Origin of the sequence: Prosthecobacter sp., from assembly GCF_014879935.1 — a bacterium.
Lineage (GTDB): Bacteria > Verrucomicrobiota > Verrucomicrobiia > Verrucomicrobiales > Verrucomicrobiaceae > Prosthecobacter.
Genome location: NZ_JACSRD010000116.1, coordinates 1 through 56,937, shown reverse-complemented (window position 1 = coordinate 56,937; position 56,937 = coordinate 1). Strand labels below are relative to the sequence as shown.

The following is a 56,937-nucleotide window of genomic DNA, read 5'->3' as shown; positions in this document are numbered from 1 at the left end:
CTGCTGCTTGCCCGCGGCCTGCTGCTCCGCGGCCAGTTGATCGACCGCCGCCTCGATGATCCGCAACGCGCACATCCTTTGATACACGGACTCAGGCGTGCGTTCGTCAGACGGGTCGATCTCGAGCGCATCCTCCGCCTGGGAGGCTTCAATCGAGAGGATCTCCTTTCCACCCCCGCGTTTCAGCGTGGCCGCCTGGCGCTGCCAGTGCTTGATGTGACGGCCGAAGGCGGTCAGCAGGTAGTTGCGCATCTTTCCCAGCGCCGCGTCTGCCGTGGTGAAGAGATCCTTTTCCAGCGCGAAGCCAAAAAAGCTCTGAGTGAGGTCTTCCGCGTCCGCAGGCGAGAGCCCCTGATAGCGAGCATAGGAGTAGATCGGCTTCCAATAGATGCGGCAGAGCTCCTCCAGCGCCATGCGTCCGCGCGGCTCGTCCCCGCCATCACGCAAGGCCAGCACCATGCTCCAGCGTGTGGCTGGAAACGCTCCATGGTGAGTGTGTGGCTGGGCCATGCGCGCCATGTAATGAATTGGAATGAATCATGCGCAAGTGCGGGACGTAACCCCGGAGTAAAATTTTTTTCGTGTCACAAGATGGGTTCATCCGACTAGTTCCAAAATGCCGTTGCAGAGCTGCAATCCGACGTGTTGAACAACCCTTTTCGCATTTCCACAAGCCAGCATGACACCCGAGGGCAATCCGAGCCGCAACAACGATTCCACGCGGTCCGCCCCGCGTTCTCCGGCTCCTGAGTCGGACTCGCTGCTGGGCCTGGATCCTGTGGGGCTGCTGGATGGCGTGATGGCCGGGCATGCCTCCGAATGGAAGCCGCCGCCCGCGCGTGAGCTGGAAAGTCTTTTTCCGGGATTCACCGGATTCGAATATCTGGACCGTGGCGCGATGGGGGCGGTGTATGCGGCCACACAAGTGTCCCTGCAACGTCGGGTGGCCATCAAGATCCTGCCGCCGGAGTTCGGCGAGGATGCGGCCTTCGTCACCCGCTTCCAGCAGGAGGCGCTGATGCTCGCCCGCCTGCATCATCCGCACATCGTGGCGGTGCATGATTTCGGACGCAATGCCGCCGGCGGCGTGTACATCGTGATGGAATACGTGAACGGCACCTCGCTGCTGGAGATCATGCAGGAGCGCCGGCTCCCGGTGGACGAGGTGCTGGAGATCATCAGGCAGACCTGCCTCGCATTGCAGTTCGCCCACGACCACGGCGTGGTGCATCGCGACATCAAGCCGACGAACATCCTCATCGACGAGCGCAAACGCGTGCGCGTGGCTGATTTCGGCCTGGCAAAGCTGCATCTGAAGGAGCCGGGCTCTCATTCCGCCGTGCAGAGCAGTCTCGGCGGCACGCCGGTGTATGCCGCGCCGGAGCAGATGCGCCGCAATGGCGTCGTGGATCATCGCTGCGACATCTACAGCACTGGCGTGACGATGTATGAGCTGCTCACCGGGCAGTTGCCGGTGGGAAACTTCGATCCGCCCTCGAAAAAGGCCTCCACGCCCATGGTGCTCGACAAGATCGTGCTCAAGGCCATGCGCGAGAGCCCGGATGACCGGCATCAAAAGGCCTCGGAGCTCGCCGCGGACATCGAGGACGCCGCGCGGCGCATCGCCACGCCGATTCTCAACCGTGCCATCGTGCAGCGGCCGATTGTCTCGATGATGACCACCGTCATCGTCACCGCCGGCTTCATCTTCCTCTTTGGCGAGATCAATCAACAGGTGCTCCGCAATCGTCCGAAGCTGGAAGAAAGCAGGACTGCGGAGGCCGCGCTCATCAAGCTGAACGACACCTTCTCCGTCATGAACCTCCGCATGACCTGGGAAGACGCCCGCCAGCAGGCCGCGCGCCAGGGCTTCAAGCTGGCCAGCATTCACTCCGCCGCCGAGCTGGATGAAATCGTTCGCGGACTTCACGCCAGGGAAATTTCCAATCCCGTGTGGACCGGTGGCACCGTCACGGAGACCGGCAGCCTGCTGGGCTGGGATGACGGATCACCGGTTGATTTCGAGGCCTGGATGCCGGTGGCGCCGCAACCGCCGCTCATCATCACCGAGTTACAGGCCAAAAACTGGCACACGTGGAAGACACCGGAAGGCACCACGCCCGACTGGGTCGAGGTGTTCAATCCTGGAACGCAGCCGGTGAGCCTGCATGGCTGGCATCTGCGCCACATCAGCAAGGATGGAACGGTCGAAGGCCGGCTCGTGGTCCGCGAAAACGATCCCGCCGGCATGATCACTCCTGGCGAGTATCGCGTGATCCCGTGCAACGTGGTTCGCGAGCCCGGCCGCATCCAGTTTGGTTTCTCGCTCGATTCACAGGGGGGGAGATTTGCGTGGTCGGACCCGCGCGGGCGTGTGATCCAGGCGTTTGACCGTGCGTGGCGGGAGTTTCCGCCCGACATGTCCCTGATCTCGGACACCACCGGTTTTTCCTGGGGCTGGACGGTGAATCCGACGCCGGGCCAGCCGAATCCAGGGTCTCGACAGCCGCTCCGCGTGGATCCACGGCCTGTGCCCGCCCCTTCTGCCGTGCTGTTGCTCCCGGAGTTTGAGGGACGCTGGGCGGCTGACATGGTGAACCGCCGCGCCGTGCCGCTGTTTCGCAAAGTGAAGCCATGAACGCGGCTCCTGCGGCCTCGGCGGGATTGTCAGGCTCACGGGATGGCGTAAAGCATGCGCCCATCATGGAAACCAAGACCGTCATCCGCCAGCGCATGCGTCAGTTGCTTCGTGAAGTGCCCCCGCATGCCGGTGGGGCTCTTGTGGCCCGGTTGCAGCAGCAGGCGGCATCTTGGGCGGCTTCGCGGATCGTCGCCATCTTCGGCGGATTGCGCGGAGAGCCGGATCTGACGGGCGCTTTTCTCTCCTGGCTCCGTGAACAGGGTCACCGCGCCGTTTTGTTTGCGATTGAGGAAGGCAGGCTCGCGCCGCGTGAAATCCGTGACGATGCCGACCTGGTCCGCAGCAACATCGGAGCCTGGGAGCCCCGTGCATCCTGTCCGCCGCTATCGATCGCTGAGATTGACCTCATCATCGTGCCGGGTCTGGCGTTCACACGTGATGGCGCACGCCTCGGCCGTGGCGGCGGCTATTATGACCGGCTTCTCGGGCGGTCTGACTGCCGTGCGCGGCGTGTCGGCCTGGCTTACGACTTTCAAATCGTGGCAGCACTCCCCGTCGAGCCGCATGACCAGCGCGTTCATGAAATCCTCACGGAATCCGGCTTGATCCCGTCGTCCCTGCCGGAGTAAAGGCAGCGTCGCCCGCGAAGACCTGGCGGCTCGCCCGCAGGCCGTCATTCGCATCGCCATCCATCCTCCCATGAAGCCTCTCCTCGAAATTCTCCAGTCTGGCGCCGCCTATCTGGAGAAACGTCAGATCGAGGAGGCCCGTCTGAACATGGAGCATCTGCTCGCGCATGTCCTTGGCTGTCGGCGGCTCGATCTCTATCTGCGCTTCAACGAAAACGTGCCTGAGACCGATCTCGTCAGCTTGCGCGAGCTGCTGCGTCGTCGTGGGGAAGGGGAACCGCTGCAGCATTTGCTGGGCACCGTCGAGTTCTGCGGCCACGAGCTTGTGTGCGACCATCGCGCGCTCGTCCCACGGCCGGAGACCGAGACGCTCGTCGAACTCGTCTTGAAGAAATCCGCCACTGCCCCGGCCCGTGTGCTCGACATGGCCACCGGTTCCGGCTGCATCGGCCTCAGCCTGGCCAAAGCCTGGCCTGGCAGCGACGTGGTCCTGGCCGACATCAGCGAGGACGCGCTCGATCTCGCCCGTTTGAATGCCTCACGCCTCGGAGTGGCCGCCAAATTCATCCGCAGCGACCTTTTCGAGAAGATCACGGCCACCTTCGATCTCATCGTCGCCAATCTGCCTTACATCCCCAGTGCCGAGCTTCCCACCCTCAGCGTCGAAGTCCGGCGTGATCCCATGCTCGCCCTGGATGGCGGGCCGGACGGGCTGCGAATCGTGGAACGTTTCCTCCAAGACGCGCTGCCGCATTTGAATCCCGGAGCTCTCATCGCCCTGGAAGTCGGTCACGACCAGGGGCCGGCCGTGGCCACACGGTGCACCGAGCTCGGCTACGAAGCTGCCAGCACCGCTCCCGATCTCGCGGGCATCCATCGCTTTGTTTTTGCGGTCACACCCCAAGCGACCGCTGCGGCAGCGGTGTAGCCTGCATTGCTCCCGGCTTCTTGATCGGCTGGCAGAAACATGAGCCCCCCTTTTCTGCCCCTTCTGTCAGTCTGCGTTTGCTGACGACGAGAGTGTGGGAAACGCGGAGGGGCGTGGAATTTGCGAAATTCCGCGCAGGGACTTATCACGCCGATGCTGCTGCTTCCTGCTCCTCCCAGCGTGCGAGAAGCCAGAGCACGTCCGCCAAGCGGTTCAGGAAACGGATGATCTCGCCGTTTGGCACTTCATCGGCGCTGCCTTGCAGATCGATCACGCTGCGTTCCGCGCGGCGGCAGGCCACGCGGGCCAGATCGGCATACGCGCCGCTCATCACACCCGCCTCGCCCGGGAGAGCCCAGCCTTTGAACTTCAAGGCGCCTCCAGCCTCGAGTTTCGCGACCCAATCATCGAGCCAGGTCACTTGGGCTTCAGTGATGCGGTCGGAGTGTGTTTCGAGGTAGCGTTTCTCTTCTCCTGGCGGCGTGGCGAGTTCTCCCATGAGCGCAATGAGCCAGCGCTGCACCTGCGGCACGATCTGCCGCGTCTCATCCCGCGCACAGGCGATGCGCAAGGGCCCGAGCGCGGCGTTCAGCTCATCCACGGCACCGAGAGCGTGAACACGCGGATGGGATTTGGCGAGGCGGCAGCCGAACAGCAGATCGGTCTGCCCTTGGTCTCCTTTGCGGGTGGCGATGGACATGGTGGGACGAATGACGAATGACGAATGACGAATGACGAAGTGGAGCGTGGGATACGCGTGGGGTCACTCGTCGGGGAAGGCGTTTTTCGCGTCCGCCTTGGCCGGGGCGGACGCGGGGGCGGTTGTCCTGCCCTGAGCATCGTGGGGACCGCCTTTGCGCCAGGCACGAATCGTCCAACCAGACAATAGCGCGAGCAGGAGGGTGGCGGCGAGGCGGATGGAGCGTGAGGACAGCATGATCCGATCAACGCTGGCTGCGGCGGTTCACCTCGCGGCTGGCGCGTTCCAGCGCCCGCAGTTCGTCCTCTGTCAGGCTGTTCTTCCCGTGCTGATTCATCTTGTCGAGCAGCGGATTGATCACCTCCTCCATAAGACTGCGCACAGGGTCGGAGGGCTTCAGCGGCGCATCAGCCGTGGGCGGCTCCGTTTCCAGATCCACACTGCGGCGGGTGCGTGCCCGCGCCATGGCAGGGCGGCGTACTGCCGGCGGCGGCTGCCACTGGCTGGCATACGTCAGCGGCCGGCCACCGTAGCCCAGGCTGCGGGCGTAGAACCACCCCATCGCGGCACCGCCGAGATGGGCGAAGTAGGCGATCTCCATGCCTTCTGGCAGCACATCGAACAGCAAACCCGCCAGACCGAAGATGAGCTGGATCACAAACAGGCCCTTGGCCAGCGTCCACAGCCGCAGACGCACCGGAATGATGAAATACACCAGCGCTGTGATCTCCTCGTCCGGCATCGCCACCGCCAGCGCCATCAGCAGCCCGAAGGTCGAGGCTGACGCGCCCACGAGCGAGGTGATCATGTCCCCGCGCACGTACCCATTCACCGTCATCTCCGCCGCCGCACCCACCAGGCCTGACAGCAGATAAATCAGTGTGAAATGCCGGCTGCCGAAGCGCTGCTGCACGGCGCGGCCGGCGAACAGGAGCAGCAGCATGTTCAGCGCCAGGTGTCCCAGGCTGCCATGCACGAACATGTAGGTGAACAGTGTCCAGATTTTGCCCTGCGCGAGCTCGTGCATGCTGACCCCGCCAAAGGGGAAGACCTTGCCCGAGACCGGATGCTGGATCGCCCCGATCACAAACACATACTGCATCACAAAGACCGCGATGTTCAGCCCCAGGAAAATCTGGAAAGCCGTGACGCCCCGTGGCCCGTGGCGGGCCGGGTCTTCGCGCATGTAGTCGCGTTCGTGGATGGGCATGGCCGGAAATGTGCGTCACCGGCCCGTCTTGGCGAGGTTTTTTTCTCCGCTCCGGTGACAACCTGCCGCCTCTTCGTTATCATTCCCGCCCGCATGGACACCAACACCGAAAATCTCCTCAACGCCGTCTCGGAGCGTGGCGCTCAAGAAGCCGCCGATCTGCTCGACAAAGCCCCCAGTGAGGAAGTCGCCACCGTGCTCATGAACCTGAACCCCATGGTCGCCCAGCAGGTGCTGGAGAAGATGGATGACGAGCCGCGCACCATGGTCCTGTCCATGGCCCCGCAGGACAAGGCCCGCCAATGGATCAGCAACCGCGAGCACCCGGAGGACAGCGTCGGCTGGCTGATGGAGCCGCCCGTCGCCACCTTCCGCCCGGACGCCACTGCCCGCGACACCATCGAGGAGATCCGTCTTCTCAGCAAGAAGGCCTTCGTCACCTACGGCTACATCACCGACGAAAACGAAAAGCTGCTCGGCCTCCTGGTCATGCGCGACCTCATGCTCGCCGCGCCAGATGCCAGGCTGAAGGACGTCATGGTGCCCCAGCCCTTCACGCTCGATCCCGAGATGGAGCTCACTGAGGCAATGAAGGCCGTCGTCAACAAGCACTACCCCGTCTATCCAGTCTGCGACAAGGACGGCGTCCTGCTCGGCCTCGTGCGCGGCCAGACCCTTTTCGAGGCACGCGCCATCGAGATCAGCGCCCAGGTCGGTTCCATGGTCGGTGTGAAAAACGAGGAGCGGCTCACCACGCCGCTGCTGCGCAGCCTGCGCTTCCGCCATCCCTGGCTCCAGGTGAATCTGCTCACGTGCTTCGTCGCCGCCGCAGTCGTCGGCGTCTTCCAAGGGACGCTCGACCGCCTCGTGCTGCTGGCCGTCTTTTTACCCGTGCTCGCCGGCCAGTCCGGTAACACCGGCTGCCAGGCCCTCGCCGTCGCCCTGCGCGGCATGACCTTGGGCGACCTCAAATCCGGCGAGGAACGCAAGCTCGTGATCAAAGAAGGCCTGCTCGGCCTCCTCAACGGCATGCTCGTCGGCGTCTCCGCCGCCATCGGCATGTATGTGTATGCCAGCATGAGCGACAATGCGGCCAACGCACTCTCCCTGGCGGTCGTGGTGTGGATGGCCATGGTGGTGAGTTGTGTCGTCAGCGGTCTCAGCGGTGCGTTGATCCCGCTCGCCCTGCGCAAAGTCGGCGCCGATCCCGCCACCGCGTCCAGCATCTTCCTCACCACCGCCACGGACGTCATCAGCATGGGCACCTTCCTTGGCCTCGCCACGTTGCTTGTGCCATGAGTTCCGTCGTCTGGAGCCGCGAGGAATGGCAGGCCCGCATGCAGTCGCACCTGCGGCGTGTGTCCGCCCCCGCGGATGCTTTTGTCGAGCGTCGCAGCCGCGGCGCGAAGCATCCCGTGCATGACTTCCTCTTCACCTACTACAGCTTCACCCCTGCGAAGCTCAAACAATGGCTCCCGCCCCTCGGCGTCAGCATTGAAGTGACTGCGGACGACTTGGAACACCTTCCCTGGCTGCAAAGCGACCGCTGTGTGCGGGAAAACGGCCTGCTTCGCCTCGATGAATCCCGCTTCGGCCTGCGCGAGCGCGAATTCGCCGCATGGGTCGTCACCCTGTGCTCCCGCATCCTTGGCAGGGCAGGGCGTTTCAACTGTTTTGGCCTCCATGAATGGGCCATGGTCTATCGCCAGCCGGCGGAGGAGATCCGCCACCAGGGCTGGGAGCTGCGCCTTTCACCGGCGGAACTCGCCGCGTTCGTCGAATCGCAGGCCGTGTGCTGCTCCCACTACGATGCCTTCCGTTTCTTCACTCCGCAGGCTCGGCCGCTCAACGCCCTCCAGCCCGATCTCGACTCCCGTCTCGACTTCGAACAATCCGCCTGCCTGCATGCCAACATGGATCTCTACAAGTGGTCCTCCAAGCTCTGGCCCTGGACCGGCTCCGACCTCATCGGTGAATGCTTCGAACTCGCCCTCGCCGGACGCGATCTCGACATGCGTGCCAGTCCCTACGACCTCCGTGCCATGAGCCTGGAGCCCGTGAAAATCGAAACGCCCGAAGGTCGCGCCCAATACGAGCGTGAACAACGCGCCCTGGCCGCGAAGGCGGCCGAAGTGCGCCAGAAGCTCCGCACCACCTGCGAATCGCTTCAGACTCTCGGCGGGGCCGCCCCGTCTCCTGGCAGGGCGCAACAGGAAGGCGGGTCTGCGGAATAGCTTCAAGCACGCCTTTGTTCTGCCCGTGGTCGCACGGCGGGCATCAGTCAGCCCGTGCGGGCATGTCATGCATCATCCTCCGGCCCACTTCCTCGCACAGACCGATGAAGGTGCGCTCCGGCAGGTTCACGGGCCGCCCTTTGAGCGTGGACACCACCCAGCGGCGCTTCAGTTTGCCACGCGGCATCGGTTGCGCCACGAGCTGGCCGGACCCGATCTCACTCCGCGCGATCCAGCGTGCGGCGATGGCCACGCCGATGCCCAGCTTCGCAAGTTCCTTGGTGGCCTCGGAGCTGCCGAGTTCGATGAAGTTGTTGAGCCGCACGCCCTGTTTCATGAAGTACTCCTGCGTGAGGGCAAAGTTGAGGCTGTTGCGGCTGGCGACGATGAAAGTCTCGTTCGCGGTCTCTTTGAGCTTTGGCGGCTTTTGCGCCCACGGATGCAGCGGCGAGACGAGGAACTCGAGTTCATCGTCAAAGATGGCGTGGCAGCTCAGCTTGGCCGTTTCGGCGGGCTTGAGGCTCACCGTGATGTCCACCTGGTTTTTTTCGAGCTTCTCGATCGTGTCAGGCGTCTCGCCGGTGATGACTTTGATCTCGTAAAGCGGGAAGCTCTCTTTGAATTCGCGAAACACCGTCGGCAGGATGAACTGTGCCGCGGCGGTGGTGCAGCCGATGCGCAGCTTGCCGCGTGGCGTTTGATCGAGCGTGCCGAGGATGCTCCGCGCGGAGGCCATGCTCTGCAGGATGTTCTCCGCGTGCGGCAGCAGCTCACGCCCGGCATGCGTGAGGTGCACGCTCTTGCCCTGACGATGGAAAAGCTGCGTGCCGAGATCGTTTTCGAGCGACTTGATCGCATGGCTGATGGCGCTCTGTGTGAGATGCAGCTCGCGCCCGGCCTGCGTGAAGCTGCCGCTGCGGGCGAGGCAGATGAAGGCGCGGAGCTGACGGGAATCGATGGCGTGATCCATGAATGCCATTCATACATCAAGTGAAAAACATTGCGCGTGGTTTCTGCATGGACTTGGCCTGCTGGCATCGCGGCTGCTGAGTGGATTGGCGTCATGCCAAACGCCGCTTCCAGTTCCAAAGCCACCCTCAGCGGGGTTGTTCAGCCCGTGCGCATCGGTTTCATTCCGCTCACCGACTGCGCTCCGCTGCTTGTGGCCCGGAACCGTGAGCTGTTCCGCAAACATGGCGTTCGAGTTGAGTTAAGTTGTGAGGTCGGATGGGCCACCATTCGGGAAAAGCTGCTCTACGGCCAGGTGGATGCCGCCCACGCCATCGCCGGCCTCGCGCTGGCAATGCGTCTCGGGCTCAGCACGCCGCCCAGCCGGGTGGTGGCCCCATTCGTCTTCAATCTGCACGGCAATGCCATCACGCTGAGCCGCGATCTTTGGAATCGTGGCGTGCGCGATGCAGCGAGCCTCAAAAAGCTCATCCGCAGCAGCACGAGCCGCAAATTCACTTTCGGAATGGTCTCGCGATATGCGTCGCACTTTTTCCTGCTGCGCCAGTGGCTGGCGGCCGGCGGCATCGATGTGGACAAGGAAGTGCGCCTCGTGGCGCTGCCACCCACCCAGATGGCCTCGAACCTCGAAGCGGGCCTCATCGACGGCTACTGCGTCGGCGAGCCTTGGAATTCCTACGCGGTCGAGCGCGGCACCGGCTGGATCGCCGCCACGAGCGAGCAACTCGCGCCCGGTCACCCCGAAAAAGTGCTGCTTACCACGGAGACGTTTGTGGAGCGTCATTCGGATGAGATGCGTGCCATCATCGCGGCCCTGCATGAGGCCTGCGCCTACTGCGATGCTGCTGAAAATCGCGCTGAAGTGGCCCACATCCTCGCTGAGAGCGGCTATTTCAGTGGAAACGAAGCCATCTTGAAGCGCTCGCTAGTTGGTCCGCTCGATCTCGGCACCGAGAAGTCCATCGAGGCGTCTCACTTCCACATATTCCAGCGCCGTGAGGCCAATGAGCCCACCTCGGAGCGCGGTCGCTGGCTCATCAATGAATTCATCACGCATGGCCTTCTGGTGCCTGCGCAACGCGCCGAGGCCGCTGCTGCCCTGCGTGACTGCTGGACCTCCAGCGCCCTCCCTCTTCCCGAAGCACCCGCCGCCGCACCCAAACACGCCACCAAGTCCCAGAAACGTTCCCAACTCGCCCTCGCATGAATACCGCCACTCCGCTCACCCGTCGCAACATCCTCCGCCAGGCTGGCCTCGGCGCCCTCCTCTCCGGCCTGCCCTCTGGCTGGGTCGGCTCCGCCTACGCCGATGACTCGCCTGAGTCCCCCGATGTGAAACTCGGCATCATTGCCCTCACCGATTGCTCCAGCATCGTCGTGGCGCATGAAAAGGGTCTCTTCAAAAAATATGGCATCAATTCCACCGTGAGCAAAGGCGCGAGCTGGGCCGCCATCCGCGATTCGCTCTCGAATGGCGACATCCAGGCCACGCACATGCTCATCGGCATGCCGATTGCCTCCACCATGGGCCTCGGCGGTGCGCCGAAAAAACCGATGATCATTCCATGGCTAATCAACCGCAATGGCCAGGCCATCACGCTCGCGAATTCGCTCAAAGGCAAGGTCGCCGACGATCCGAAGGCGCTGAAGCCCTTCGTCGATGATGCCAAGGCCAAAGGCACGCCGATGACCTTCGCGATGACCTTCCCGCCTGGCACACACGCCATGTGGATGCGCTATTACCTCGCCGCGGGTGGCATCAATCCCGGCGATGCGAATGGGGCAGGCGCTGACGTTTCCCTCATCACCGTGCCGCCTCCGCAGATGGTCGCGAACATGAAAGTCGGCAAGATGGACGGCTTCTGCGTCGGCGAACCTTGGAACGCCAAGACCATCGCTGAGGACATCGGCTACACCTCCATCACCACGCAGGCCATGTGGAAGGATCACCCTGAAAAGGTCTGCGCCTTCACCGAGGAGTTCGCCGCGAAGAATCCGAAGACCGTCAAAGCCGTGCTCAAGGCCCTGCATGAGGCCAGCGTGTGGCTCGACAAGATGGAGAACCGTCCCGAGCAGGCGAACATCGTCAGCGCCGCCACTTACATCAACTGCCCGCCCGAGACCATTCTCGGCCGCCTCGAAGGCAAATACCTCATGGGCGACGGCCGCAAGTTCAAGGATCCGAACTACATGATCTTCAGCGATCGCAACTGCAACTACCCGCAGGCCAAATACGCCAAGTGGTGGCTCACGCAGCTCCGCCGCTGGGGCTTCGTCGAAGGCGCTCCCGACTACGAAGGCGTCGCCAAGCAGGTCATGCGTTCCGACATCTATGAAGAGGCCATGAAGGAAATCGGCTACGCCCACGCCGGAGCCGACACCAGCGCCGAAACCCTCTTTGACGGCGTCAAATTCGACCCCACCGCCGACCTCGAAGCCTACGCCGCCTCCTTCGCGGTGAAGACGATCAAGGGCTGACCGAGCCATTTATGATTTATGATTTACGATTTTTGATTTCCCAAACCGCTCCACAAGGAGCGGCGAGGGAGGTCAGATCGGAAATCATAAGTCAAAAATCATAAATCATAAATTCCGATGCATCCCTTCATCCACAAATACAAACTCGACTCCATCTTCCTGCCGTTGGTCGCGATCTTCATCACCTGCGTCTTCTGGTATGCCATCGCCGGAAAGTCGGTGGTGACGGAAAAGGTCGATGATTTCGGCGACAAGGTCAAAATCACGAAGCGTGAAGGCCTCTCCGCCGATCTGCCCACGCCCGTCGAGACCTGGACCGCCAGCAAGCCTTACATCGTCGAGCCTTTCGCCAAGCGCGGTGAACTCGATCAGGGCATTCTGCGCTTCACCTGGATGTCACTCGTGCTCGTGGCACAGGGTTACTTGATCGCGCTCATCATCGGCACGCCGATTGGCTTCTTCCTCGGCCTGTCGAAGCAATTCACGAAAGCCTTTGATCCCATCATTCAGGTGCTTCGGCCGGTGTCACCGCTCGCGTGGCTGCCGCTTGGCATGATTCTGTTCAGCGGTGTCAAAATCATGGATGGTGACGGCCGCACGACTTTTGGTGCCTCCGATGCCGCTGCCCTCTTCACCATCGCCATCTGCGCCATGTGGCCAACGGTGATGAACACCGCCGTTGGTGTCCGAGCCGTTCCGGTGGACTACCTGAATGTCGCCAAAGTGCTCAAACTCTCGAAGTGGAAGACGCTCTGGAAGGTTCTCGTTCCCGCCACGCTGCCTTACATGTTCACCGGCTTCCGTCTGAGCCTCGGAATTGCATGGCTTGTCATCGTCGCCGTGGAAATGCTCACCGGCCGACCAGGTGTGGGCGGCTTCCTCTGGCAGCAATACAACGCCAACAGCTACTCGCACATCATCCTCTGCATCCTCACCATCGGCGTCGTCGGTTACGTACTCGATCGCCTCATGAGTGTCGTCGAAGGCCGCTTCAAAACTGCCTGAGCATCATTTATGATTTACGACTTACGACTTATGATTTCTGGCCGTGCGGCGCTTGGTCGTCGCTCGCGTGGCGTTGAAGATTTTCGTGAGTTCCTCGGCTTCTTGAAGAAGGGCCTTCAGACGCTTGGAGGGCAGCAACTTGGCTTTTTCGGCCAGTTCGATCCAAAACCCGCTTTCGTCGGCCTCCTCGAGCACAATCGTGATCTTGTTGATGAAGTCAGCATCGGACTTGGCCCTCAAAGCAGCCCGATAATTTGCCGCCACCGAGGTTCCGCTCCTCGCGATCTGATTTCCGACCGTTTTGCCAGCCGTCGTCTTCGGCAGCGCATCCACCATCGTGAGGACTCGCACCGCAAAGTCCATGGTCCGTTCTTTGAGCTCTTGGTTCGTCATAGGAACGCCATTCCAAATCATAAGTCATAAATCGTAAATCATAAGTTTCGTATGCCGCTCATCGAAATCAACAACGCCTCCAAAGGCTATGGCCTGCCGGGCAATCGCTCGGGAGTCCTCAAGGACATCAACCTGAGTGTCGAGGAGGGCGAGTTCGTCGTCATCGTCGGCTACTCGGGCTCCGGAAAGAGCACGCTCATCAATCTCATCTCCGGTCTCGTAAAGCCCGACACCGGCGAAGCGCTCATCGAAGGCAAAAAAATCACCGAACCGGGTCCCGACCGCGGTTTGGTCTTCCAAAACTATTCGCTGCTCCCGTGGCTCACCGTGGAGGAAAACATCGCACTCGCGGTGGATGAAGTTTTCAAGGATTGGGCGCCAGAACAGCGCAAGGCGCACGTCGCCAAATACATCGCGATGGTCAAACTGACGCCAGCGGCACACAAGCTTCCCAAGGAGCTCTCCGGCGGCATGCGGCAGCGCGTTTCCGTCGCCCGCACTCTGGCGATGAATCCGAAGGTGCTGCTCATGGACGAGCCTTTGAGCGCTCTCGATGCCCTCACACGTGCCACGCTTCAGGACGAGATCAGCGAGATCTGGCAGAACAACAAAACCACCGTCATCTGGATCACCAACGACCCCGATGAAGCCATCTTGGTCGCCGACAAGGTCATCCCGCTGCTCCCCACCGCGCCCGCCACGCTTGGAGAGCCGATGATCATCGACCTCGAGCGTCCGCGGGATCGCCGCACGATCAATCACGACCCCAAATTCAAGAAGCTGCGCACCCAGCTCATCACCACGCTCCTGGATGCCAAAGGCCGCACGAAATCCAAGGCGAGCCTCAAACTCACGCTGCCAGACATCCTGCCCGAAGACCTCACCACCGTGAATTCCCTGCAATTCCTCAATCGCAGCGGTCCAAAACGCCGCACCGCTGAAAAACGTGAAGAAGTGGAGGTGGCCGCATGAGCACGCACAAGCTCCCCATGCTCGAACTGGACCGTCTTTGGAAGACATACAGCACTCCCAAAGGCCCGGCCACCATCGTCAAAAACTTCAACCTCAAGCTCAAGGAGGGCGAGTTTGCCACGCTCATCGGCCACTCCGGTTGCGGCAAAAGCACCGTCCTCATGATGGTGGCCGGTTTGAGCGATCTCTCGCAAGGAAACATGATTCTGGCGGGCAAGGAAGCCAGTGGCCCAGGCCCTGACCGCGGCATCGTTTTCCAATCGCCCTGCTTACTGCCTTGGATGAGCGCGTTCGACAATGTGATGCTCGGCGTGAACCAGGTTTACTTCACCGCCAGCAAGGCTGAGCGCCGCCAGATGGCCGAGTATTACCTCACCATCGTCGGATTGGGCGATGCCATGCACAAGTTCCCCGGCGAGCTCTCCCAAGGCATGCGCCAGCGCGTCGGCATTGCCCGCGCCTTCGCCCTCCAGCCAAAGATGCTGCTGCTCGACGAGCCCTTTGGCATGCTCGACTCCCTCACGCGCTACGAGCTTCAAGAAGTCCTGCTCGACCTCTGGCGTCGCAATCGCATCACCACGCTCATGGTCACGCACGATGTCGATGAGGCCATCTTCCTCTCCGATCGCGTCGTCATGATGACCGACGGCCCCGAAGCCGAAGTCGGCGATATTTTGAAGATCCCCTTCGAGCGTCCGCGCAGTCGCAAAGAGATCATGGAAGACCCGCGCTACTACGAACTGCGCGAGCACCTTATCACCTTCCTCAACGACAAATCCCACATCCGCCCCAGCCGCGAGCCCGAGTTCAAACCCTCCCCCGACATGGCCGCCGAAATGGCCGCCCACGGCATGCCCGCGGCGGCTTGAGGAAACGCGTGCTCCGGCAAGTCAGCGCCGCAGGGCGTTGGAGGAGTCATTGTGGCTTCGAAATAGCGAGAGTAGCCGGGTTTTTCGGGCGACGCATGCTTATCGCGAGTCTAAACTTGGCCGCGGTGCCGGGCAGTTGCCTCAGCGTGAGCGATGCCGACTGCACCTCGATTTGGATCCTCAAAAGTCTCACGTCATGACCGAAGAACTCGCCGTCCTCCGTGACATCACGACCCGTCTGGATGCGGTGGGCATCGACTACATGCTCACGGGGTCGGTGGCGCTGGCCTGCCATGCGCAGCCGCGTATGACCCGTGACATTGATCTGGTGGTGGCTTTTTTCCTCAAAGATGCGGCCCGCATCACGGAGGTGTTGGGCAGTGACTACTATGTGTCTCCCGAGGCCGCTCGCGAGGCGGTGCTGCATCAGAGCAGCTTCAATGCGATCCATGAGGCGACCTTGATCAAGGTGGACTTCATGGTGCGGAAACGAGAGGATTACCGAATTCACGAGTTCACCCGTCGGGTGCGGCTGAAACTGGCTGACTTTGAGCTCTGGGTGGTGAGCAAGGAGGACCTCATCCTTTCCAAGCTGGAATGGGCCCGGGACTCGCACTCGGAGCGGCAGCTTGCGGACGTGGAGAACCTGATTGCGACCGGCTATGACGAGGGTTATTTACGCACATGGTCAGCCGCATTGAACCTGACAGATATGCTGACACGGGTTTTGCCGTGAAAGACACACCACCGGAGATCAACCGGCGGCTCTTTGATGCGATGATGCGCAAAACGCCTGCAGAGCGCCTCATGATGAGTCTCGATATGATGGCGACCGCCCGCGAACTGGTGATGCAAGGCATCAAACGTGAGTCGGATGCCATCTCAGGTGCGGAGGCCAGGCGAATCGCTTTTCAACGGCTTCATGGCGTGCCCTGCCCGTGGTGATTTCACGAAAGTGATGCTTGAGGACAACAGCGCACACGCGTCTTCACCCAGCCCGGCTCAATGCTCATGCGCAAATCAGCGGTTGAGAGTCAGCATGTTTGCGTCTTGCTCGTAGAGGGCGGTGACGTCCTCCACTGCTTTGGCAAGACGCTTCAAGGCGGCTACTTCTTGAACTGAAGCCTTTCGACAAACTCGTTCGCCTTGAAGAACTCAGCGCTGGTCACCGGTTTGCCGCCGAGTGTGAGGTTTTCGAAGATGAGGCCTTTGATGCGGGCCTTTTCACTACCCCAGAGGAGTTGGGGCTCGCCGAGCACGCTGGGGGCGGTGATGGAGATGTTTTGGAAGAGGATGCCGGAGAGGTCGCCGGGGCCGCGCTGGTCTGAGCCGTAGGGTTTGGGCATGGCCATGCAGATGAAGAACTGCTGGAGCGTGGGGCGCGGGTCGGTGATGCGGATGTTGCGGAAGATGACGCCGGCACCTGCCGGGCCTTCGCCTTCGCCGCGCATGTTGAAGACGCGGCCGCCGCTCCAGTGATGCCATTTGGCGCGGGAATAGATCACGTCGCAGTCCTCGACGATGAGCTTGTGGTCCGGCAGGGCGCTGAGGACGAAGGAGGAGCCGTTCGCATCATTCCACAAGACCACGCGGCGGATGCCGAGGCCGTTCGCGTAGAGCGAGTCATCCTGCGTGCGGATGAAGCAGTCCTCGATGCGCGTGTTGCCAAAAGGATTGATGCCATCGCCATTGGCGCGCCAGGTGAAGATCTTGGTCCATCGGACCTCGTTGGGATGACCTTCCTGGTAGCCGTTGATCAGCATGACGGAGTGCGAGGCGGAATCGGCGATGGTGAGCCCTTCCACGTGCGTGTCTTTGGCTCCAAAAATCTCGATGGGCTTGCGGCTGGCCTTGGAAGCGCCTGCGAAGAGCTTCTTCAACGCGTTCGCGTGCTGCAATCGCGCCCCGGAAAGCGTGCCGTGGCCAAAGAGGCGGATGTGATGACCATCCGGCCATTCGGCGTTGTGAAAGGAGCCATACACCATCGCATCGCCGGGGATGTAATACTGGCGGCTGGCATGCACGGGAAAGGCCGCGCCGATGTCGTGCACGCCGGGGAGAAAGTAGAGCGTGCGCCAGTCGCCATCCGCAGGTGGTTTGTCGCCCGGCTTCACGGCGAGCACACCCGGGCCATCCGGCGTGGGTTTGCCCGCGAGCGGTGGATTGGCAAAGAGCGAGATCGTGTGCAGCGGCGGCCCCTGGTAGCCCTTGCCCGTGTCCTGACCGTCCATCTGGCCGTCGATATCCACGGCGACGAGGCAGGGCTTGTCGAGGCTCACGAGCGCTTTGCCATCCTTCACTGAGCAGGCGGAGGCGTGGCGCTTCGGATGCACCGCGGCACGGCGGATGGGCTGGCCGTTCACGCGGGAGATTTCGATCTCGACCGCGACGGAGGTTTCAAAGTTCACATAGGTGTGCGTCCAGCCCTTCAACGTGTCAAAGTAGGCCTCCTCATCCTTGCACTCCGTCTGCCACGCAAAGGCATCCCGCCAGGCACTGCCATCACTGCTTGGACGAATGCGGACCCGATAGTACGATGAAGCCTCCAGACCGGGAACAGGCGGATAGACGGTCAAATCGGCCGACCATGCCTGAGCGACGAAGAGAGAAAGAAGAGCGATGAACGGGCGTGCCATGGCGGGAAGAGCCTGCTCAATACCCGCGCGCAAACTGGATGTCGAGCGTCTGCAGGTAGGTGTGCAGTCCCGCATCCTGCACCGGCAGCACGATGGCGTCCTCATCACTTTCATTGTGATGAGAGTGCCACCAGCCGGGAGGCGTCACAAAGGCTCCACCGGCCACCCAGTTGGCACGGACAGGGTTGATGATGTTGCCATCGCTGTCGAGATCGCGGCCGATCATGGTGTAAACGCCTTCTGTGGCCTTCACGGCGAAATCGAGGGCGATGGAGTTGTGCCGGTGGGCCTTCTGTTTGCTCCTCGCAGGCAGCAGGTTGTAGAGCGACCACATGGAGTGCGTCAGCGTCTTCGTCTGCGGGCAATCGGGATTCGCGAGCAGGATGCCGTTGCGGTTCTTGTCCTTGCCCTCGTTTTCCTTCCGCACCTTCTCCAACTCGCTCGTGAGCAGTTCACGCGAGAAATAAAGCGGGCGAAATCTCGCACTGACTGGCTTCGCGCCGAGGAAATCCATCAGCGGTTGGTCATTCACCCAGTAAAACGCGCTGTCCTCGCTCGCGTGATGCCGGATCTCGCCGGTGACCGGCAGCGCAAAGAGATCGCCCGTCTTCCAGCTCAGCGTTTTGCCGTCGATCACACTGAAACCCGCGCCACGGATGACATAAAAGACTTGGCTGCTCGCCTGGCAGGCGGTGAGCAGTTCCTCACCCGCGGCGATGTGGATGAAATTCGCCAACAAACTCGGCCCGGTGACCGGATAGCCCGTTTCGAGCTGCTTAGACAGCTCCAGCGGAATGACCCGCGTCTCGGCGATGTGATGCATCGCAGGCGGAAACACATCAATCGCGATCCGCGGCATGCGCGGATTCGCCGCGCTGCCATACTCGAAGAACAGGCCGTGCTTTTCCCATTCGTGATTGCAGGTCGGGGCGGTGGCTGAGGTGGTAGTGGCGTTCATGCGGTTGGACGATGGTTCGATGAAGAATACGCATCGCGGAGGCGGCAAGGGAAGTGCTTTTGTCGGTCGAGGCGAGAGTCTGCAGCCGCGTATGCGTGAGCGCTGCCTGTCTTTGGCAATAGAGGCTGCTTTTCGCAGTTAGCTATGTGGCGCGTCATCCATGAACGGATTTCATCCAAACCACGCAAAGGATTCAACCTGCTGCTTGGCGGGCAGGAGGGCGTTGGCACGGGGCTGGCTGATTGATCCGGCATTCCCTGAGTCCCTTTCCCTCGACCCTACAGCCGCCGCGTAGCCGAAACCCAAACACCACACCCACACACCTGCACTACCATGAAAAGGCTGCTTCCGATCCTGCTCGCGACGACCGCCGTGTCGTTCGCGCAAAAACCCGCTGCCAAACCGGCCGCGCCTCCTCCGCCTCCCGTGCCGGGCTTCACGCTGGCACCGCCACCACCGGCCTACACGCCGATCAAATACGGCGGCCTCACCATCGACGTGCAGGAGAAGATGCGCATGGAAGTCCGCGACAACAATTTCGACTTCAACAGCGCCGCGAATGGTCCGCAGGATGCCTCGTGGCTGCTGCAGCGCTTTCGTCTCGGACTCGGCTATGATGTGAATCCGTGGATGAAGCTCTACATCCAGGGCCAGGACATTCGTGAGCTCGGCGGCAGCCGACCGAACAACGTCGGCACCTTCGCCGCGGAAGGCGATGACAGTTTCGACATCCTGAAGGCCTATGTGCAGCTCGGGAATCCGAAAAAAGGCCTCAGCGCCACGCTCGGCCGCCAGTTCCTCAGCTACGGCGATCAGCGTCTCGTCGGTCCGCTCGAGTGGCTGAACTCCGCACGCACTTTCGATGCGGCGAAGTTCCGCTACACCGCGGAAAAGTACTCGCTCGACTTCTTCGTGTCGTCGCCTGTCGCCTTCACGAACAACATGTGGAACCAGTCGCCCTTCCTCGACAACGACGAAGCATCGAATGATCTCTTCAGCGGCATCTACGCCTCCACGCTGTTCGTGCCGTTCAATCTCACGACCGACTTCTACCTCTTTAAAAAGAGCGATGACGGCAATGGCAACTTCGGCGCCCGTCGCGGCGACACCGATTTCTACACCGTCGGCACCTTGTGGAAAGGCGATCCGAAAAAGCTCGGCGGATGGGATTACACCACCGAGATGGCCTACCAGTTCGGCGAGGTCAGCGGGCGTAATTTGAGCGCCTTCGCCGGTCACTGGGCCGTCGGTTACAACTGGCTCACGCATCCGTGGAAGCCCCGCATCGGTCTGCAATACAACTACAGCCCCGGTGATGGCGATCCGAATGATGGCGACCTCGGCACCTTCCAGAACCTGTATCCCACGAACCACCTTTTCTACGGCTACATGGACACCACGGGCTGGATCAACATGCACAATCCGCAGCTCAACCTCAGCTTCTCCCCCACGCCGAAGCTGAAGATCATGCTCGACTACCACCTCTACTGGAATGCAAACAACGCCGACTCCTGGTATCGCGTGAACGGCGTCACCACGGTGCGCCCGCTCAATGCCGCCGCCACCGGTGCCGGCAGCACCTTCCGCGGTCAGGAGATCGACCTCACCGCCATCTACAAGCTCCACCCGCACGTCGGACTCATGGCCGGCTACAGCTACTACATCGCCGGAGATTACCTCCAGGCCACCGGAGCCTCGGATGATGCCCACTTCGGCTACGTGCAGTTGCAGATCGATTTCTAAACCGCATTCGTCATGCAGATCACGCCGCTCATTCCTGAAAGCGCCCCCTTCACCGCCGAGCAACGCGCCTGGTTGAATGGATTCCTCGCCGGAGTCCTCCAGCGCGGCGGCGGCCCGAATGGAGCCTCAGCACCTGCCGAGGCGAAAAAGCCTCTGCTCATCGCCTTCGGCAGTCAGAGCGGCAATGCGGAAAGTTTGGCCAAGCGGCTGGCCAGGGAAGCAACGAGTCGGGGTTTCGCGGCGCGAGCCGCGGGCCTCGATTCGTTGCAACCGGCCGATCTCATCAAAGACAAAAACGTCCTCCTCATCACCTCCACCTGGGGTGAGGGCGACATGCCCGACAACGCCGTTTCCTTCTGGGACGCCATCAATCAAAACGGCAGCAGCCCGAAATTCGACGGCGTGAACTACTCCGTCCTCGCGCTCGGCGACAAAAACTACGCCGACACCTTCTGCCTCGCCGGAAAGAAGCTCGACGCACGTCTCGCGGAGCTCGGCGCCACCCGCGTCGTGGACCGCGTGGACTGCGATGTCGATTTCGATGATCTCGCCAAGGAGTGGTCGAAGAATGCATTCACCATCTTCGGCTCCACCAAGAATCAGTCCGATCAGTCTGATCCGTCCGATGCAGAGCCCGCCTACTCCAAAAAGAATCCCTTCCCCGCGAAGCTCATCGCCAATGACACGCTAAACGCCCCCGGCAGCGCCAAAGACACGCACCACATCGCTTTCTCGCTCACGGGCAGCGGCCTCACCTATGAAGTCGGAGACGCCCTCGGCGTCTTCGTCCAAAACTGCCCCGAAGTCGTCGATGCCGTCATCGTCGCCCACGGATTCGATCCAAACGCCCAGGTCGGCACCAAGACGCTGCGCGAAGCTCTTCTCACCGATTACGAAATCCGCAGCCTCCTCGGCAAAACACCCGAATCCGGCCTCACGCTCGATTCCTTCCTCGAAAACCTTCGCAAGCTTCAGCCGCGCCTCTACTCCATCGCCAGCAGCATCAAGGCGCATCCCGATGAAGTGCATCTCTGCGTCGGGGCGGTGCGCTACACCACCGATGGCATCGCACACAAAGGCGTCGCCAGCACCTTCCTCTCGGATCGTCTCGCGCTCGGAGACACCACGGGCATCTACTTTCACGCCGCGAACCACTTCCGCCTGCCCACCGACCTCACCAAGCCTGTCATCATGGTCGGCCCCGGCACCGGCATCGCGCCGTTCCGTGCCTTTCTCGAAGAACGCGAAGCCACCAAGGCCCCCGGCAAAAACTGGCTCTTCTTTGGCGATCAGAAACGCGCCACCGACTTCCTCTACCACGATCAAATCATCGCCTGGGTTCAAAGCGGCCATCTCACGCGCCTAGACACCGCCTTCAGCCGCGATCAGGAGGAAAAAATCTACGTCCAGACCCGCATGCTCCAGGCCGCCAGCGAACTCTGGCAATGGCTCGAAGAAGGCGCCCACTTCTACGTCTGCGGCGACGCCAAACGCATGGCCAAGGACGTCGATGATGCCCTCCACAAGATCATCGAGACCCAAGGCAACAAAACCGCAGACGAAGCCGCCGCCTACGTCGCCGAGATGAAGAAAACCAAACGTTACGCCCGCGATGTGTATTGAGCCTCCAATCCAAAGTCTCACGCAAAGGCGCAAAGGCGCAAAGATCAGAAGGTTTGGGAACCTTTGCGCCTTTGCGCCTTTGCGTGAGATCAAAGTAGCCTCTCATCAGTCATGACCGCCGCTCTTCCAGCCACAGAAAGGGCCATCGCGGCCCAACCCATCGGCGAGGACTTCTCCAACGAGCAGAAGCGTTATCTCGAAGGCTTCTTCGCCGGCATCGCCGCAGGTGGAGTGAGCTTTGGCGATCTCGCTCCGGCCCCCGCCGCACCCGCAGGTCCACCGCTCGACGATTTGACCAAGGAGGAGCGCATCAAACGCGAACTCCATCCCTTCGACGCGATTGAGCAACTCGTGCTCGATGCTCGCTGGAACGCGAAACCGGAGCCTGAATCCGTCTTCCGCTACAAGTGGAACGGCCTCTTCTGGCTGAATCCCGTCAAAGACGGCTACATGTGCCGCCTGCGCATTCCGGGTGGTGTGGTGAAGAGCTATCAACTTCGTGAATTGGCCTCGATCACGAGCGAACTGACCTCCGGCTACATCCAGATCACCACGCGGAACAATTTTCAAATTCGCCTCATCGAGCCGAAAAACTGCCCCGAGGTGCTTCGACGCATTCAAGGCTGCGGTTTGCATTCCAAGGGCGCGGGTGCGGATAACATCCGCAACATCACGATGAATCCCTGTGCGGGTTACGATCCGCACGAGCTCATCGACGTGCGACCGCTCGTGAACGAGCTCGCCACGCTCATCATCGGCTCAAAGGAGTTCTACGACCTGCCACGCAAGTTCAACATCGCCTACGACGGCGGCGGGCTCATCTCGTCGGTCGAGGACACGAACGACATCGGTGCCAGCGCCGTGAAGATCACCGAAAACAGCGAAGGCATCGAGCCCGGCGTTTATTTTCGCATCGCACTCGGCGGCGTCACCGGCCATCAGACCTTCGCCAGCGACTGGGGCGTCCTTGTGAAGCCCGAGCAGCTCAACGATGTCATGGTTGCGCTGCTGCGCGTGTTCATCCAGTTCGGTGATCGCACGAATCGCAAGAAAGCTCGCTTCAAGTATGTCGTGGAGGACAAAGGACTCGATGGCGTGCTCGTGGAGGCCGAGAAGCATCTCAAATTCAAACTCACCCGCCTCGCCCCCGATTCGCCGATCCAGGCCAGGCGAGAGTTCTCACAGCAAGGCCACTCCCACGTCGGCATCTATCCGCAGACGCAGGAAGGACTCGTTTACGTCGGTGCCAGCGTGCCTGTCGGCCAGATGACCGCGAAGCAGATGGAGCGCATCGCCGACCTCGCGGACAGCTACGGCAGCGGCGAAGTGCGATTGACCGTTTGGCAGAATTTCATCATCCCGAACGTGAAGACGGCCTATGCCGCCACATTGGCCAAATCGCTCAAAAAGCTCGGCTTCCCCTGCGAGCAGTCGAATCTGAAAAGCGGCTTTGTGGCCTGCACGGGCAACAAATACTGCAAATTCGCCGCCACGGACACGAAGGGCCACGCCATCGCGATGATGGAGCATCTCGACAAGCGCGTGAAGCTCGACAAGCCGGTCAACATCCACTTCACCGGCTGCGCCCACTCCTGCGCCCAGCACTTCATGGGCGATATCGGCCTGCTCGGCACCAAAGTGAAAACCGAAAGCGGCGAAGGCTACCACATCACCGTCGGTGGCGGCTTCGGCGAGAACCGTAAAATTGGCCGCCAGATCTTCAGTGGTGTGGCCTTTGAAAGCCTCGGCACCACGCTTGAAGGCATGCTCAAGGGCTACCTTGCCAAACGGGATGGTGAGGAATCCTTCCACTCCTTCTGCAACCGCCACACCGTTGGGCAACTTCAGGAGGTCTTTAGTCTTTGAGCCATGATTCGGGACATGGAGCGCACCATTTCAACCGGCGGCGGCTCCGTTGTCAGCATACTCGAAGCGACCCTGCGTGAGCAGCAGACGCTGCGCACGCCTGTCGCGCTCTTCTCCGAAGAATACGATGCCAGGTCGGTTCGCGAGCGCTTCAGTCATCTGATTCCCCTCTCCAAGCCAAACCCGGGCGAGCAACTTGCATTCCAGGTGAATTTGGACGCCTGCACCGGGTGCAAGGCCTGCGTCGCAGCCTGTCATTCGCTCAATGGTCTCGATGAGGACGAGTCGTGGCGCGACATCGGTCTGCTCGTCGGCACTCGGAAGCAGCCATATCTGCAAACGGTCACGAGTGCCTGCCATCACTGCGAGGATCCGGCGTGCTCGAACGGCTGTCCGGTTCTCGCGTATGACAAAGATCCCATCACCGGGATTGTTCGGCACCTTGACGACCAATGCATCGGCTGCAGCTACTGTATTCTGAAGTGCCCGTATGACGTGCCCAAGTTCAACCTGAAGCGCGGCATTGTGCGCAAGTGCGACATGTGCCAGGGCCGCCTCACCGAAGGTGAAGCGCCCGCCTGCGTGCAGGCTTGCCCGAATGAGGCGATCAAAATTCAGGTCGTGAAACTAAGTGACGTGCCGGATCGTGGCCAGATCATCGCTGGAGCATTCGATTCGAGCTACACGCGGCCCACCACGACCTACGTCAGCTCGAAAACAGTCCCTGAAGCCGCGAAACCCGCGGATGCAGGCCGTCTCGATCTCGATCATGGTCACGTCCCGCTCGCGTGGATGCTCGTCCTCACCCAGATGAGCGCAGGGGGCTTTCTCGGAGCCGCGCTGGCGCCGCTTTCGTTGAACGAGGTCGCCGTCACGAGTGCTGTAGCGCTATTCTTCGGACTTATCGGCATCGCGTTGAGTGTTTTGCACCTTGGGCAGCCTTTGAAGGCATGGCGTGCGTTTCTCGGCTGGAAGAAGTCGTGGCTCTCCCGTGAGATCATCGCCTTTGGCGCTCTGCCGGGCGGTGGTGTTGCCATCGCAGTCGCATGGTGGCTTGGCGATTTGTCGTTGTTGCGGCTCGCGGTTGTTGGTACGGCTTTGGCGGCTCTTGGGGCCGTTGCATGCTCAGTGATGGTCTATGTGGACACGCGCAGGGCGTTTTGGTCGCTGGCCCAAACCGGCGGCAAATTCTTTGGCACCACGTTGTTGCTCGGCGCGAGCCTTTGCGCGGTGGTTTGGAGTTGGTGCGGCGTTGCGGAACTTCCGTGTGCCATCGCGTTGGCGGTGGCACTTCGTTGGTTCGTGTCGGTCTGGGAGATTTCTGGTTATCGCGATGCCTTGAGCGATGAAAGCTGTGCCTGGCACAAATCCGCGCGAATCATGGAGAAATATCTGTCATCTGCGTTGGAGTTGCGCGGTCTGCTTTTCGTCATGACGGGCTTGTTGATTCCGGTTTTGATCGCCGCAGGTGCTCCGATGCCATGGATGCTCACCATCTCGCTGCTGCTGACGTTCTCCAGCCAGTTGATCGAGCGACACTATTTCTTCACCGCCTGCCACTGCCCGAAAATGCCGGGAAACTGACCATGCACACACCCACAGACACTTTGAATTTGGTAGAAAGATTGAGGGTAGAAAAATTTTCCCAATCCTCTGATTCTGAAATCTTTCTACCCCAAATTTTTCCACCAAAAGTCTGATGCTCACCGCACCCGCCATGACCTTTCGCGAATGGACCGGCCCTCTGACGGCCGATCTGGTGCGCGAACCGGCGAAGTTCGGGCTCGGGCAGGTGCCATCGCGATTGCTGCCCGATGCGACGACAAAAGCGGTGTGTGGTTTCTGCTCCACCGGCTGCGGATTGAACATCCACCTCAAAGACGGCGCGGCGATCAATCTCACGCCCGATCCCGATTACCCTGTGAATCTTGGCACCGCCTGCCCGAAGGGTTGGGAAGCACTCAGCGTGCTCGATGCGCCGGATAGGGCCAAGATGCCTTTGCTGCATGGCAAGGAAGTCGATTGGGACACCGCGCTGCGCTACTTCTGCGACCAGATGAAGCGCAGCCTCGACCAGCATGGTCCCGAGGCCGCCGCGTTTCTTAGCACGGGACAGATCATGTTCGAGGAGATGGCTTTTCTCGGCGCTTTGGCAAAGTTCGGCATGGGCATGATCCACGGCGATGGCAATACTCGCCAGTGCATGGCCACCGCTGTCACCGCTTACAAAGAGAGCTTCGGTTTCGACGCGCCGCCCTTCACCTATGCCGACTTTGAGGAGAGCGATGTGCTCGTCTTCATTGGCGCGAACCCATGCATCGCCCACCCGATCATGTGGCAGCGCGTTTTGCGGAACCAACGTCAGCCTGAGATCATCGTCGTGGATCCCCGCACCACCGAAACCGCGATGGCGGCCACGCAGCACCATGCCATCAAGCCGAAGAGCGATCTGACGCTGCTGTATGGCCTCGCGCATCTGCTGATTCGAGATGGAGGCGTTGATCAAAGCTTCGTCGAGGACCACACGAGCGGTTTTGAGGCTTTCGCGGCTTTTGTGGCGGCTTTCACGCCGGAGCGGGTGAGTGCGGAGACGGGACTGAGTGCCGAGCAGCTGATGCGGTTTGCGAATGCGCTGATGCGTAGAACGAACTTCCAAGTTCGTTCGGGAGGCAACGAACTTGGAAGTTCGTTTTACGACAAGCCGCGTGTCTCGTTCTGGTGGACGATGGGTGTGAATCAGAGCCACCAGGCCACGCGCACCGCGCAGGCGATCATCAATCTGGCGCTGATGACCGGGAACATCGGCAAGCCCGGCACGGGCGCGAACTCCATCACCGGCCAGTGCAATGCAATGGGATCGCGTTTGTTCTCCAACACGACGAACTTGCTCGGCGGGCACGATTTCAAGAATCCGAGGCACCGGGAGAAGATCTCGCTGGCCACGGGCATTCCCGTGGGGCGCATCCCGGACCGTCCGAGTCTCGCGTATGATCAAATCATTCAGGCGGCCGATGCTGGCACGGTAAAAGCGATTTGGTTTGTCGCCACGAACCCGAGTCACTCGTGGATCGACCAGAACGAGATGAACCGCGTGCTCAACAAGCTCGATTTCCTGGTCGTGCAGGACATGTACTGCACCACCGAGACGGCAAAGCGTGCACATTTGGTGCTGCCCGCGGCAGGATGGGGCGAAAAGGAAGGCTGCTTCATCAATTCCGAGCGCCGGATCGGCTACAGCCCGAAAGTGCGTCGCGCACCCGGCCAGGCGCTGGCCGATTTTCACATCTTCCGCCTGATCGCGCACTACTGGGGCTGCGAGGATCTGTTTCGAAACTGGCAGACGCCCGAGTCGGCTTTTCGCATGCTTCAACGCTGCTCCGAAGGCCAGCCGTGCGAGATCACGGGGATCGAAGGGTATGAGATGATTCGAAAGCGCGGTGGTGTGCAGTGGCCGGCGAAAATGACGAATGACGAATGGCGAATGACGAATGAACGGCGGTTGTTTGAAGATGGGAGGTTTTTCACCGCCGACAAACGTGCCAGGTTCTGCTTCGACGAACCCGTGGCCGCACCGGAACAACGGTGCGACGAGTTTCCGTTCATCCTGATGACAGGCCGCGGGACGAGCGCGCAGTGGCATACCGAGACGCGGACCGGAAAGTCGGCCGTGCTCTCGAAAATGATGCCTGAGGACCTGATGCTGGATTTGAATCCCGCGGATGCGGCGAAGCTCGGAGTTTTGGATGGGCAGGGAGTGCGGGTGATCTCGAAGCGGGCGGAATTGACGGCGTTGGCCCGATTGACCGGCTGCGTGAAACCCGGCGAGGTCTATCTGCCGATGCATGACAGCCGCGTGAACCAGCTCACGCACGCCAGCTTCGACCCCCACAGCCGCCAGCCGAGCTACAAGCACTCGGCCGTCCGTGTGGAGGCGGTGTGATCAAAAGGGCGGTGGTGGTGGAAGACCACGGGGAGGCGGCGGACGCATGCCAGGAGGCCCTCCTGGGCCACCGCGACGGCCGCGTCCGGGCGGGCCGAAGCCTCCAGGACCTCCGGGGCCACGACGTTCAAAACTCGCGTCCGGTGTTCCGGCAAATTGACGCGGGATGAAGGGGTATTCGTTGGTGAGCACGTAGTAGTAGGTGCCTTTGGGGAACTCGGGTGTGACACCCTGGCGGCCGTTGCTGGCATCGAGGTCACCGGAGCCCTCCACGTATTCGTAGTCCTGCACAAAGGCACCGTCATATTTGCCGCCGGGCGAGCCTTCGGGGCGGCTGCCTGATTTCACGGCGTAGCTGGAGGTGAGCTTCTTCACGCTGCTGCCGGCATTGTTCGCCTCGCTGTAGCCCCAGGGCCCATAGATGGGGAATCCGTCCGCCGCCCAGCCGAGCAGCGTCATCTGAGGCTTGTTTCCGCTGAGTTTTTCCAGCAGTCCGTTCGGGATGCCGTGGTAGTGATACGCGCCGTTCGGCTGCACGTGCGCATTGCTGGAGTCGATGCCTAGATCGATCGCTCCGCCGTGCGGTTCATACTGCCAGCCGCTGTTGGGATCGTTTTGCCACCACTCTGCGGCGAAGGGATCGAAGACAACGCCATTCACCGCGATGCCAAAGGGCTGCATCCGGAAGGGCGAGGGCTTCGCGGCCACTTTCGGATGCAGCGGCACTTTGTAGTCATAGACCTGCGGTGCGATCGTATTGGGATTGCGTCGGTTGGGAAATTGTCCCGGCTCATGATCCGGGATGCCATTGGCCTGGATGCGCCGGTAGTCTCCATCCGTCGTGATCTTCACCTCGCTCGGCGGCAGGGTTGTGGAGGCTGCGAGACAGGCGGAGGCCAGCACGCAGCCGCAGGTGCGGAGCAGCAGGGAAGCGGTGACAAAGGATCGGCGGGAGGGCTTCATGACGGACGACATAACCGTGCGTCCGTCGCATTGTTACGCGCATTCTTGGCGGATGAAGAACGTTTGCTGCTTGCGCTGGCGGTGCCCGTTGGGCTTGATGTGTGGTGCCTTCCCGGAATCCAGCCAGACAGCCCGCCCGCATCCCCGAGGTCGCCGTGCTTGTCGATACCTCGCGCTCGTATGGGCGCGACATCGTGCGCGGCATCCGGCGCTACGTGGCCGAGCATGGGCCGTGGTCGCTCTATCTGGAACCGCGTGATCTGCGCAGCCAGTTCCCCGCGTGGCTGAAGGACTGGAAAGGCGACGGCATCCTCTCGCGCACCGTCGATGAGACACTGCTGCGGCAGCTCAAGGCCACCAAGCTGCCGGTGGTGGAGCTGCGGACGACGGTGCTGAAACATCCGTTTCCGTATGTCGGCATGGACAACAGCGTGATCGGCACGCGGGTGGCCCAGCACCTGCGCAACCGCGGCTTTCAGCACTTTGCCTGCGTGCTGGACGATTCGGAAAATTTTTTCATCGAACGCAGCGAACTCTTCACACAAACGGTGGGCGGGATGGGCTTCGACTGTCCCGTGTTCCGGTCGAAGCATCCAAACTGGGAGCAGCATCAGCGCGACCTGGCTGCATGGCTGCGGGAACTGCCAAAGCCCGCGGGTGTGTTCGCGGTGAACGACCAGATGGGCTTCTGGGTGCTCGATGCAGCGAGACGTGCGGGCATTGCGGTGCCGGAGGAGGTGGCCGTGGTCGGTGCGGAGAATGACAACATGCTGTGCGAAACCGCCTCGCCGGCGCTTTCCAGCGTGCGATTGCGCGGGCAGACGGTCGGTTATCACGCGGCAAAGCTCCTGGATGAGTGGATGGCCGGGAAACGCACACCGAAGCCGGGCGAAAGGCATTACCACCTGCCCGGCGACATCGTCGTGCGGCAGTCGAGCGATATTGTCGCCGTGGAAGATGCGCGCATCGCCGCAGCTCTGCGTTTCATCCGCCAGCATGCCACGGGTCAGATCGACGTGCCGCGTGTGGCACGGGAGGTGGCGCTCTCACGCAGCGTGCTGGAGCGGCGGATGAAATCCCTCATCGGCCGCAGTCCTGGCGAGGAGATCAACCGTCTGCGCTTTGCCGCGGTGGAAAAGCTCCTGGCACAGACCGATCTCACGCTGGACGCCATCGCCGCCCGCTGCGGCTTCGCCCATCCGCAATACATGGCAGAGGCGTTTCGCAAACGCCTGGGAATGACGCCCGGTGACTTTCGGAAGCGGCGCTCCGTGTGATTTTGTCCTCGTGTGACAGCCGGAAGGGTTTATCGGACGGGGCGCACGCTGGCGAACACTTTCCCCAGCGACTTCAGGCTGCGCTCGCTGTCCTTTTTAGACACCCAGTAGGTGATGACCAGCCTTTTGCCGTAGCCGACATCGGTGACAATGAGGCCGATCATCGTCGCCCCCCATTCGCGGCTGCTGCCCTTCCAGGAGATGACGTCCCATTTTCCACCCAGCTCCTCGTGGCTCTTGTTCTCCTGGGTGAGGGTGTCCACGATCACATCGTTGCTGTCGGCGAGTTTCCGAATGGTCGCATCGATGATCGATTCCATCGGGCGTCTTTCATCGGTCATCTGGAAGCACATCATCCCGACCCCGCCCGGCGACACCGCCTGGATGCCATCGCCGACGTCCCGGGCGTCCCAATAGTCAGGCACCATCGCGGTTACGATGGCGTCTGCCTTGGGCAGCTCCACGGTTTCGGCGGCGGCCGATGACGGCAGTGACCAAAGTCCGGCGGTGACAAGGATGAGAGCGGCTTTCATGGAAATGAAGATCCCATGAAGGCATCGGTCACCGTCGCCGTTCAGGCTCTGTCGCAGGCATCAGGGGGATGGACGCCCTCGACATCAGGGGCTCCAGCCCGGAGAATCCTCCACAGCCAGAGGCCAGAAGGCGTTTCACGTGTCACGGGCGCACGCGATCGAGGAAATCGCACACTGCGGCCGCCATCGCGGCCACGCCCGTTTTGATCGACTCCTCGTCGCAGTCATACATCGGCGTGTGGCCGCCGTGGATGAAGCCCTTCTCCTCATTCGCGACGCCGAGGCGGAAGAAGAAGCCCGGCACCACCTGCGCGTAGTAGCTGAAGTCCTCCCCGCCCATGCCGGGGCTGAACTCGATCACGTTCTTCTCCCCGCACACCCGGCGGAAGGCCGACAGGGTGGCCTCCACCAGCGCGCGGTCATTCTCGATGCGTGGATAGGTCTTGCGATACTCCATCTCATACTCAGCGCCGTGCGCGGCGGTGATGCCTTTGAGCACGCGGTGCATTTGCTCGATGACGCCGTCGCGGAATTTCGAGTCGAACGTGCGCACCGTGCCGCCCATCTCCACGCGCTCCGCGATGATGTTCTCCCGGTCGCCGCCTTTGATGAGCCCGATGCTGATGACGAGCGGCTGGCGCGTGTTGGTCTGGCGGCTTTTGATCATCTGCAGCGCCATCACCGCCTCCGCCGCCACGGCGATCGCATCCACGCCTTTGTGCGGGGTGGAACCGTGTGCCATCCTGCCTTTGATCACGATGCGAAAGCGGTCGCTGTTCGCATTGTCCACTCCCGCCGTGTACCCGATCTGTCCGGCCTTCAAATACTGCGTGACCTCGTCCGTGGTGCTCGCGGGCTGAACGCTCGCCGTCGTGTGCAGGCCAAAAATCGCCGCCGGCCTCGGATCCTCCAGCACGCCCTGCGCCACCATCAGCTTTGCGCCCCAGTCGCCCTTGAAAGTCGCGGGCATGGCCTCCTCCGCAGGCTGGAAGATGAATTTCACGCTGCCTTTCACGTGATCCTTGTGCTTCGCCAGCAACTCGGCCACGCCGAGTGCGCACGTCACATGCACATCATGTCCGCAGGCATGCATCACGCCTGGATTTTTCGAACGGTAGGGCGTGCTGCGCAGCTCCTTGATCGGCAGCGCGTCCATGTCCGCGCGCACCGCCACGCAAGGGCCGTCCTGCGCCCCTTTCAGCATCGCCACCACGCCCGTGCCGGCCACACCGGTGCGGATGTCCGTGAATCCGAGCTCCTTCAAACGATCCGCGACGAGTTTCGCCGTGCGCACCTCCTCATTCGGCAGCTCCGGATGCGAATGAATGTCCCGCCGGATCTCGACGAGCTTCGGAAACATCTGCGCGATGCTTTGCGAAAACACCGCATCACGATTTTCCGCCGCGAGAGCACCAGCGGCGGCGAGGAGGAGAAGAAGAGAGCGCATGGGAAAAATTCGTCAATCGGGTCAATGAAGTCACCGCGTCGCCACGCCCTGCGTGATCTCTTTCGCGTTCGTCTTGAGGATCTCGATGCCGTTCAAGATCGGTTCCCCGGTCACGGGGATCAGTTCGACGGTCAAAAGCTCGCTGGCGGGCACTTTTTCGAAAACTTCGACAGCAGCGCCTTTTCGCGTCGCGGGGTCGAAGGCCTTCAAGACGACCTTGTCGCCGAGTTTGACGTCGAAGACGCGTTTTCCGGCCACATCGCCCGCCAGCGCGGCGAACATGAGTTTCACCGTGTAAGTCGCCGAAGCGGCACCTTTGGCCTGAACAGGGATTTCGAGCTTCGTGAGGCCGCGCAGGCCGCTGGCGAAGATCCATGGCGTGTCGTGGCCGGTGATTTCGAAGCTCTCGGCGTTGTAGGCATACTCGCCGCCGCCTTTGAGATACTGCGGCTTGAAGTTGAGCGGCAGATCAATGCCGGCGCGGCTCGCGGGGCGCGGATAGCCGAGCCAGAGCTTGCCGTGCGCGTCGCGTCGATCACCGGGAGCGCCGAGATTCAGCGCCATGTGCTGCACGGGCAGCGTGACGCCATCGGCGCTGTACACGCCCCAGTTCATGCGGTCCTCACGCGGCTCGAAGACGATCGTGCTGGCGATGGAGAAAAGGCACACGCAGCCGGCGCTGGCCTCCGGGATCATCACGAGGCCGTTGGCGGGGATCGTGTTGATCCAGCAGCCGAGTCGATGCCCCGCGAAGTGCTCCGTGCCGCTGTCCGTGTCGCGATCATAAAAGGCGGTGAACTTCGAGCGGAAGAACATCATGCCCGGCGTGGCCGAAATGGCACCGCAGTGATGCCCGGGCCGCGCAAACATCCACGCGGTCTCCTCGCCGGTGATCGGATGCTGCCGCGTCTTCTGCTTCCCGGTGTAGAGATCGTAGCTCCACGGCTCCGCGATGATTTCATCGTCCACCACGACCGGGCGATGCCGGTAATTGCCGTCCTTCGCCCACACCTTGTCGCCCTTCGTCGCGTTCAGCACCACGAGACGGCGGCGCTTGAATTCACCGCTCAAAAACTGCTCCCAGTAGTGCCCGTTCGCGTTCGCACCGCCGAGCACGAGATGACCGTTGTGATACATCAGCGTCAAAGCACCGCCGCCGATGCCGATCTCGCTGCAATCCGTCACATCCACCGGCTTCGCCCAGAGTTGTTTGCCCGTTTTCGCATCCACGGCCACGGCCATGCGCATGTCGTTGTTTTTGACGCGATCCTCGGCGAGTTCGCGCTCCTTGCCGGTGAGTTTGGCGAGCGCGCTCTTGTCCTCTTTGAGCATCAAATTCCGCTGCTCAGGCGTGAGCGAAGCGTCGATGAAATACACGCTGCCATCGCCAATCGCCACGGTTTGATGCGCGATATGCTTCCCTTGGTAAGTCCAAGCCAGCGCACCGGTCTTCACGTCATACGCAAAGATGCGATCCGTCGAAATCGACGCGCTTTTGCCACGGCGAGCCACTTCGCTGGCCTTCTCGACGCGTTCCGTCTCTGTCCCATAAAGCAAACCGTCCTCATAGGCGATGTAACCCCACTCCAGACCCTTCTTGGTGCCTGCGCCGGGGATTTTCAGTGTGCGCACGACCTCGCCAGTGGCCGCGTCGTATTGCAGGCACTCATCACCGAGCAGCATGAAGAAGTAATCATCGCTCGCCACCATGTTCCCCGGCTCGCGAGCGTTGTACACGCCGGTGCGCATCGCGCCGGGGTTCTTCGTCTCCCACAGGAACTGGCCGTTGTAAGCGTCGTAGGCCATCACGCTCTCGTTTCCTTGCACAAAGAGCCTGCCATTGATCGAGATCGGTCCCACCGCGCCATCGTGACGGTTCACCATCTGCCCTGGACCGGGATCGCCATACCACAGCACGCTCATGCCGCCTTTGATGCGCGTGTCGTTCGTGCTCGAAGTGTTCGCCGCGTTGCCGTATTGATGCGACCACGAGCTCGCACCCGGCAAAGTCGCCCTCGTGAGCACCGTCCAGCCATCCGCTTTCGTGATCGTGGCCTTTTCTTCGCTCAACTTCGTTTCCGCGAGCCACGCATCGCTCTTCGCATTCGTCGCGAAGCAGAACTTGCCGCCGATCGGCTTCAAATGCCTCGCCACCTCCTTCGGCACGCCGCCGGGTTCACCGACGATGAGGTTCGCGAAGTAGCTCGAATACGGAATCATCGCGAGGTCGAGATGATCGAGCGTGATGCGCGAGCCGTAGAGGCCGGTTGGGAGCAAACTTTGCCTTCCAGCGGCTACTTTGGCCTCATCCGAGTTCACACCGAAAACAACGAGCTCGCTCTGTTTCGCCAATTCATAGGCCAAAGAGCCGTCATCGCCCAAAACGAGGCAGAAACCTTTTTTGACGCCGGTTTGCTTCAAGATGGCTTTTGCTTCTTCAGCCTTGCTCGAAATGAAATTCGAGGCCTCAAGCGTCGGTGAGCCTTCTTTCTCACCAAACACATGCACGCGACCTTTCGTCGTGCTGACAACAAGATGACCATCGGAGACCGCCAAGCCGCGTGCTTCGCCGTCCACAGCCAGTTTCGCGGTGATTTGACCTTTTTCGGTGTCGATCACGATCACTTCGTCTTTGCCACCAGCGATCAAATGCTTGCCCGCGAGGATCAGCGCCGACTGATGCGGCGATTCGAGCGTCCATTTCACACCCACATCGGCTGCGATGGCGAGGTCGGCCTTGTGCTTGGCGCTTTCGTCCTGCTTCGCTTTGTAGGCGGCACGCAGCGGCTCGTATTTCGCCGCGATGGCGGCCAGCTCGGCGATCAAGGCTTGATCGCCCGGTGCCTTGCGTGCGGCGGCTTCAGCGGCTTGCAACTTCTTCGCCTCGGCGAGTGCCGGATGCTTTTTCAAGTCGGCGCTGATCTTCGCGATGGCCATTTCGTGGCCGTGACGGATGCGCGTGCCGTCCGCATGCTTGAGACGATCCACGGCGGTGATCGTTTTGCCGTTCGCCATGTAGCCCATGTCGCCCGCGAGCGTCATCTGCGTGCCAGCGAACCATCCGAAGCCGCTTTTTTGCTTCTGCTGGTCGAGCGCGAGGATGTGATGCTCGCCCACCGAGTAGATTTGATCATCCGCGAGGAAGGCCTGCGTGCCACCAATCTGCCCGCCCGCATCGCCACGCCATCCCGGCTCCGGTTTCGCGATGTACTCGCCCGTTTTGCGATCAAACGACGCTGCCAGCGTGCGTCCCGAAGGCACGAAGAGAATGTCCTTCGTCGCGAGCAAGTAACCCTGCGGCGAGAGGTCATTGCGACCCGCGTCCTTCTCGGAAATGGCGTCATTCTTCCAGATCACCTTCCCCGTCGCCGCCTCGACGGCATACAGATAAACCTTTTCATGCGGAAACACGCCCGCGCCGAAATACGCGACGCCGTCATCCACCAAAATGCCCGTCCGCACCGGCCAGCGCGACACCATGCGCCCGCGAGCGAGGATGCGCTCATCATGCGGCCCCGCCCGCAGCTTCCACACCACCTTGCCGCTCGCCGCATCGAGGCAATACGCATAGCCATCATCCGAGCCGACATACACCTTCCCATCCGCAATCATCGGCGCGAGCCGCACCGGCGCATTCGTGAAAAACGACCACACCTCTTTGCCGGTGGCCACTTCGCGACACATCACCCGCCCATCCACCGACGAACCGAAGAACACGCGCCCGCCACTGATCGCGACATGGAACACATCGTCAAAACGGATGCGGTTGAAGAGCTCATGCCCCTCGATCACGCGACCATCCTCGCCCGCCCAGGCCATCTGCGGTGCCGTGGGTGACGCGAAGGTCCAAGCGGGCTTCAGCGTGCCGGGAAGACTGTCGTTCGTCGCCCCGACACGCGAGGCATCGTGCAGATAAGTCGGCCATTCGGCAAAGACAGCCGTGGAGAGAGCGAGGAGGCAAAGGAGCGGGCGCATGGTTGATGATGCTAAAACGCTGGGGATGCATCATTCTCGCGACAGCGTCGTGGAGTGCGTGTGGCAGGCCTCGGCGCGACACCGCTTTCGCATGCCGGTTTCGGCCTCAGAGCATTCTTCCGGCGCTCGAAAGCGGTGTCGCCGATGCGAGGCTTCGCCCTCGCATCTCTGCCACCGCACTCCACGACGCTCTCGCGGGATCTCGCATGCTCCAGATGCAAGAAGATGGCCAGTGGCCGTGATCTATCGGAGCATGATCCGACTTCTCGTTTTTCTGCTCCTTGCCACCAGCTCCGCCATCGCCTGCTCGGTGCCGGTTTTCCGCTATGCTTTGGAGCACTGGCCTGCGGACGCGTATCGGGTGACGTTGCCGCATGGGAAGACGCTGGCTGGAAACTTCCAGATCACTCATGACGAGGAGAACCGCATTGAATTACGCCAGCCTCGGACGATGCGGAATGACGCGGTCATCTGGTCGGCGGAGTATTCGGAGGACAATGTGCAGCGGCTCGCTGATTCACCCGCGAGAAAGGAAATCGCCGACCGCCTGAGCAACGGCGAGAGCGCTGTGTGGGTGCTGCTGGAGAGTGGTGATGCGGTGAAAGATGCCGAAGCGGCCAAGTTTCTCGATGAGCGGCTGGGATACCTCGCCGGAGTGATGGAACTGCCGAAGCTCGACGAGCAGGACATCAAAAACGGCCTTGTCTCGCTGCCTGGCAACGGATTGCGGGTGGCGTTCTCCACCTTGCGGGTGAAACGCGATGATCCGGCCGAAGACGCCTTTGTGGCGATGCTGCTGGCGAGCGAGGAGGATCTGCGCGAGTTCAAGGAGCCGATGGTCTTCCCGATATTCGGCCAGGGCCGCGTCCTGTATGCGCTGGTGGGCAAGGGCATCAAGGTGGAGACGGTGGACAGCGCCGCGCAGTTCCTGATCGGCTCGTGTTCCTGCCAGGTGAAGGAGCAAAATCCGGGCGTGGATCTCGTGATGGCGGTGGATTGGAAGCAGATGGTGAAGGATCAGGCGCTGCCCGGTGAGAAGCTGCCGGAACTGTCCCAGGTGGCCGATCTGCTGCCGCAGACGGTCAAGATCGAGGCACCGCCTTCCACATCCGAGCCGCCGGTGAAGTCGGACTGGCGACTGGTGGCGTTGATTGTCGCCATCGTCGGCCTGGTGCTCGTGCTGAAACGGTTTTGGACACGCCGTCCGTGATGGCTATGCATTGGCCGCATGCGCTCCGTCACGTTCATCCTGGTTGCATTGGTCGTCTCCATCCTGCCTGCCGCGGCCCAGGAGAAGAAACTCACTCGCCAGCAGGCAAAGGCGGAATTTGAAAAGGCTGACAAGGCGCTGAATGAGGCCTGGGCTGCGGCGAAGAAGGCGCTGTCGGAGCCGGAGTTCAATCAGCTGAAGGAGGAACAGCGGGCATGGGTGGAGTATCGCGACTATCTCGCCCGTTCGCCGATGTACACCGGTGCGGAGGCGCACGACGAACTGGCGCTGGACGCACCGGAGTATCTGCATGCGGCGGCGGGTCTGGAGGAAATGCGCACCGAGTGGCTCAAAGGGCTCATCCGTGAATCGAAGCCAGATGAGCCGCTCACGGGCCGCTGGACGGACAGTTATGGCGGCCTCATTGAGGTGGTGGAGACCGAGGGGCGCCTGCATTTCGTGATCCAGTGCGTGCGCGGCCCCACCTCCCATGTTGGCGGCCTTTCTGGCATCGCTTCCTGGAATGCCGGCCTGGGCTGGTTCAGCGACAAAGGCCGCGACAAGGAAAAGGCCGACGAGACAAACCTCTGCTTCGTCCTGCGTGACCGGAAACTGGAAGTCGTCGGCGCAAACACCGGCTACTACCACGGCGTCCGGGCCTACTTTGGCGGTGAATACGTGAAAACCGGCACCTTGAGTGCGAAGGGGCAGGGCAAGGTGAGCCAGGCCGCAAAAACGGGCGACCTGCCCGAGGAGTAACCTGAATCAGATCTTGGGCTCGTTGAGATCGAGGCCCATCTTCTTCAGCTCCCATTCCTGAGCCTCCCATGGCACGGCGGCGGGGACGCCCACGGGCTTTTCATTCGTGAAGATGCCTGCGGAAAGCGGGCGGATGCGGCGATGCGTGGCATGCTTGTCCACCAATGGCATGCCCTGGGTGCCGGCGGCGGGATTCTGCGCGTCCTTCTCCTCCTGCTTCCACTGCACGGCCAGTTGGTGCAGGGCGACGATGCGATACCAGTGCCAGGGCTGCTCGCAGAGCACATTGGTGCGGCACCAGTGCCAGTTGGCGAAGAGTTCCAGCTCCGCCGGGCGCACGAGGAAGCAGCGCACGCATTTGCGGCGCACGACCTGGCGATCCTCGCAGGTCATCGCGAAGAGCCACGTCTCACGGGCGAACGGCGTCGTGGCGAGGTGCCCGGCGATATGGTTGAAGGCGTCATTGAGCACCTCAAAGCCAAGCTGCTCCTCCGTGCGCAGGACCGGGCTGCGCAGCGTGGTGTGATCCGCCAGTTCGCGCACGATTTTCCGGGCGGCGGGGTTGTCGTAGAGGTCGTTCACCGTCGTGCTGGGCATCAGGTTGCGGAAGATGAGCACGCACTTGTCCGAACCGGGCACATTGGCCAGAAAGTGGGCCTGAAACAGCACGTCGTCCGAATCACCCCGGCGCAGGCGATCCAGGGCCCTGAGCTGCCGGCGGAAGAGCAGCAGCCAGCTCGCGAAGAAGCCGAGAAGGAAGCCGAGAAACTTGCCGGTGAGCTCAGGGACGACGCGTTTCCATTCGAGATGCTTCAGCCAATCGACCGCTTGCTCGACACTGAGGCTGTTGATCCATTGGATGAATTCGTCGTAGTAGCTCATGGCTGCGGGAGATCAGGAGGGCGGAGGCTAGAAGGAAAAGCCCGTGCCGCAACACGTGAGTCGCTGAAGAATCTGCCCACCTGATTGAAGTTCAGGGGATCAAAACCTTCCACGCCAAACCCATGGACGGCATCGCGGGAGCCGTTAGGATGAAGGCACTCTCTCTTCATGCACGCCGCCGGCCCCAAAAACCCTCTTCATGGCATCACGCTCGAAATGATGGTCACGCAGCTCGTGGCGCACTACGGCTGGGAGATGCTGGGGCGGATGATCCAGATCAATTGCTTCAACTGGAACCCCAGCATCAAGTCCAGCCTGACCTTTCTGCGCCGCACGCCGTGGGCACGGGCCAAGGTGGAGGCGCTGTATCTGGATTCGCTGCCGGACATGCAGCCGAAGCAGGAGGGCGAGACGCCCGAGTGAGCCACGTTCAGAGCCGCTCGACGTGCTTCAGGTGCTCGGGCGGCGGATGATCGGCATCCACATCGTGCACCTCCACGACACGACCGTCGTCCATGTTGGCGATGCGGTTGGCGTGGTGGAAAATGCGGTTGTCGTGCGTCACGATCAAAACAGCGCGGTCGTTGCCACGGGCGACGTTTTCGAAGAGTTCCATGACGACATGGCCGTTCTTCGCGTCCAGCGCGGCGGTCGGTTCGTCGCAGATGATCAGATGAGGCTCATGCACCAGCGCACGTGCGATGGCGACACGCTGCTGCTGCCCGCCAGAGAGCTGAGACGGGCGATGTTTGAAGCGATCTGCCAGTCCGACCTGCGCGAGGACTTCCTTGGCCCGCTTTTCCGCCTTCGAGGCGGAAACGCCCTGGATCAGGAGGGGAACACTCACATTCTCCGCACAGCTCAGCGTGGGGATCAGATTGAATGACTGGAAGATGAAACCGATGTTCCGGGCACGGAAACGGGTGATCGCCGCAGGCGTCATCTGGTTCAAATCCTGGCCCAGGACCTCCAGGCTGCCCTCATCGGCCATCAAAGTGCCGGCGATGATGCTGATGAGGGTCGTCTTGCCACAGCCGGAAGGACCGACCAGCATGGTGATGTCACCGCGTCGCACCTCCAGCTCAATCTCCTTCAGCACCTGAAGCCGCGATCCACCGTCGCCAAAGCTTTTGGAGACGTTCTTCACATGGGCCGCGAGCCGGCTGTTGTCACCGTTGTTCATTCGTGTGGATTAACGTCTCAGGCGCTTTGCCGGAACCAGCATTTGGGCAGAAGGACGGACGGATTGGGAGAGTTGTCGCAATCCAGGGCATGGGGGAACTGGGTTTGATACGACTGCCCGTGAAGGCGGTCCTTCCGCACGAACGTGAACTCCATGACCTTGGGAATGCTGATTCCATGAAGCTGGATCGGCGGGCGGTAGTTGTTCGGGTGGATATGGACAGAAACATGCGTCTGTAGAATCTTTTCGAACGCACGCCTGGCCACATTGAAGAAGGGCGCGCTGTACAACTGGTCCAGCAAATGAAACTCCGCCACGATGATGCGGAATCGCTTCATCAACGTGTCTGAAGCCGACAGAAAGATCTCGTACTCATAACCTTCGATGTCTGTTTGCAGCATCAGATCCGCGTCGCTGCCTGGCAATGACGAGTTCACCCAGTGCTCGAGAGTCATGAATGAGTCGTCCGTGGTCACGCCGAGATACTTCTTCGTGAAATGAAACCGCTCGTGCCGGTCTGCCGGTTGATCGACCGATTTGTCGGCCAGGAAGACCTGCATGCCCAACTCTGCGCAATCTTTCTCGAATCCAGACACGAAGCTCACGCCTGGTGAAAAGCAGGCCTGGATCCCCGCCAGGTCGTCAGGCACCAGATAGCCGCCATCGCCCGTCGGGCCCAGACGAATCAACTTCTGATCAGGCGTGCGTGGATGCAGGCTCTCCAGCAGGGTGCGAAGCTCGGCCGGATTGCTCATGCCTGTCGGAAACGCCCTGACAATCGAGAGAAGTTTGATCAGGCCATATTGCAGGAGGTGTTTCATGGACAGTGCTTGAGTAACATGGTGTCGCTTGATGAACAATGCGGATTTGGCGAAGCACGCCGCTATGAAATGACCTCGCGCAGAAATCTGCCCGTCGCGCCTTTCTCGTTCGCCGTGATCTGCTTCGGCGTGCCTGTGGCAACGATATGCCCGCCCTCGCTGCCGCCGCCGGGGCCGAGGTCGATGACCCAGTCGGCGCAGCGGATGACGTCGAGGTGATGTTCGATGACGATCAGTGTATTGCCCGCATCTCGCAGGCGCAGGAGGACCTGGAGCAAGGTCTGGATGTCGGCGCTGTGCAGGCCGGTGGTCGGCTCGTCGAGCACGTAGAGCGTGCGGCCGGTGCTGCGTTTCGCGAGTTCGGTGCTCAACTTGATGCGCTGGGCCTCGCCACCAGACAAGGAAGCACCGCTCTGGCCGAGTTTGACGTAGCCGAGGCCCGTGTCCTCCAGCGTGCGCAGTTTGGGCGAGATCGCGGGGTTCTTGTCAAAGAAACGCGCCGCTTCGCTGACGGTCATTTCAAGCACATCGGCGATGTTTTTGCCCTTGAACGTCACTTCGAGCGTCTCGGCACCGTAGCGACGGCCTTTGCAGGCTTCGCAAGTGACGTAAACGTCGGCGAGGAAGTGCATGTCGATCTTGATCGAGCCGTCGCCCTCGCATTTCTCGCAGCGGCCGCCGGGAGTGTTGAAACTGAAGCGCCCAGCGTCGTAACCGCGCACGCGAGCGAGCGGAAGCTGCGCGAACAGCTCACGGATCGGCCCAAACGCCCCGGTGTAGGTGGCCGGATTCGAGCGTGGGCTGCGTCCAATCGGCGATTGATCGATCACGACGACTTTGTCGAGATGTTCGAGGCCGGTGATGCGCTCGTGCGCGCCGGGAATGTCCTTCGCGTCGTAAAAGTGCCGACGCAGCGCCCGCATGAGGATGTCATCGACCAGCGTCGATTTGCCGCTGCCGGACGGGCCGGTGACGCACGTGAAACAGCCGAGCGGGAAGGCAGCCGTGACGCCGCGCAGGTTGTGTGCGGTGGCGTTGTGGATCGTGAGGCTGTTCTCTGTCCGCGGTTCGCAATCCGCTGTCAGCAGCGTTTGCGGCTGCGAAGTGGCCTGGATGCGGACTTTGCCGCTGAGGAAGCCGCCGGTGATCGAACTGGCATTGGCGGCGATTTGCTCGGGCGAACCTTGGGCGATGATTTTTCCGCCGTGCGGGCCGGCGGCGGGCCCGAGCTCGATGATATGGTCGGCCGCACGCATGGTGGCCTCGTCGTGTTCGACGACCAGCACGGTGTTGCCGAGATCGCGGAGGCGTATCAGCGTCTTGATGAGCCGCTCGTTGTCGGCGGGATGCAATCCGATGCTCGGCTCGTCCAAAACGTAAAGCACTCCGGCCAATCCCGCGCCGATCTGCGACGCGAGCCGGATGCGCTGCATTTCGCCGCCCGAAAGCGTGCCGCTTTCCCGATTCAGCGCCAGATAGCCGAGCCCCACCTGCTCCAGAAACTCGATCCGCTTCACGATTTCCCGCTGCAACTCGCCCACGTAGGCTTTCTGCTGCTCCGTGACTTCCAATTCGCGAATCCACTGCAACGCGTCACGGATCTGGAGGGCGGTGAACTCGTGGATGTTAAGATCGAAGCCGAGTCTAAAGTTTAAAGTTTCAAGTTTCAGGTCGGGATCACGAGCGTCATCCCCCTTGGAACCTGAAACTTGAAACTTGGAACTCAGCCTCACAGCCAGCGATTGCGGCTTGAGCCGTTTGCCTTCGCATTTCGCACACGGCTGCGGATTCATCAGCCGGGTGAGGTTGGCGCGGAGCATCTCGCTTTCGGCGTTGTCGTAGAGACGGCGGACTTCGTTGAGCAGGCCCTCGAATGGTTTTGCCACGCTGCGCTTCGTGTCGGATTTTTTCCAGCCGGTGTTGATCAGCACATCACCCGTGCCGTTGAAGAGGGCCTCTTTGAAGGCCTGCGGCAGCGATTTGAACGGCGCATCCATCGACACCTCGAAATGCTGCGCCAGCGCCTCAATGCCGCGGTTGAAGACGACGCGGAGCTTAGGGTGCTTGGCCCACCAGGCCTTGATCGCCCCTTTGGCGAGCGATTTGGACTCGTCCGGCACCAGCAGCGTCGCGTCCGGCGTCAGCGTGGTGCCGGTGCCTTCGCAGACCGGGCAGGCGCCAAGGTGGGTGTTGAAGGAAAAATGCTGCGGTGTGAGGCGCTCGATGACGTAACCGGTGCGCGGATTGGCGAACTCGGTCGTGTAGCTGAGGATTTCCTCGCTGCCGTCGAGGTTCACGAGGAACTGCACCTCACGCTCATTCCAATGCAGCGAGCTTTCGATGGCCTCCATCAGCCGCTGGCGCGAATCGGCCCGCACGACGAGACGATCGATGACGGTCTCGACCCGATGCTGGCTGCTGGCCGCCGGTTTGAGCGAATCGTCGATCTCCACGATCTCGCCGTTCAAGCGCACACGCACGAAGCCCTGGCGCTTCAGTTTCTCAAACAGCGCCCGTGTCACCGTGCCGTTCGCCGGAGCTTGCGGCGACAAAACGACCACGCGTGTGCCTTCGCCCAGCGCCAGAACTTTGTCCGCGATCTCAGGTGGAGTGCTGCGGATGAGTTTTTCGCCCGTTTTCGGGTCGTGCGGCTGACCTGCGACGGCGTAGAGGACGCGGAGGTAGTCGTAGATCTCCGTGACTGTGGCGATGGTCGAGCGAGGGTTTGGATTCGAGTGTGCCTGCTCGATGGCGACGGCTGGCGACAGACCCTCGATGAAATCGACCTCCGGCTTCTGCATTTGATCCAGAAACTGCCGCGCGTAGGCCGACAGGCTCTGCACATAGCGGCGCTGGCCCTCCGCGAACAGCGTGTCGAAGGCCAGCGACGACTTCCCGCTGCCGCTGACGCCCGTGAGCACCACGAGCTGGTGCCGCGGGATGTCCACGTCGATGTTCTGGAGGTTGTGCTGCCGTGCGCCACGCACGCGGATCACGTCTTCGGCCATGCGGGGTAGTTGCCGCGTGGGGCAGGGGAGTTCAAGCCCAAGAAAGCCCTGCTCCAGCCCGTTTCATCGCCGGGACAGCAGGCGGTTGATTATCTCCTGCCTCTCCCCTAGACTCCCCGCACCGTCATGAAAGCTCTCATCGTCATCATCCTCGCCGTCGCCGTCGGCTACGTCTCCTACGAATACGTGTATCCGCCGTTCGCAGAGGCGATGAAGTTCACCAAGCACGAGCCGAAAAAAGAGGAGCCGAAGAAGGAAGTCGTCGTGGTGCCCGCTCCGAAGCCGGAACCGAAGCCCGAGCCGAAACCGGAACCCAAGCCCGAGCCGAAGGTCGTCATGGAGGAGCCGAAACCTGAGCCGAAGCCCGAAATGCCGAAGATGCCAGAGCCGCCGCCGGTCGATCCGAATGCCTTCGTGCCTCCCACCTTCCAGACGGTTGAGCAGGTGACGCAAAACTGGGCCGCAGTGCCAAAGGGCTTCTTCAACACGCCGAAGCAGGTCACGCTGAAGAAGGATCTCGAAATCAAGATGGCCATGGGCAAGGCCACCGCCGCCTCGAACTTCAAAACCGGCCAGAAAATCTTCGTCATGGGCCAGCAGGGGCCGAATCTCATCGTCGGTGCATCGGCCGGGTCGCCCATGCGTGGTGAGGTCGCCATGGACGACACCGATTTCAAAGACGTGTTCGTCGCCGCCTACGAGCAATTGAAGGTCGTGCAGACCGAAAACGCCCGCAAAGCCCACGAATACAAGCTGGCGGCCGCTGATCGTGCCAAGAATGCCCCGGCTACGACCGCCAGCACGAGCGGCGGCGGCAACGACAAGCCGGTCAAAGATGCCGACGGCACCTACCCGCTTCTTCTTGCCAGCATGAAGTCCGGCGAAGTGACCGAGATCAAGCCGGACAACATCAAGTCCTGGGGTGATCCGCAGAAAGAAAAGATCGACGACAAGGACTACTGGACCGTGAACGTCAAATACGAGACCCAGACGATGTTCGGCAAGTTTGAGACCGAGGCCCAGGCCCGCATCCTCAACGGCCGCGTGGACAAGTGGGTTTACACCGGTTCCGGCGAAGTGGTGCCGTGACCCGGCCTCTCCAGGCAGCCAATGGCCAACCCGGCTGCCTGACATCGGCTTCAATTCGATTCCCCAGGCGGGCGCCAACCAGCGCCCGCCTTTTTCGTCCGTCGCCTTCTTGCCATTCCGTCCGTTTTCCTTATTCCTCGCACGCTCCATGAAAGTCCTCCGACCCAACGACCCCGATTACGCCGACGCCATCGCCGCCCTGAACCGCCGTGCCGAGGCCAGCGATGCCGTGCGCGAGGTCGTTTCCGGCGTCATCAAAGCCGTCCGCGAACGTGGCGACGCCGCCGTGCTAGAGCTCACGGAGAAGTTTGACGGAGCCAAGCTCGCCGCCGGCGAAATGCGTGTGCCGCAGGCCGAAATCGATGCGGCTTGGGCGAACGCCGACGCCACGCTGCGCTCTGCGCTCGAAGCGTCTCATCGCAACGTCACCGCCTTTGCCAGACGCAGCCTGCGCGAAGGCTGGCGCGGCAAAAACGAGCAGGGAGCCGAAGTTGGCGAGGTTTATCACCCCTTTGAACGCGTCGGCTGCTATGTGCCCGGCGGCACGGCACCCCTCGTATCCACCGTTCTCATGACCGTCGCCATCGCCTCCGCCGCCGGAGTGCCGGAGATCGTCGTCTGCACGCCCTGTGGCAGTGATGGCAGCGTGAATCCCGGGCTGCTCGCCGCCTTGAAGGTTGCCGGAGCCACCGAGGTCTATAAAATCGGCGGCTCGCAGGCCATCGCAGCGCTCGCTTACGGCACGGAGACGATTCGTCCCGTCGTGAAGATTTTCGGCCCGGGCAACAGCTACGTCGTGGAGGCCAAACGCCAGGCTTTCGGTGCCGTCTCCATCGATCTGCTGCCAGGACCCAGCGAGGTTCTCATCCTTGCCGACAGATCCGGCAATCCCTCCTTCATCGCCGCCGACATCCTCGCTCAAGCGGAACACGGCAAGGACAGCATGGCTGGATTCCTCACCGACGACGCCGCCTTGCTCGATGCTGTCGTCGCCGAAGTCGATGCGCAGGCGAAAACACTCAGCCGTCAGGCGCAACTGACGCCCGTGCTCGAAAAAGGCGTGTTCTGCCTGCTCGTCTCGAGTCTGGAGGAAGGCGCACGGCTCGTGAATGACTTCGCACCGGAGCATCTCTCGCTCATCACCACGCGTGAGGCGGCCATTCTGCCGCTGATCCGCACCGCAGGGGCGATTTTCCTCGGCAATCACTCTCCGGTGGCCGTCGGCGACTTCCTCGCCGGCCCCAGCCACACGCTGCCCACAGGTGGTTCCGGCAAATCCTTCCCCGGCATCACGGCCGACATGTTCCAGCGCCGCACCAGCATCATCCGGCTCGATGCCGCGAGCTGTGCCAAATCAGAGCCTGTCGTGGCCGCTTTCAGCCAAGTCGAAGGACTCGACGCCCACGGCCGCTCCGTTTCCATCCGCTGCTCATGAAACATGTCGTTTTCCTCGCCATTGCCTGCTTGCTCCTGAGTTCTTGTGACAAGCAGGAAGCCAAACCCGAGCCAAAAGCCACGGCCGTTTCAGCCAAGAAAGCATCGGTGCCGGAGAAGAAGATGCCGCCTGTTCCACAAGGCAAGCTGCCGCAAATGGACCCTGAGAAGGCCAAATTCATTGCGGTGCCGAGCACACCGAAGGATCCGGAGGTGAAGAAAGCCGCCAAGCCCCAGGACGAGGTCAAGAAGGCCGAGAAACCGGCGACGGGAACCACAAAGTAGCCCGGGCTACTTCACGCCGGAATGCGAATCTCCAGCCAGCGACTGTCCGGTGTCGCCGGTTTCACTTCGCGGGCGCTGGCTTCCAAACAGGCCGGAATCAGCGCAAAATCGCCCGCTTTCAGAGTCACGCCGCCGACGCTGACTTCGCCACTCGTCACGGCCAGCGTGACACCTTCACCTGGCGCTCCGGCCGGTTTCGCACGATCACACAGCCGCACGTCGAAGTATTCGCAGCGCACCAGCGTCCCGTCCGGCTCGATGCATTGCACGCATGGCTCAAAGTCCGCGAAGTCGATGCTCTCCATCGATTCCTGCACGTGCAGCGCACGCGGCTTGCCATCCAGGCCGACGCGGTTCCAGTCGAACACGCGATACGTCGTGTCGCTGTTCTGCTGGATCTCATAGATCAACAAGCCAGCGCCAATGGCATGCACACGACCGCTGGGAATGAACAGGCAGTCGCCCGTGCGTGGCTCGATCACATGCACCGCCTCGGCCACAGTTCCGTTTTCCAGCGCCTTCTCAAAATCCGCACGTGTCGCGCCCGGTTTGAGCCCGGCGTAGATCTTCGCCCCAGGGTCCGCATGCGCGATGAACCACATCTCCGTCTTCGGCTCACCCTTCAAAGCGGCAGCCTTCGCCGCCGGCGGATGCACCTGGATCGACAAGTCGTCACAAGCGTCGAGGATCTTCATCAGCAGCGGGAAGCGTTCACAGGTGGGGGCATTCGCGCCAAACACTTCGGTGCGGTGATGGGTCCACAGATCATGCAGCGTCACGCCATCCGTGGTCACGCTTTGCGCCTCGGGACGATCAGAAACGGCCCAGGCTTCGCCAAAAGACGTGGTTTGATCCGGCAATGCATGGCCCAGGAGGGTTTCCATGCGGCGTCCGCCCCAGATGCGGCTTTGGTGGATCGGGATGAAGCGTAGCGGATGATCGAAGTTCATGTCGGGAGAGAGGAAAACGCGGCCCTCGTTGACGCTGCGGGCACGCGCTTCAAACTGTGCGCCGTGAACACCGCCAGCGCCAGCTTCATTCAATCCTTAAGGCAAGTCTTAGCTCCCGAACGTGTGCTCACGTCGGACGAGGATCTCGTGCCCTACAGCTTCGACGGCACTGCTGCGCTCAAACAGCGTCCCGGGGTGGTGGTCTTTCCGCTGACCACGGCGGAGGTCGCGGCGTGCGTCAAACTCGCCCGCGACAACGAGGTGCCTGTCGTCACGCGTGGCTCGGGCACGGGTTTGAGCGGCGGCAGCGTGCCGCTGGCTGGATGCCTGGTGATCTGCCTCGTCAAGATGGACAAAATCATCGAGCTGGACGAGAAAAACCTCACGCTGCGAGCGCAGAGCGGTGTCATCACCAAGGAGATCGACGATGCCTGCGCCAAGGTCGGCCTGTTCTACCCGCCGGACCCAGGATCAATGAAGATCTCGACCATCGGCGGCAATGTGGCGGAAAACTCCGGCGGCCTGCGTGGCCTGAAGTATGGCGTGACCCGTGACTACGTGATGGGCATCGAAGTCGTGCTGCCGGACGGCACCCAGACTTTCCTGGGCAACAAATGCGTGAAGGACGTGGCCGGGTATTCGATGAAGGACCTGTTCGTCGGCAGTGAGGGGACGCTCGGCATCATCACCGAGGTCATTCTCAAAGTGCTGCCGCGGCCCAAAGCACGCAAAACGATGCTGGCACTCTACGACTCGATGGAGAAGGCCGCTGAGACCATCTCAGCGATCATCGCGGCAAAGATCATCCCCTGCACGCTGGAGTTTCTGGATCGCATGACCGTGCAGTGCGTTGAGGACTTCGCCAAGATCGGCCTGCCGACCGATGTGGAGGCTCTGGTGCTGATGGAGACCGATGGTCACCCCGCCGTGGTCGAAGAAGAAGCCGCGCAGATGATGGCACTGGCCAAAGCGAACGGTGCGCACGACGTGCGTGCTGCGGCCGATGAGGCGGAAGGCGCGAAACTGGCCGCCGCACGTCGCAATGCCTTTTCGGCGCTCGCCCGCATCCGCCCGACGACGATCCTCGAGGATGTCACCGTGCCACGCAGCGAACTGGCGCGCATGGTGGCCTTCATCGACGATGTCGCGAAGCGTCACCGCCTGCTGATCGGCACCTTTGGACATCTTGGCGATGGCAACCTGCATCCGACCTTCCTGACGAACGAACGAGATCATGAGGAGATGCACCGCATCGAGGCCGCGCTGGAGGAGATCGTCGATGAAACCATCCGCCTCGGCGGCACGGTCACAGGCGAGCACGGCGTCGGCCTGGCCAAGAAGGGCTTCCTGAAGCGCCAGCTCGGCGAAGGCAGCTACGAACTGATGCGCAGCATCAAACGAGCCCTCGATCCACAGGGCCTGCTGAACCCCGGGAAGATCTTCGACTGAGGTCCTCATCATGCCACAAGCTGTTCTCCTCAAAGACCTCGACTACTCCGTGCTCCAGCAGTGCATGCACTGCGGCATGTGCCTGCCCACCTGTCCGACCTACGTCGAGACGAAGCTGGAGCGAAACAGCCCACGCGGCCGCATTTCGCTGCTGAGGGCGGTCGCTGACGGTGAACTGGAGGTGTCGCGGGCGCTTTCGGACGAGATGTACTATTGCCTTGGCTGCCTGGCTTGCCAGACAGCCTGCCCGGCGGGCGTGAAGTATGCGGAGCTGTTTGAAACCGCGCGTGCCGAGGTTGAGCTGGCGGATGTGAACGACGGCATGCAGCGCGGATTCTGGCGCTGGCTCACCTTGAACGTGATCTTCATGAAGCCGTGGCTGCTGCGCCTCGTGGGTCGCGTCTTGCGCCTTTATCAGCACACGAAACTCGACGTGCTGATGCGCAAAGTTCGCTTCTTTGGCCTCATGCCGCGCTCCATGGCCGCCTTGGAACCGCAGACGCCGCGCATCTCTGAGAAGTTCTCGAACGAGCTGATCCTGCCTCTCGAATCACCGACCACCAAGCCGCAGTATCGCGTGGCTTTGCTGACCGGTTGTGTGCAGGACATCACTTTCTCGAACATCAATCGCGACACGGCTGACGTGCTGCTGGCGAACGGCTGTGAGGTGGTCACGTTGCCTTCGCAGCATTGCTGCGGATCGCTGCACGCCCACAATGGCGAGGTCGAACTGGCCCGTGAGCTGGCTCGCAAACAGATCGACAGCCTCGATCTCGATGCACTGGACGCGATCATCACGAATGCGGGCGGTTGTGGCTCCCATCTGAAGGCCTACGGGCACCTGCTGCACGATGACCCCTTTTACGCCGCCAAAGCGAAGGTCTGGGATGCCAAGGTGAAGGACATTCACGAGTGGCTGGTGCAGATCCGCTTCCGCAGGCCGACGGCAGGCGCTGGAGTGAGCGAGGTGACGTATCACGAAAGCTGTCATCTTTGCCACGGTCAGAAAGTCGTGAATCAGCCGCGTCAGGTGCTGACCAGCATTCCCGGGCTCACGGTGAAGGAACTGCCGGAGTCGAACTGGTGCTGTGGCAGCGCGGGCATCTATAACATCACGCAGCCTGAGCAGAGCCAGAAGCTTTTGAAGCGGAAGCTGGCGAACCTGGAGCAGACGAAATGCCCCGTAGTCGCCACCAGCAATCCGGGCTGTCACTTGCAGATCGCGAATGGATTGAAGGCCTGCGGCGGACATTCCTGCCAGGAAGTCACGCAGCCGGTGAGTTTGCTGGCGCAGGCCTACCGTGCCGAACAAGGAGTGGGGGCCTCCGGCCCCTATTAATGTCGGGGTCGGAGACCCCGGTTCCTTGAAACAAAACTTATTCATCACCATGGAACTCGACCTCACCGGACCGCATCGCGACGATGCCTACATGATCCTCGCCGGCCTCGTCACGCCGCGACCGATCGCGCTGACGACCACGGTTGATGTCGAGGGACGCGTGAACGCGGCTCCGTTCAGCTTTTTCAACGTGCTGGGGGATTCGCCGCCTATTGTCGGCATTTGTCCGGGAGATCGCGAACCTGGCGTGCCAAAAGACACCGCGCGCAACATCCGGCTGACGCATGAATTCGTCGTGAACCTGGTGGACGAGGCAATTGCGGAGAAGATGAACCTCTGCGCGGCTTCCTTGCCGCCGGGCGAGGACGAATTGCAGCATGCCGGGCTCACCGCCGTGGCCAGCAGCGTGGTCAAACCGCCACGCATCGCGGAATCGCCCGCCAGCCTCGAATGCCGCAGCCACAGCATCATCGAGATCGGCGACAACCGTCTCATCATCGGCGAAGTGCTCCGCGTCCACGTGCGCGACGGCATTTTCGATCCTGTCACATGGTTGGTGAAGCCGGATCACTACCATCCCATCGCCCGAATGCAGAGTCCGCACTGGTATGCACGGACTCGTGACATGTTTGAAATGAGAAGGCCGAAGTGATCACTTCGCCGGCAGCCACTGAGCCGCGTCGATGATGACGTGGCCGGTGGTGCATTCGTTGCGGATTTCGAGCCAGCCGGTTTTGCCTGCTTCGAAGCGGAAGGTGCCCAGGGGGAGCAGATTGAACTTCTCCGTGGGCTTTTCCTTTTGGTTCACGATGACGGTTTTCTCACCGTCGGCGTGGTGGATGATGACGGGGACTTTGTCAGCGCGATTGCCGAGCGCGGTGTAGGCGATGGAAACGCGATACTGGCCTACAGCGGGGAGATTGGGTGTGAAGCGGGCTTTTTGCTCGCCTTTGAGACTGTCGCTGTCGTGGCGGTAGCCTTGGCCAACAAAACCGGGGGTGGTGTGGCCTTCGGAGCTGAAGCCGGTCAAATCGGCCTCGCTGTCATCGACGACGATGCCGCCGAGTTGCTCTTTGGTGAAGGCGACATGCTCCGGCATAGGAGGGGATTCGAAATCGAGCACCTGACCATCGGCGAGGAGCTTCGCTTTGAGCTTGGCGTAGTCGAGCTTTTGCAGATCGACTTTGGCTTCGATGGCGAGCACGGCGGCGGTGGCGGCGCTTTGGCCCATGACCATGAAGACGGGCTCCATGCGGATGCTGCCATACGAAATGTGGCTGGCGCTGAGGCACACGGGCACGAGCAGGTTCGTGCATTGCTCCGCCTTCGGCGTGATGCTGCGGTAGCTGATCGGATACGGACGGACGCCGATCTGGATGTCGCCCTCGTTGCGGGCAAAGCCTTCCTTCGTCACGTAGCGCTGCGTGTGGTGGCTGTCCATGTTGTAGGCACCCATGCCGACGCTGTCCTCGACGATGACGCGGCGTTTGCAGTTCTGCTCGCTCATGACGTAGCCGCCAATCATGCGGCGGGCCTCACGCACATACATCTGGCGCGGCCAGTTGCCGTTTTCGGTGAACTCATCCTTCGCCAGGCCCCACTGCGAGTAGTAGCTGCGGATTTTCTCCGGCACCCGCGGATGATTGGCGAGTGTCCACATGAGGCCCTTTTGATAATCTTCATGTGCCTTCCAGATCTTCGTCCGTGTGGCGTAATCGGCGTCCGGGTAGTCGTAATTCATGCCGATCATGTCGGTGCTGAAGGCGAAGTTGTTGTTCGTGTCCGTCTTGCGATTCGGCATCGGCGTGGGTGCCCAGGGATGACGCGGATCACCGGCCTCGCAGTTGCGGAGGAGCAGCTCGAACTGCTTTTCGTCGTAGCCTTCCGGCTTCGGGAACGGCACGCGGTTGGAATCGTCGTCCGTGTTGCACATGCGGAAGTTGTAGGCCTGGATGCGGTGATCGCCGTCGCCGTCCTTGCCCTCCGGCATCGGCGTGACGCCCCAAACGAGCCCGCTGCTCGGATCGCCCGGCTTCACATAGGGATCGACGTTTTTGATGAACTGATGATGCTTCGCGCCCGCCAACTGGAGGCCATTGATCGTCTCGCCGTAGAGTGAATTCGCCTCGCGACCGACATGGTAGCTTACGCCGGCCTTCGCCATGAGATCGCCTTCATAAGTGGCATCGATGAACATCGCTCCTTCGAACTCCTTACCACTCTCCATCACAATCTTGACGATCCTTGACCCATTCTTGACGACGCCGCTCTTCAAATCGAGCCGCTCACCGAACACGACGGTCACCTTGTCCTTCACCTTCGCGAGCATGGCGTCGTAGATCTCCGTCGCGGCATGCGGCTCGAAGGTCCACATCGTCGTTTCGGTGCTGGAGTTGCCGTGCGGGCGTTTGGCGAAGTATTGCTCGCGGGTTTGCTGCTTCCACTTCGCCGGATCGGCGTAGTAGGTGAAGATGTTCGCGTAAAACTCACGCGAGATGCCGCCGATGGCCTTTTTGTTGCCGATGTCCGTCGCGCCGAGGCCGCCCGTGGTCAGTCCGCCGAGGAATTTCGTCGGTTCGATCAAAACCGCTGTTTTCCCCATCCGCGCCGTTTGAATCGCTGCGGTGACACCACCGGAGGTGCCGCCATAAATGACGACATCGGGTGCCGAAAGGGCAGGGGAGGCCAAAAGCAGCGAGAAGAGGGCGGCAGGGAGCAATTTCATGGTCGCGCATCCCAGCGCAGGCTCGTGCGGTTTGCAACCCGTGGCGATGCTTTAGAGCGCTTTAGAGGCCGTGGTGAAAAAGATCGAATAGCTTCCGGGCTCCCGCGTCAGAGAGCGCTGATAAGATCATCCTCGTTATGAAGACCACACTCATGCGTTCGCTCACCCTCGGTTCCGTGTTTCTCTCCCTCACGTTGTCGTCCTGCGTCGATCCCTATTACGGTGGCGGCTACGGCTCGGGTTACGGAGGCGGTTATGGTCGCCCGCCTGCCCAGGGAGCTGTGACCGGGGCCCTGCTCGGTGCGGCGGCGGGTGGTATCATTGGCAATCAAAGCCGTCGTGGCCTCGAAGGCGCGGCCATCGGCGGTGTTCTGGGTGCTCTGGCCGGCAGCGCGATTCAAAACAGCCGCCAGCAGCGTTGCTACAGCCAGCCGAACTTCAACCGGGGCTACGACAACTGCCAGCCCTACGGCGGGGGATGCAACCAGTCCTATAGCGGAGATTTTGTGCAGCCAAGCTACGGCTACGGCCACCCATCGAGCTACAATCCATACGCGTTTGGCAACTGGTAGTAAAATGCCACGAATGACGGGCGTTTGAATCGCGGCGGACTCCGCCGCGATTTCTTTTTCCCGATCATGTCTGCCAACACTCACGCCTCCGATTCTGCCTACCCATCACCGACCCCGAATGCCGCTCCGTGGTGGAGAAATGAGGATTGGATGGCCGTGCTGGCCGCGCTGCCGGTGCTGATCCTGGCGACCAAAGGCATTTTTCCGTCGGAATTGATGCTTCCAGTCTGGTTTCTAGTCATCTCCGGGCTCGCGTTGCTCGCCTCACTGGGCAAACGCATCGTGCCGTTCGTTTTTGGCGCGGTTGTCATTTATGTGCTCGGCTGGGCTTCTCAATGGATCGCTGCACAACCGGCTGTGAAAGCCTACGGACTCGAATATGTGATCTTCGCTCTCGGCATCGGCCTTGTCTGGAGTCACACACTGCCAGTCCCGGAGTGGCTGCGCGAGGCGGTGCGGACGGAGTTCTTCATCAAAGTGGGAATCGTGTTGTTGGGGGCGACGATCTTTCTGCAGGAGATGCTCAAGGCGGGCATGCCGGGCCTGATCCAGGCCGCGCTGGTGATTCCGGTGGTGTGGTATGCCTGCTACTTCATTGCGAAGAAGCTGAAGGTGGATGAGGAGTTCGGCGTCATGCTTTCCACGGCAGTCTCGATCTGCGGCGTTTCGGCGGCCATCGCCGCATGTGGTGCGATTCAAGGGGATCGCAAGAAGCTCAGCTATGTGACCTCCATCGTTCTGCTTTGCGCGGTGCCGATGATGATCGTGATGCCTGTGGCGATCAAGTCCATGGGACTCAGCGAGGCGGTGGGCGGTGCGTGGCTTGGCGGCACGCTTGATACGAGCGGCTCCGTCGCCGCAGCCACGGAACAGGTCGGCAAAGATGCGACGAAAGTTGGTGTGATCGTGAAACTCAGCCAGAACGTGCTGATTGGCGTCGCTGCGTTCATCCTTTCCGTGTGGTGGAGCATGCGTGGTGGGGCGAATGGTGAGCGTCGCAAGGTTTCTGTGAAGGTCATCTGGGAGCGCTTCCCGAAATTCGTTCTCGGCTTTGTGCTCGCCTCGGTGATTTTTTCCTATCTGGTGCCAATCGAAGTGGCCGCGGCCGCCAGCAAGCCCCTGAAGGCCGTGCGGGAGGCCTGGTTTGCCGCTGCCTTCGTGTGCATCGGCCTGGAGACGCGTTTGGGCGAATTGTTCTCCCTTGGCGGAGGCCGCCCGGCGCTCGCGTTCCTGGGCGGTCAGGTCTTCAACATCGCGTGGACGTTGGTTTTGGCCCTGTGGCTGTTCGGCAAGTGATCAGATGTCGAATGACACCGACTCCCGCGATTGCTCACGCTCAATGACCTGGGCGATGGTGTGCTTTTCAAACCACTGGTTCACCTGCTGACGCAGTTCGCCGAAGATGTCACCCAGCGCCGCATGCTCGGCTCCCGGCAGCGGATCAAAAGGACCGTCAAACAAGGCGACGACCTCGCCCAGCGTGATGCGATGGGGCCGGGTGACGAGCTGGTAGCCGCCGCCCACGCCGCGTTTGCTGCGCAGCAGGCCGCCATTTTTCAGAGCCAGGAGGATCTGCTCCAGGAACTTCAGCGGGATGTGCTCGCTGCGGGACAAGTCCTGGATGGAGAAGTTCGCGCCCTCCGGCTCGCGCCCCATCGCCACCAGGGCGCGGAGGGCGTATTCGGCTTTCTTGGAGAGCTTCATGGGCCGCTATCGGAACACCAATCCGGCGCACGCGCAAACTGCGATTTGCCGTGGGGATGAATCCGCGTCATTCATCGCCTTCCTCCGCATGAGCGACGACTTTTTTGCCCCGACACCGCCCGAGCCGCCGCGTGCGGCCGCTGCGGTGCATCATGCGGGTGCGCCGCTCGCCTCCCGCATGCGTCCGCGCACTTTGGACGAGTATGCCGGCCAGCAGCACATCCTGGCGGAGGGGAAATTACTGCGCCGTGCGGTGCAGGCGGACCGTTTTTCGTCGCTCATCCTCTACGGACCGCCCGGTGTGGGAAAAACCACGCTCGCGCACATCATTTCCCAGGAGACGAAGTCGCGTTTCGTCACGCTCAGCGGCGTGGAAAGCAGCGTGGCCGACATTCGCAAGGAAGCGGAGAATGCGGGCCATCATCTGCGTCTCTACAACAAGACCACGATCCTGTTCGTGGACGAGATCCACCGCTTCAACAAGGCGCAGCAGGATGTGCTGCTGCCGCATCTGGAGCGTGGCACGCTGCGTTTCATCGGTGCGACGACACACAATCCGTTCTTCTATGTGAACAGCCCGCTGGTGAGCCGTTCGCAGGTCTTCACGTTGGAGCCACTGGGCATTGATGACCTCGAAGCGCTCATGGATCGCGCTTTGAGCGACGCCGAACGTGGCCTCGGAGGCATGAACGCCCGTCTGGAACCGGATGCGAGGCGACACCTCGCCACCATCGCCGATGGCGACGCACGGCGTTGCCTCAATGCGCTTGAGCTGGCCGTTCTCACCACGCCAAAGAGCGGCGCGGGCGAGATCGTCATCACTCTCGCTGCTGCGGAGGAGTCGGTGCAGCAGAAAACCGTCGTCTATGATGGCGATGGCGACGCGCACTACGACACCGCGAGCGCCTTCATCAAAAGCATGCGCGCTTCCGACCCCGATGCGGCGATCTACTGGCTGGCGAAGATGCTCCACGCTGGCGAGGACATCCGCTTCATCGCCCGGCGCATCGTCATCGCCGCCAGTGAGGACGTCGGCATGGCCGACAGCAACGCGCTTCGTGTCGCCGTCGCTGCCCAGCAGGCGGTGGAATCCATCGGCATGCCGGAGGCACGCATCATCCTCGCCCACGCGGTGATCTACAATGCCACAGCTCCCAAGAGCAATCGCGCCTATGTCGCCATTGATGCCGCGTTGGAGGACATCCGCCAGGGGCGCACGCTGCCAGTGCCGAAACACCTCCGCGATGCCCACTACAAAGGCGCGAAGCAATTCGGCCACGGGGAAGGTTATCTCTACCCCCACGACTTTGAGGGCGGTTTTGTGCCCCAGCGTTGCCTGGAAGGCGGCCGTCAATATTACGATCCCACGTCGAACGGGCTCGAAGCCCGCATCAAAGAGCGCCTGGACCACTGGCGGGCTCAGTGGGACGCAGAGAAGCGCTGAAACGGCGGTTTTCCCGAGACCAGGGAGACCTTGACTTCGGAAGAGGAATGCCGTGCCAAAGTTATGGTTATTCAAGTAGAGCGAACCTTAAAAC

Annotated in this window: 49 protein-coding genes (1 of these 49 only partly in view); 30 read left to right on the top strand and 19 right to left on the bottom strand. The window is 61.5% G+C overall.

Features of this window, described 5'->3' with window-relative positions:
• Window positions 1–510, bottom strand: partial view of a sigma-70 family RNA polymerase sigma factor gene (locus IAE77_RS08645; protein ID WP_294224779.1) — the 5' portion only. 234 nt of this gene lie to the left of the window's left edge; the window shows 510 of its 744 coding nt (coding positions 1–510); the start codon lies at window positions 508–510; its stop codon lies off the left edge, out of view.
• A gap of 169 nt (window positions 511–679) precedes the next feature.
• On the opposite strand from IAE77_RS08645, the gene IAE77_RS08640 reads away from it, so the two are divergent.
• From IAE77_RS08640 to prmC, 3 genes are all read left to right on the top strand, one after another.
• Window positions 680–2,638 carry a protein kinase gene (locus tag IAE77_RS08640; RefSeq protein WP_294224776.1) on the top strand — a complete coding sequence of 653 codons (1,959 nt, stop codon included), beginning with the start codon at window positions 680–682 and terminating at the stop codon, window positions 2,636–2,638.
• A gap of 65 nt (window positions 2,639–2,703) precedes the next feature.
• A complete protein-coding gene (locus IAE77_RS08635) occupies window positions 2,704–3,270 on the top strand; it encodes a 5-formyltetrahydrofolate cyclo-ligase (RefSeq protein WP_294224773.1) in 567 nt (188 codons plus the stop codon).
• A gap of 70 nt (window positions 3,271–3,340) precedes the next feature.
• Window positions 3,341–4,198, top strand: coding sequence for a peptide chain release factor N(5)-glutamine methyltransferase (prmC, locus tag IAE77_RS08630; RefSeq protein WP_294224770.1), 858 nt, complete (start codon window positions 3,341–3,343; stop codon window positions 4,196–4,198).
• 145 nt (window positions 4,199–4,343) lie between these two features.
• Here the strand turns inward: prmC and IAE77_RS08625 are convergent, their stop codons facing one another.
• From IAE77_RS08625 to IAE77_RS08615, 3 genes are all read right to left on the bottom strand, one after another.
• Window positions 4,344–4,898 carry a cob(I)yrinic acid a,c-diamide adenosyltransferase gene (locus IAE77_RS08625; RefSeq protein WP_294224767.1) on the bottom strand — a complete coding sequence of 185 codons (555 nt, stop codon included), beginning with the start codon at window positions 4,896–4,898 and terminating at the stop codon, window positions 4,344–4,346.
• A gap of 63 nt (window positions 4,899–4,961) precedes the next feature.
• The gene (locus IAE77_RS08620) at window positions 4,962–5,135 is read right to left on the bottom strand and encodes a hypothetical protein (RefSeq protein WP_294224765.1); all 174 of its coding nucleotides are present in this window, start codon (window positions 5,133–5,135) and stop codon (window positions 4,962–4,964) included.
• A gap of 7 nt (window positions 5,136–5,142) precedes the next feature.
• Window positions 5,143–6,108, bottom strand: a complete 966-nt coding sequence (locus IAE77_RS08615) for a rhomboid family intramembrane serine protease (protein ID WP_294224762.1) — start codon at window positions 6,106–6,108, stop codon at window positions 5,143–5,145.
• Window positions 6,109–6,201: 93 nt separating this feature from the next.
• On the opposite strand from IAE77_RS08615, the gene IAE77_RS08610 reads away from it, so the two are divergent.
• Together IAE77_RS08610 and IAE77_RS08605 are read left to right on the top strand one after the other, a co-directional pair.
• Window positions 6,202–7,407: a magnesium transporter gene (locus IAE77_RS08610; RefSeq protein ID WP_294224760.1), complete on the top strand. Its 1,206-nt coding sequence runs from the start codon at window positions 6,202–6,204 to the stop codon at window positions 7,405–7,407.
• Window positions 7,404–8,342 (top strand): hypothetical protein, encoded by a 939-nt coding sequence (locus IAE77_RS08605; protein WP_294224757.1) that lies wholly within the window; start codon window positions 7,404–7,406, stop codon window positions 8,340–8,342. The genes IAE77_RS08610 and IAE77_RS08605 overlap by 4 nt, the downstream gene beginning before the upstream one ends.
• Before the next feature lie 43 nt (window positions 8,343–8,385).
• On the opposite strand, the gene IAE77_RS08600 is transcribed toward IAE77_RS08605, so the two are convergent.
• Window positions 8,386–9,312 carry a LysR family transcriptional regulator gene (locus IAE77_RS08600; RefSeq protein ID WP_294224754.1) on the bottom strand — a complete coding sequence of 309 codons (927 nt, stop codon included), beginning with the start codon at window positions 9,310–9,312 and terminating at the stop codon, window positions 8,386–8,388.
• A 93-nt stretch (window positions 9,313–9,405) separates the two neighbouring features.
• On the opposite strand from IAE77_RS08600, the gene IAE77_RS08595 reads away from it, so the two are divergent.
• The 3 genes from IAE77_RS08595 (at window position 9,406) to ntrB (ending at window position 12,794) form a co-directional block, all read left to right on the top strand.
• Window positions 9,406–10,518, top strand: a complete 1,113-nt coding sequence (locus IAE77_RS08595; protein WP_294224752.1) for a CmpA/NrtA family ABC transporter substrate-binding protein — start codon at window positions 9,406–9,408, stop codon at window positions 10,516–10,518.
• Complete coding sequence (locus IAE77_RS08590) at window positions 10,515–11,789, top strand: CmpA/NrtA family ABC transporter substrate-binding protein (protein WP_294224749.1); 1,275 nt, start codon at window positions 10,515–10,517, stop codon at window positions 11,787–11,789. Before IAE77_RS08595 ends, IAE77_RS08590 begins: the two co-directional genes overlap by 4 nt.
• A 117-nt stretch (window positions 11,790–11,906) precedes the next feature.
• The gene (ntrB, locus tag IAE77_RS08585; protein ID WP_294224746.1) at window positions 11,907–12,794 is read left to right on the top strand and encodes a nitrate ABC transporter permease; all 888 of its coding nucleotides are present in this window, start codon (window positions 11,907–11,909) and stop codon (window positions 12,792–12,794) included.
• Window positions 12,795–12,815: 21 nt separating this feature from the next.
• Here ntrB and IAE77_RS08580 read toward each other — a convergent pair whose 3' ends face one another.
• Window positions 12,816–13,187: a four helix bundle protein gene (locus IAE77_RS08580; protein ID WP_294224743.1), complete on the bottom strand. Its 372-nt coding sequence runs from the start codon at window positions 13,185–13,187 to the stop codon at window positions 12,816–12,818.
• A gap of 51 nt (window positions 13,188–13,238) precedes the next feature.
• On the opposite strand from IAE77_RS08580, the gene IAE77_RS08575 reads away from it, so the two are divergent.
• From IAE77_RS08575 to IAE77_RS08560, 4 genes are all read left to right on the top strand, one after another.
• A complete protein-coding gene (locus tag IAE77_RS08575; RefSeq protein ID WP_294224740.1) occupies window positions 13,239–14,159 on the top strand; it encodes an ABC transporter ATP-binding protein in 921 nt (306 codons plus the stop codon).
• Entirely contained in the window at window positions 14,156–15,028 is an 873-nt protein-coding gene (locus IAE77_RS08570) for an ABC transporter ATP-binding protein (protein WP_294224737.1), read from the top strand. The genes IAE77_RS08575 and IAE77_RS08570 overlap by 4 nt, the downstream gene beginning before the upstream one ends.
• Window positions 15,029–15,224: 196 nt before the next feature.
• Window positions 15,225–15,764: a nucleotidyl transferase AbiEii/AbiGii toxin family protein gene (locus tag IAE77_RS08565; protein ID WP_294224734.1), complete on the top strand. Its 540-nt coding sequence runs from the start codon at window positions 15,225–15,227 to the stop codon at window positions 15,762–15,764.
• On the top strand, window positions 15,761–15,973 hold the full coding sequence (locus tag IAE77_RS08560) for a hypothetical protein (protein ID WP_294224732.1): 213 nt from the start codon (window positions 15,761–15,763) through the stop codon (window positions 15,971–15,973). Before IAE77_RS08565 ends, IAE77_RS08560 begins: the two co-directional genes overlap by 4 nt.
• Window positions 15,974–16,134: 161 nt before the next feature.
• On the opposite strand, the gene IAE77_RS08555 is transcribed toward IAE77_RS08560, so the two are convergent.
• Entirely contained in the window at window positions 16,135–17,664 is a 1,530-nt protein-coding gene (locus IAE77_RS08555; RefSeq protein WP_294224729.1) for a hypothetical protein, read from the bottom strand.
• A gap of 16 nt (window positions 17,665–17,680) precedes the next feature.
• Window positions 17,681–18,622 (bottom strand): cupin, encoded by a 942-nt coding sequence (locus IAE77_RS08550; RefSeq protein ID WP_294224726.1) that lies wholly within the window; start codon window positions 18,620–18,622, stop codon window positions 17,681–17,683.
• 333 nt (window positions 18,623–18,955) lie between these two features.
• Between IAE77_RS08550 and IAE77_RS08545 the strand changes: the two genes are divergently transcribed.
• From IAE77_RS08545 to IAE77_RS08525, 5 genes are all read left to right on the top strand, one after another.
• Complete coding sequence (locus IAE77_RS08545) at window positions 18,956–20,365, top strand: alginate export family protein (protein WP_294224724.1); 1,410 nt, start codon at window positions 18,956–18,958, stop codon at window positions 20,363–20,365.
• Window positions 20,366–20,377: 12 nt separating this feature from the next.
• Complete coding sequence (locus tag IAE77_RS08540) at window positions 20,378–21,988, top strand: flavodoxin domain-containing protein (RefSeq protein WP_294224720.1); 1,611 nt, start codon at window positions 20,378–20,380, stop codon at window positions 21,986–21,988.
• 111 nt (window positions 21,989–22,099) lie between these two features.
• Window positions 22,100–23,854 carry a NirA family protein gene (locus tag IAE77_RS08535; RefSeq protein ID WP_294224718.1) on the top strand — a complete coding sequence of 585 codons (1,755 nt, stop codon included), beginning with the start codon at window positions 22,100–22,102 and terminating at the stop codon, window positions 23,852–23,854.
• A gap of 3 nt (window positions 23,855–23,857) precedes the next feature.
• Window positions 23,858–25,438, top strand: coding sequence for a DmsC/YnfH family molybdoenzyme membrane anchor subunit (locus IAE77_RS08530; RefSeq protein WP_294224715.1), 1,581 nt, complete (start codon window positions 23,858–23,860; stop codon window positions 25,436–25,438).
• A gap of 133 nt (window positions 25,439–25,571) precedes the next feature.
• Complete coding sequence (locus IAE77_RS08525) at window positions 25,572–27,794, top strand: molybdopterin-dependent oxidoreductase (RefSeq protein WP_294224713.1); 2,223 nt, start codon at window positions 25,572–25,574, stop codon at window positions 27,792–27,794.
• Here IAE77_RS08525 and IAE77_RS08520 read toward each other — a convergent pair whose 3' ends face one another.
• Window positions 27,795–28,757: a YHYH protein gene (locus IAE77_RS08520; RefSeq protein WP_294224711.1), complete on the bottom strand. Its 963-nt coding sequence runs from the start codon at window positions 28,755–28,757 to the stop codon at window positions 27,795–27,797.
• 155 nt (window positions 28,758–28,912) lie between these two features.
• On the opposite strand from IAE77_RS08520, the gene IAE77_RS08515 reads away from it, so the two are divergent.
• Complete coding sequence (locus tag IAE77_RS08515) at window positions 28,913–30,034, top strand: DNA-binding transcriptional regulator (RefSeq protein WP_294224708.1); 1,122 nt, start codon at window positions 28,913–28,915, stop codon at window positions 30,032–30,034.
• Between the two features lie 29 nt (window positions 30,035–30,063).
• On the opposite strand, the gene IAE77_RS08510 is transcribed toward IAE77_RS08515, so the two are convergent.
• The 3 genes from IAE77_RS08510 to IAE77_RS08500 form a co-directional block, all read right to left on the bottom strand.
• Window positions 30,064–30,567: a hypothetical protein gene (locus IAE77_RS08510; protein ID WP_294224705.1), complete on the bottom strand. Its 504-nt coding sequence runs from the start codon at window positions 30,565–30,567 to the stop codon at window positions 30,064–30,066.
• Window positions 30,568–30,709: 142 nt separating this feature from the next.
• Window positions 30,710–32,014, bottom strand: a complete 1,305-nt coding sequence (locus tag IAE77_RS08505; RefSeq protein WP_294224702.1) for an amidohydrolase — start codon at window positions 32,012–32,014, stop codon at window positions 30,710–30,712.
• A 30-nt stretch (window positions 32,015–32,044) separates the two neighbouring features.
• Complete coding sequence (locus IAE77_RS08500) at window positions 32,045–35,989, bottom strand: PQQ-binding-like beta-propeller repeat protein (RefSeq protein ID WP_294224700.1); 3,945 nt, start codon at window positions 35,987–35,989, stop codon at window positions 32,045–32,047.
• 253 nt (window positions 35,990–36,242) lie between these two features.
• On the opposite strand from IAE77_RS08500, the gene IAE77_RS08495 reads away from it, so the two are divergent.
• Window positions 36,243–37,199, top strand: coding sequence for a hypothetical protein (locus tag IAE77_RS08495; RefSeq protein ID WP_294224695.1), 957 nt, complete (start codon window positions 36,243–36,245; stop codon window positions 37,197–37,199).
• Between the two features lie 18 nt (window positions 37,200–37,217).
• Window positions 37,218–37,958, top strand: a complete 741-nt coding sequence (locus tag IAE77_RS08490) for a lysozyme inhibitor LprI family protein (RefSeq protein ID WP_294224694.1) — start codon at window positions 37,218–37,220, stop codon at window positions 37,956–37,958.
• Window positions 37,959–37,964: 6 nt separating this feature from the next.
• Here the strand turns inward: IAE77_RS08490 and IAE77_RS08485 are convergent, their stop codons facing one another.
• On the bottom strand, window positions 37,965–38,840 hold the full coding sequence (locus IAE77_RS08485) for a hypothetical protein (RefSeq protein ID WP_294224692.1): 876 nt from the start codon (window positions 38,838–38,840) through the stop codon (window positions 37,965–37,967).
• Window positions 38,841–39,008: 168 nt separating this feature from the next.
• On the opposite strand from IAE77_RS08485, the gene IAE77_RS08480 reads away from it, so the two are divergent.
• On the top strand, window positions 39,009–39,263 hold the full coding sequence (locus IAE77_RS08480) for a VF530 family protein (RefSeq protein ID WP_294224689.1): 255 nt from the start codon (window positions 39,009–39,011) through the stop codon (window positions 39,261–39,263).
• A gap of 7 nt (window positions 39,264–39,270) precedes the next feature.
• Here IAE77_RS08480 and IAE77_RS08475 read toward each other — a convergent pair whose 3' ends face one another.
• The 3 genes from IAE77_RS08475 to uvrA form a co-directional block, all read right to left on the bottom strand.
• Window positions 39,271–40,023 carry an ABC transporter ATP-binding protein gene (locus IAE77_RS08475; protein WP_294224686.1) on the bottom strand — a complete coding sequence of 251 codons (753 nt, stop codon included), beginning with the start codon at window positions 40,021–40,023 and terminating at the stop codon, window positions 39,271–39,273.
• A 17-nt stretch (window positions 40,024–40,040) separates the two neighbouring features.
• Complete coding sequence (locus IAE77_RS08470) at window positions 40,041–40,844, bottom strand: hypothetical protein (protein WP_294224683.1); 804 nt, start codon at window positions 40,842–40,844, stop codon at window positions 40,041–40,043.
• A gap of 62 nt (window positions 40,845–40,906) precedes the next feature.
• Entirely contained in the window at window positions 40,907–43,852 is a 2,946-nt protein-coding gene (gene uvrA / locus IAE77_RS08465; protein ID WP_294224681.1) for an excinuclease ABC subunit UvrA, read from the bottom strand.
• A gap of 126 nt (window positions 43,853–43,978) precedes the next feature.
• Between uvrA and IAE77_RS08460 the strand changes: the two genes are divergently transcribed.
• The 3 genes from IAE77_RS08460 to IAE77_RS08450 all read left to right on the top strand — a co-directional run bounded on the left by IAE77_RS08460 (window position 43,979) and on the right by IAE77_RS08450 (window position 46,660).
• Window positions 43,979–44,941, top strand: coding sequence for a hypothetical protein (locus tag IAE77_RS08460; protein WP_294224678.1), 963 nt, complete (start codon window positions 43,979–43,981; stop codon window positions 44,939–44,941).
• Between the two features lie 148 nt (window positions 44,942–45,089).
• Window positions 45,090–46,376, top strand: coding sequence for a histidinol dehydrogenase (gene hisD, locus IAE77_RS08455; RefSeq protein ID WP_294224675.1), 1,287 nt, complete (start codon window positions 45,090–45,092; stop codon window positions 46,374–46,376).
• Entirely contained in the window at window positions 46,373–46,660 is a 288-nt protein-coding gene (locus IAE77_RS08450; protein WP_294224673.1) for a hypothetical protein, read from the top strand. The genes hisD and IAE77_RS08450 overlap by 4 nt, the downstream gene beginning before the upstream one ends.
• 11 nt (window positions 46,661–46,671) lie before the next feature.
• On the opposite strand, the gene IAE77_RS08445 is transcribed toward IAE77_RS08450, so the two are convergent.
• Window positions 46,672–47,610, bottom strand: a complete 939-nt coding sequence (locus IAE77_RS08445) for a type I phosphomannose isomerase catalytic subunit (RefSeq protein WP_294224670.1) — start codon at window positions 47,608–47,610, stop codon at window positions 46,672–46,674.
• A gap of 63 nt (window positions 47,611–47,673) precedes the next feature.
• Here IAE77_RS08445 and IAE77_RS08440 point away from each other — a divergent pair, with 63 nt between their 5' ends.
• The 3 genes from IAE77_RS08440 to IAE77_RS08430 are packed head-to-tail and all read left to right on the top strand — an operon-like array spanning window position 47,674 to window position 51,050.
• Window positions 47,674–49,059 carry an FAD-linked oxidase C-terminal domain-containing protein gene (locus IAE77_RS08440; protein ID WP_294224668.1) on the top strand — a complete coding sequence of 462 codons (1,386 nt, stop codon included), beginning with the start codon at window positions 47,674–47,676 and terminating at the stop codon, window positions 49,057–49,059.
• A 10-nt stretch (window positions 49,060–49,069) separates the two neighbouring features.
• Window positions 49,070–50,398: a heterodisulfide reductase-related iron-sulfur binding cluster gene (locus IAE77_RS08435; protein ID WP_294224666.1), complete on the top strand. Its 1,329-nt coding sequence runs from the start codon at window positions 49,070–49,072 to the stop codon at window positions 50,396–50,398.
• 49 nt (window positions 50,399–50,447) lie between these two features.
• The gene (locus IAE77_RS08430) at window positions 50,448–51,050 is read left to right on the top strand and encodes a flavin reductase family protein (RefSeq protein WP_294224664.1); all 603 of its coding nucleotides are present in this window, start codon (window positions 50,448–50,450) and stop codon (window positions 51,048–51,050) included.
• Here the strand turns inward: IAE77_RS08430 and IAE77_RS08425 are convergent, their stop codons facing one another.
• Complete coding sequence (locus IAE77_RS08425; RefSeq protein WP_294224660.1) at window positions 51,051–53,123, bottom strand: FAD-dependent oxidoreductase; 2,073 nt, start codon at window positions 53,121–53,123, stop codon at window positions 51,051–51,053.
• A gap of 152 nt (window positions 53,124–53,275) precedes the next feature.
• Here IAE77_RS08425 and IAE77_RS08420 point away from each other — a divergent pair, with 152 nt between their 5' ends.
• Window positions 53,276–53,695, top strand: coding sequence for a YMGG-like glycine zipper-containing protein (locus tag IAE77_RS08420; protein ID WP_294224657.1), 420 nt, complete (start codon window positions 53,276–53,278; stop codon window positions 53,693–53,695).
• Between the two features lie 66 nt (window positions 53,696–53,761).
• Window positions 53,762–54,991 (top strand): putative sulfate exporter family transporter, encoded by a 1,230-nt coding sequence (locus IAE77_RS08415; RefSeq protein ID WP_294224654.1) that lies wholly within the window; start codon window positions 53,762–53,764, stop codon window positions 54,989–54,991.
• Here IAE77_RS08415 and IAE77_RS08410 read toward each other — a convergent pair whose 3' ends face one another.
• Window positions 54,992–55,399, bottom strand: a complete 408-nt coding sequence (locus tag IAE77_RS08410) for an Rrf2 family transcriptional regulator (protein WP_294224651.1) — start codon at window positions 55,397–55,399, stop codon at window positions 54,992–54,994.
• Window positions 55,400–55,577: 178 nt separating this feature from the next.
• On the opposite strand from IAE77_RS08410, the gene IAE77_RS08405 reads away from it, so the two are divergent.
• Window positions 55,578–56,843 (top strand): replication-associated recombination protein A, encoded by a 1,266-nt coding sequence (locus IAE77_RS08405; protein WP_345780969.1) that lies wholly within the window; start codon window positions 55,578–55,580, stop codon window positions 56,841–56,843.
• Window positions 56,844–56,937 lie beyond the last annotated feature (94 nt).

Excerpts from the sequence above, each read along its gene's own strand:
- IAE77_RS08640 (WP_294224776.1), top strand. The coding sequence starts at position 680 with ATGACACCCGAGGGCAATCCGAGCCGCAACAACGATTCCACGCGGTCC.
- IAE77_RS08635 (WP_294224773.1), top strand. The coding sequence starts at position 2,704 with ATGGAAACCAAGACCGTCATCCGCCAGCGCATGCGTCAGTTGCTTCGT.
- prmC (WP_294224770.1), top strand. The coding sequence starts at position 3,341 with ATGAAGCCTCTCCTCGAAATTCTCCAGTCTGGCGCCGCCTATCTGGAG.
- IAE77_RS08625 (WP_294224767.1), bottom strand. The coding sequence starts at position 4,898 with ATGTCCATCGCCACCCGCAAAGGAGACCAAGGGCAGACCGATCTGCTG.
- IAE77_RS08620 (WP_294224765.1), bottom strand. The coding sequence starts at position 5,135 with ATGCTGTCCTCACGCTCCATCCGCCTCGCCGCCACCCTCCTGCTCGCG.
- IAE77_RS08615 (WP_294224762.1), bottom strand. The coding sequence starts at position 6,108 with ATGCCCATCCACGAACGCGACTACATGCGCGAAGACCCGGCCCGCCAC.
- IAE77_RS08610 (WP_294224760.1), top strand. The coding sequence starts at position 6,202 with ATGGACACCAACACCGAAAATCTCCTCAACGCCGTCTCGGAGCGTGGC.
- IAE77_RS08605 (WP_294224757.1), top strand. The coding sequence starts at position 7,404 with ATGAGTTCCGTCGTCTGGAGCCGCGAGGAATGGCAGGCCCGCATGCAG.
- IAE77_RS08600 (WP_294224754.1), bottom strand. The coding sequence starts at position 9,312 with ATGGATCACGCCATCGATTCCCGTCAGCTCCGCGCCTTCATCTGCCTC.
- IAE77_RS08595 (WP_294224752.1), top strand. The coding sequence starts at position 9,406 with ATGCCAAACGCCGCTTCCAGTTCCAAAGCCACCCTCAGCGGGGTTGTT.
- IAE77_RS08590 (WP_294224749.1), top strand. The coding sequence starts at position 10,515 with ATGAATACCGCCACTCCGCTCACCCGTCGCAACATCCTCCGCCAGGCT.
- ntrB (WP_294224746.1), top strand. The coding sequence starts at position 11,907 with ATGCATCCCTTCATCCACAAATACAAACTCGACTCCATCTTCCTGCCG.
- IAE77_RS08580 (WP_294224743.1), bottom strand. The coding sequence starts at position 13,187 with ATGACGAACCAAGAGCTCAAAGAACGGACCATGGACTTTGCGGTGCGA.
- IAE77_RS08575 (WP_294224740.1), top strand. The coding sequence starts at position 13,239 with ATGCCGCTCATCGAAATCAACAACGCCTCCAAAGGCTATGGCCTGCCG.
- IAE77_RS08570 (WP_294224737.1), top strand. The coding sequence starts at position 14,156 with ATGAGCACGCACAAGCTCCCCATGCTCGAACTGGACCGTCTTTGGAAG.
- IAE77_RS08565 (WP_294224734.1), top strand. The coding sequence starts at position 15,225 with ATGACCGAAGAACTCGCCGTCCTCCGTGACATCACGACCCGTCTGGAT.
- IAE77_RS08555 (WP_294224729.1), bottom strand. The coding sequence starts at position 17,664 with ATGGCACGCCCGTTCATCGCTCTTCTTTCTCTCTTCGTCGCTCAGGCA.
- IAE77_RS08550 (WP_294224726.1), bottom strand. The coding sequence starts at position 18,622 with ATGAACGCCACTACCACCTCAGCCACCGCCCCGACCTGCAATCACGAA.
- IAE77_RS08545 (WP_294224724.1), top strand. The coding sequence starts at position 18,956 with ATGAAAAGGCTGCTTCCGATCCTGCTCGCGACGACCGCCGTGTCGTTC.
- IAE77_RS08540 (WP_294224720.1), top strand. The coding sequence starts at position 20,378 with ATGCAGATCACGCCGCTCATTCCTGAAAGCGCCCCCTTCACCGCCGAG.
- IAE77_RS08535 (WP_294224718.1), top strand. The coding sequence starts at position 22,100 with ATGACCGCCGCTCTTCCAGCCACAGAAAGGGCCATCGCGGCCCAACCC.
- IAE77_RS08530 (WP_294224715.1), top strand. The coding sequence starts at position 23,858 with ATGATTCGGGACATGGAGCGCACCATTTCAACCGGCGGCGGCTCCGTT.
- IAE77_RS08525 (WP_294224713.1), top strand. The coding sequence starts at position 25,572 with ATGACCTTTCGCGAATGGACCGGCCCTCTGACGGCCGATCTGGTGCGC.
- IAE77_RS08520 (WP_294224711.1), bottom strand. The coding sequence starts at position 28,757 with ATGAAGCCCTCCCGCCGATCCTTTGTCACCGCTTCCCTGCTGCTCCGC.
- IAE77_RS08510 (WP_294224705.1), bottom strand. The coding sequence starts at position 30,567 with ATGAAAGCCGCTCTCATCCTTGTCACCGCCGGACTTTGGTCACTGCCG.
- IAE77_RS08505 (WP_294224702.1), bottom strand. The coding sequence starts at position 32,014 with ATGCGCTCTCTTCTTCTCCTCCTCGCCGCCGCTGGTGCTCTCGCGGCG.
- IAE77_RS08500 (WP_294224700.1), bottom strand. The coding sequence starts at position 35,989 with ATGCGCCCGCTCCTTTGCCTCCTCGCTCTCTCCACGGCTGTCTTTGCC.
- IAE77_RS08495 (WP_294224695.1), top strand. The coding sequence starts at position 36,243 with ATGATCCGACTTCTCGTTTTTCTGCTCCTTGCCACCAGCTCCGCCATC.
- IAE77_RS08490 (WP_294224694.1), top strand. The coding sequence starts at position 37,218 with ATGCGCTCCGTCACGTTCATCCTGGTTGCATTGGTCGTCTCCATCCTG.
- IAE77_RS08485 (WP_294224692.1), bottom strand. The coding sequence starts at position 38,840 with ATGAGCTACTACGACGAATTCATCCAATGGATCAACAGCCTCAGTGTC.
- IAE77_RS08480 (WP_294224689.1), top strand. The coding sequence starts at position 39,009 with ATGCACGCCGCCGGCCCCAAAAACCCTCTTCATGGCATCACGCTCGAA.
- IAE77_RS08475 (WP_294224686.1), bottom strand. The coding sequence starts at position 40,023 with ATGAACAACGGTGACAACAGCCGGCTCGCGGCCCATGTGAAGAACGTC.
- IAE77_RS08470 (WP_294224683.1), bottom strand. The coding sequence starts at position 40,844 with ATGAAACACCTCCTGCAATATGGCCTGATCAAACTTCTCTCGATTGTC.
- uvrA (WP_294224681.1), bottom strand. The coding sequence starts at position 43,852 with ATGGCCGAAGACGTGATCCGCGTGCGTGGCGCACGGCAGCACAACCTC.
- IAE77_RS08460 (WP_294224678.1), top strand. The coding sequence starts at position 43,979 with ATGAAAGCTCTCATCGTCATCATCCTCGCCGTCGCCGTCGGCTACGTC.
- hisD (WP_294224675.1), top strand. The coding sequence starts at position 45,090 with ATGAAAGTCCTCCGACCCAACGACCCCGATTACGCCGACGCCATCGCC.
- IAE77_RS08450 (WP_294224673.1), top strand. The coding sequence starts at position 46,373 with ATGAAACATGTCGTTTTCCTCGCCATTGCCTGCTTGCTCCTGAGTTCT.
- IAE77_RS08445 (WP_294224670.1), bottom strand. The coding sequence starts at position 47,610 with ATGAACTTCGATCATCCGCTACGCTTCATCCCGATCCACCAAAGCCGC.
- IAE77_RS08435 (WP_294224666.1), top strand. The coding sequence starts at position 49,070 with ATGCCACAAGCTGTTCTCCTCAAAGACCTCGACTACTCCGTGCTCCAG.
- IAE77_RS08430 (WP_294224664.1), top strand. The coding sequence starts at position 50,448 with ATGGAACTCGACCTCACCGGACCGCATCGCGACGATGCCTACATGATC.
- IAE77_RS08425 (WP_294224660.1), bottom strand. The coding sequence starts at position 53,123 with ATGAAATTGCTCCCTGCCGCCCTCTTCTCGCTGCTTTTGGCCTCCCCT.
- IAE77_RS08420 (WP_294224657.1), top strand. The coding sequence starts at position 53,276 with ATGCGTTCGCTCACCCTCGGTTCCGTGTTTCTCTCCCTCACGTTGTCG.
- IAE77_RS08415 (WP_294224654.1), top strand. The coding sequence starts at position 53,762 with ATGTCTGCCAACACTCACGCCTCCGATTCTGCCTACCCATCACCGACC.
- IAE77_RS08410 (WP_294224651.1), bottom strand. The coding sequence starts at position 55,399 with ATGAAGCTCTCCAAGAAAGCCGAATACGCCCTCCGCGCCCTGGTGGCG.
- IAE77_RS08405 (WP_345780969.1), top strand. The coding sequence starts at position 55,578 with ATGCGTCCGCGCACTTTGGACGAGTATGCCGGCCAGCAGCACATCCTG.